The organism is Streptomyces panacea (assembly GCF_040560175.1).
Classification (GTDB): Bacteria; Actinomycetota; Actinomycetes; order Streptomycetales; family Streptomycetaceae; genus Streptomyces; species Streptomyces panacea.
Window position 1 is genome coordinate 1 of record NZ_JARJHW010000040.1, and the last position, 47146, is coordinate 47146.

At 71.0% G+C, this 47146-nt stretch carries 42 protein-coding genes; 19 read left to right on the forward strand and 23 right to left on the reverse strand.

Features of this window, described 5'->3' with window-relative positions; all coding sequences use genetic code 11:
• Window positions 1-451: 451 nt before the first annotated feature.
• Complete coding sequence (gene nucS, locus P3L51_RS12650) at window positions 452-1123, reverse strand: endonuclease NucS (protein ID WP_354605251.1); 672 nt, start codon at window positions 1121-1123, stop codon at window positions 452-454.
• Between the two features lie 213 nt (window positions 1124-1336).
• Here nucS and P3L51_RS12655 point away from each other — a divergent pair, with 213 nt between their 5' ends.
• A complete protein-coding gene (locus P3L51_RS12655) occupies window positions 1337-1729 on the forward strand; it encodes an SCO5389 family protein (RefSeq protein ID WP_354605252.1) in 393 nt (130 codons plus the stop codon).
• 223 nt (window positions 1730-1952) lie between these two features.
• Here P3L51_RS12655 and P3L51_RS12660 read toward each other — a convergent pair whose 3' ends face one another.
• Entirely contained in the window at window positions 1953-2981 is a 1029-nt protein-coding gene (locus P3L51_RS12660) for an LLM class flavin-dependent oxidoreductase (RefSeq protein ID WP_354605253.1), read from the reverse strand.
• Between the two features lie 210 nt (window positions 2982-3191).
• On the opposite strand from P3L51_RS12660, the gene P3L51_RS12665 reads away from it, so the two are divergent.
• The gene (locus P3L51_RS12665; protein ID WP_354605254.1) at window positions 3192-3521 is read left to right on the forward strand and encodes an Rv1322 family protein; all 330 of its coding nucleotides are present in this window, start codon (window positions 3192-3194) and stop codon (window positions 3519-3521) included.
• A 32-nt stretch (window positions 3522-3553) separates the two neighbouring features.
• Here the strand turns inward: P3L51_RS12665 and P3L51_RS12670 are convergent, their stop codons facing one another.
• The 7 genes from P3L51_RS12670 to mce all read right to left on the reverse strand — a co-directional run bounded on the left by P3L51_RS12670 (window position 3554) and on the right by mce (window position 13359).
• The gene (locus P3L51_RS12670; protein WP_354605255.1) at window positions 3554-4399 is read right to left on the reverse strand and encodes an ABC transporter permease subunit; all 846 of its coding nucleotides are present in this window, start codon (window positions 4397-4399) and stop codon (window positions 3554-3556) included.
• Complete coding sequence (locus P3L51_RS12675) at window positions 4396-5649, reverse strand: ABC transporter ATP-binding protein (RefSeq protein ID WP_354605256.1); 1254 nt, start codon at window positions 5647-5649, stop codon at window positions 4396-4398. The genes P3L51_RS12670 and P3L51_RS12675 overlap by 4 nt, the downstream gene beginning before the upstream one ends.
• Before the next feature lie 198 nt (window positions 5650-5847).
• On the reverse strand, window positions 5848-6627 hold the full coding sequence (locus tag P3L51_RS12680; protein WP_354605257.1) for an ABC transporter permease: 780 nt from the start codon (window positions 6625-6627) through the stop codon (window positions 5848-5850).
• 3 nt (window positions 6628-6630) lie between these two features.
• Window positions 6631-7617 carry an ATP-binding cassette domain-containing protein gene (locus P3L51_RS12685; RefSeq protein ID WP_354605258.1) on the reverse strand — a complete coding sequence of 329 codons (987 nt, stop codon included), beginning with the start codon at window positions 7615-7617 and terminating at the stop codon, window positions 6631-6633.
• 187 nt (window positions 7618-7804) lie between these two features.
• Window positions 7805-8743, reverse strand: a complete 939-nt coding sequence (locus P3L51_RS12690; protein ID WP_354605259.1) for a coiled-coil domain-containing protein — start codon at window positions 8741-8743, stop codon at window positions 7805-7807.
• 277 nt (window positions 8744-9020) lie between these two features.
• The gene (gene scy, locus P3L51_RS12695; protein ID WP_354605260.1) at window positions 9021-12761 is read right to left on the reverse strand and encodes a polarized growth protein Scy; all 3741 of its coding nucleotides are present in this window, start codon (window positions 12759-12761) and stop codon (window positions 9021-9023) included.
• A 160-nt stretch (window positions 12762-12921) separates the two neighbouring features.
• Window positions 12922-13359 carry a methylmalonyl-CoA epimerase gene (gene mce, locus P3L51_RS12700; RefSeq protein ID WP_354605261.1) on the reverse strand — a complete coding sequence of 146 codons (438 nt, stop codon included), beginning with the start codon at window positions 13357-13359 and terminating at the stop codon, window positions 12922-12924.
• 141 nt (window positions 13360-13500) lie between these two features.
• On the opposite strand from mce, the gene P3L51_RS12705 reads away from it, so the two are divergent.
• Complete coding sequence (locus P3L51_RS12705) at window positions 13501-14703, forward strand: acetyl-CoA C-acetyltransferase (RefSeq protein ID WP_354605262.1); 1203 nt, start codon at window positions 13501-13503, stop codon at window positions 14701-14703.
• Window positions 14704-14813: 110 nt separating this feature from the next.
• A complete protein-coding gene (meaB, locus tag P3L51_RS12710; RefSeq protein ID WP_354605263.1) occupies window positions 14814-15773 on the forward strand; it encodes a methylmalonyl Co-A mutase-associated GTPase MeaB in 960 nt (319 codons plus the stop codon).
• 90 nt (window positions 15774-15863) lie between these two features.
• Here meaB and P3L51_RS12715 read toward each other — a convergent pair whose 3' ends face one another.
• Window positions 15864-16664 (reverse strand): PepSY domain-containing protein, encoded by an 801-nt coding sequence (locus P3L51_RS12715; RefSeq protein WP_354605264.1) that lies wholly within the window; start codon window positions 16662-16664, stop codon window positions 15864-15866.
• Window positions 16665-16778: 114 nt separating this feature from the next.
• Between P3L51_RS12715 and P3L51_RS12720 the strand changes: the two genes are divergently transcribed.
• Both P3L51_RS12720 and P3L51_RS12725 read left to right on the forward strand, forming a co-directional pair.
• On the forward strand, window positions 16779-17441 hold the full coding sequence (locus P3L51_RS12720) for a response regulator transcription factor (protein WP_354605265.1): 663 nt from the start codon (window positions 16779-16781) through the stop codon (window positions 17439-17441).
• A complete protein-coding gene (locus tag P3L51_RS12725) occupies window positions 17438-19027 on the forward strand; it encodes a sensor histidine kinase (protein WP_354605266.1) in 1590 nt (529 codons plus the stop codon). The genes P3L51_RS12720 and P3L51_RS12725 overlap by 4 nt, the downstream gene beginning before the upstream one ends.
• Here the strand turns inward: P3L51_RS12725 and P3L51_RS12730 are convergent.
• From P3L51_RS12730 to P3L51_RS12745, 4 genes are all read right to left on the reverse strand, one after another.
• On the reverse strand, window positions 18977-19453 hold the full coding sequence (locus tag P3L51_RS12730; protein WP_354605267.1) for a MarR family winged helix-turn-helix transcriptional regulator: 477 nt from the start codon (window positions 19451-19453) through the stop codon (window positions 18977-18979). The two genes, P3L51_RS12725 and P3L51_RS12730, sit on opposite strands and share 51 nt — an antisense overlap.
• A gap of 105 nt (window positions 19454-19558) precedes the next feature.
• A complete protein-coding gene (locus P3L51_RS12735; protein WP_354605268.1) occupies window positions 19559-20335 on the reverse strand; it encodes an AIM24 family protein in 777 nt (258 codons plus the stop codon).
• Window positions 20332-20982: an AIM24 family protein gene (locus P3L51_RS12740; protein WP_354605269.1), complete on the reverse strand. Its 651-nt coding sequence runs from the start codon at window positions 20980-20982 to the stop codon at window positions 20332-20334. Before P3L51_RS12740 ends, P3L51_RS12735 begins: the two co-directional genes overlap by 4 nt.
• Window positions 20982-21620, reverse strand: coding sequence for an AIM24 family protein (locus P3L51_RS12745; protein ID WP_354605270.1), 639 nt, complete (start codon window positions 21618-21620; stop codon window positions 20982-20984). Before P3L51_RS12745 ends, P3L51_RS12740 begins: the two co-directional genes overlap by 1 nt.
• 174 nt (window positions 21621-21794) lie before the next feature.
• Between P3L51_RS12745 and P3L51_RS12750 the strand changes: the two genes are divergently transcribed.
• Together P3L51_RS12750 and P3L51_RS12755 are read left to right on the forward strand one after the other, a co-directional pair.
• Window positions 21795-22139: a DUF3817 domain-containing protein gene (locus P3L51_RS12750; RefSeq protein WP_354605271.1), complete on the forward strand. Its 345-nt coding sequence runs from the start codon at window positions 21795-21797 to the stop codon at window positions 22137-22139.
• On the forward strand, window positions 22136-22429 hold the full coding sequence (locus tag P3L51_RS12755; protein WP_354605272.1) for an MTH1187 family thiamine-binding protein: 294 nt from the start codon (window positions 22136-22138) through the stop codon (window positions 22427-22429). The genes P3L51_RS12750 and P3L51_RS12755 overlap by 4 nt, the downstream gene beginning before the upstream one ends.
• A 49-nt stretch (window positions 22430-22478) precedes the next feature.
• Here the strand turns inward: P3L51_RS12755 and P3L51_RS12760 are convergent, their stop codons facing one another.
• Entirely contained in the window at window positions 22479-22658 is a 180-nt protein-coding gene (locus P3L51_RS12760; RefSeq protein WP_354605273.1) for a hypothetical protein, read from the reverse strand.
• 85 nt (window positions 22659-22743) lie between these two features.
• Here P3L51_RS12760 and P3L51_RS12765 point away from each other — a divergent pair, with 85 nt between their 5' ends.
• Together P3L51_RS12765 and glxA are read left to right on the forward strand one after the other, a co-directional pair.
• The gene (locus P3L51_RS12765) at window positions 22744-24507 is read left to right on the forward strand and encodes a glycosyltransferase family 2 protein (protein WP_354605274.1); all 1764 of its coding nucleotides are present in this window, start codon (window positions 22744-22746) and stop codon (window positions 24505-24507) included.
• A 3-nt stretch (window positions 24508-24510) separates the two neighbouring features.
• Window positions 24511-26475, forward strand: coding sequence for a radical copper oxidase GlxA (gene glxA / locus P3L51_RS12770; RefSeq protein ID WP_354605275.1), 1965 nt, complete (start codon window positions 24511-24513; stop codon window positions 26473-26475).
• A 106-nt stretch (window positions 26476-26581) separates the two neighbouring features.
• On the opposite strand, the gene P3L51_RS12775 is transcribed toward glxA, so the two are convergent.
• Complete coding sequence (locus tag P3L51_RS12775) at window positions 26582-27610, reverse strand: glycoside hydrolase family 6 protein (RefSeq protein ID WP_354605276.1); 1029 nt, start codon at window positions 27608-27610, stop codon at window positions 26582-26584.
• 70 nt (window positions 27611-27680) lie between these two features.
• A complete protein-coding gene (locus P3L51_RS12780) occupies window positions 27681-28661 on the reverse strand; it encodes an ArsR/SmtB family transcription factor (RefSeq protein ID WP_354605277.1) in 981 nt (326 codons plus the stop codon).
• An 80-nt stretch (window positions 28662-28741) separates the two neighbouring features.
• On the opposite strand from P3L51_RS12780, the gene P3L51_RS12785 reads away from it, so the two are divergent.
• The 4 genes from P3L51_RS12785 (at window position 28742) to icmA (ending at window position 32961) form a co-directional block, all read left to right on the forward strand.
• Entirely contained in the window at window positions 28742-30244 is a 1503-nt protein-coding gene (locus P3L51_RS12785) for an MFS transporter (protein WP_354605278.1), read from the forward strand.
• 10 nt (window positions 30245-30254) lie between these two features.
• Complete coding sequence (locus tag P3L51_RS12790) at window positions 30255-30764, forward strand: MarR family winged helix-turn-helix transcriptional regulator (RefSeq protein ID WP_354605279.1); 510 nt, start codon at window positions 30255-30257, stop codon at window positions 30762-30764.
• A gap of 45 nt (window positions 30765-30809) precedes the next feature.
• The gene (locus P3L51_RS12795) at window positions 30810-31136 is read left to right on the forward strand and encodes a DUF3817 domain-containing protein (protein ID WP_354605280.1); all 327 of its coding nucleotides are present in this window, start codon (window positions 30810-30812) and stop codon (window positions 31134-31136) included.
• A gap of 106 nt (window positions 31137-31242) precedes the next feature.
• Complete coding sequence (icmA, locus tag P3L51_RS12800; protein ID WP_354605281.1) at window positions 31243-32961, forward strand: coenzyme B12-dependent isobutyryl-CoA mutase large subunit; 1719 nt, start codon at window positions 31243-31245, stop codon at window positions 32959-32961.
• A gap of 70 nt (window positions 32962-33031) precedes the next feature.
• Here icmA and P3L51_RS12805 read toward each other — a convergent pair whose 3' ends face one another.
• On the reverse strand, window positions 33032-33433 hold the full coding sequence (locus P3L51_RS12805) for a MarR family transcriptional regulator (RefSeq protein ID WP_354605282.1): 402 nt from the start codon (window positions 33431-33433) through the stop codon (window positions 33032-33034).
• A gap of 21 nt (window positions 33434-33454) precedes the next feature.
• A complete protein-coding gene (locus P3L51_RS12810) occupies window positions 33455-34084 on the reverse strand; it encodes a TetR/AcrR family transcriptional regulator (RefSeq protein ID WP_354605283.1) in 630 nt (209 codons plus the stop codon).
• Window positions 34085-34448: 364 nt separating this feature from the next.
• On the opposite strand from P3L51_RS12810, the gene P3L51_RS12815 reads away from it, so the two are divergent.
• From P3L51_RS12815 to P3L51_RS12830, 4 genes are all read left to right on the forward strand, one after another.
• Window positions 34449-35429 carry a tetratricopeptide repeat protein gene (locus P3L51_RS12815; protein WP_354605284.1) on the forward strand — a complete coding sequence of 327 codons (981 nt, stop codon included), beginning with the start codon at window positions 34449-34451 and terminating at the stop codon, window positions 35427-35429.
• 609 nt (window positions 35430-36038) lie between these two features.
• Window positions 36039-36668 carry a DUF6230 family protein gene (locus P3L51_RS12820; RefSeq protein ID WP_354605285.1) on the forward strand — a complete coding sequence of 210 codons (630 nt, stop codon included), beginning with the start codon at window positions 36039-36041 and terminating at the stop codon, window positions 36666-36668.
• A 119-nt stretch (window positions 36669-36787) separates the two neighbouring features.
• A complete protein-coding gene (locus P3L51_RS12825; RefSeq protein ID WP_354605286.1) occupies window positions 36788-37408 on the forward strand; it encodes a DUF6114 domain-containing protein in 621 nt (206 codons plus the stop codon).
• Complete coding sequence (locus P3L51_RS12830; RefSeq protein ID WP_354605287.1) at window positions 37398-38732, forward strand: hypothetical protein; 1335 nt, start codon at window positions 37398-37400, stop codon at window positions 38730-38732. Before P3L51_RS12825 ends, P3L51_RS12830 begins: the two co-directional genes overlap by 11 nt.
• A 161-nt stretch (window positions 38733-38893) precedes the next feature.
• Here P3L51_RS12830 and pyk read toward each other — a convergent pair whose 3' ends face one another.
• The 3 genes from pyk to pta all read right to left on the reverse strand — a co-directional run bounded on the left by pyk (window position 38894) and on the right by pta (window position 43766).
• A complete protein-coding gene (gene pyk, locus P3L51_RS12835) occupies window positions 38894-40333 on the reverse strand; it encodes a pyruvate kinase (protein ID WP_354605288.1) in 1440 nt (479 codons plus the stop codon).
• Between the two features lie 74 nt (window positions 40334-40407).
• Entirely contained in the window at window positions 40408-41628 is a 1221-nt protein-coding gene (locus P3L51_RS12840; RefSeq protein WP_354605289.1) for an acetate kinase, read from the reverse strand.
• A gap of 50 nt (window positions 41629-41678) precedes the next feature.
• Window positions 41679-43766 (reverse strand): phosphate acetyltransferase, encoded by a 2088-nt coding sequence (pta, locus tag P3L51_RS12845; RefSeq protein WP_354605290.1) that lies wholly within the window; start codon window positions 43764-43766, stop codon window positions 41679-41681.
• 221 nt (window positions 43767-43987) lie between these two features.
• On the opposite strand from pta, the gene P3L51_RS12850 reads away from it, so the two are divergent.
• Window positions 43988-45013 carry an ATP-dependent 6-phosphofructokinase gene (locus P3L51_RS12850; protein ID WP_354605291.1) on the forward strand — a complete coding sequence of 342 codons (1026 nt, stop codon included), beginning with the start codon at window positions 43988-43990 and terminating at the stop codon, window positions 45011-45013.
• 261 nt (window positions 45014-45274) lie between these two features.
• Here P3L51_RS12850 and P3L51_RS12855 read toward each other — a convergent pair whose 3' ends face one another.
• Window positions 45275-46531 (reverse strand): Clp protease N-terminal domain-containing protein, encoded by a 1257-nt coding sequence (locus P3L51_RS12855; protein WP_354605292.1) that lies wholly within the window; start codon window positions 46529-46531, stop codon window positions 45275-45277.
• Window positions 46532-47146: the final 615 nt, after the last annotated feature.

Consider the following 47146-nt stretch of genomic DNA (forward strand, 5'->3'; position numbering starts at 1 on the left):
GTGGGCATCCCGGCCGACCCGACGTCGGCGTCCCCGTCCGGGTCCTGGTCGGACTCCCCGGACCCGTCCCCGTCCCCGTCGGTGATCTGACGGGTCCTCGCCGCGGACCGGGGCTCATCGGCCGGTCCGGAACCCCGCTGTGACGGCGACAGCGGGGGCAGCGGCACGGCGACCGCCACCAGAGCGCCGCCCGTACCGTCGCCGTCCCCGGCAGGATCAGTGGGACGGCGGCAGGGGCATCAGGGACAGGGCCGGCGCCATCGGCCGCCGTACCGTCCGCTTCGGCATCACCCCGGTGGCGATCAGCGCCCCGGCGGCGCGGGCGCTCAGCACCGAGGCCCCAACCCCCGGCGCCGATCGTGTCGTTGGCCGTCACCGGGCCCGGGGTGTGCCGGACGCCCGCAGCGCCCGCTGACTCCGCGAGCGCGGGCGCGGGCGCGTCGGTGGGCCCTCAGAACAGCCGCAGTTTGTCGTCCTCGATGCCCCGCAGCGCGTTGTAGTCCAGCACCACGCATCCGATGCCGCGGTCCGTCGCCAGTACGCGGGCCTGGGGCTTGATCTCCTGGGCCGCGAACAGGCCGCGGACCGGGGAGAGATGGGGGTCGCGGTTCAACAGGTCGAGGTAGCGGGTCAGTTGCTCCACGCCGTCTATGTCGCCGCGGCGTTTGATCTCGATCGCAACCGTCGCGCCGTCCGCGTCGCGGCAGAGGATGTCCACCGGGCCGATCGCGGTGGGGTACTCGCGGCGGATCAGGCTGTAGCCGTCGCCCAGTGTCTCGATGCGGTCGGCGAGGAGCTCCTGGAGGTGTGCTTCCACGCCATCCTTGATCAGGCCCGGATCGACCCCGAGTTCATGTGACGAGTCGTGGAGGATCTCCTCCATCGTGATGATCAGTTTCTCGCCCGCTTTGTTCACGACCGTCCATACTCCGACATCGTCGCCGGTGCCCTCTTTGAGGGTGCAGGGCGGAGACATCCAGTTGAGCGGTTTGTATGCCCTGTCGTCCGCGTGGATCGACACGCTCCCGTCAGCTTTGACCAGGATCAGACGGGGGGCGGTGGGCAGGTGGGCGGTGAGCCGGCCCGCGTAGTCGACGGAGCAGCGGGCGATGACGAGACGCATGGTCCGCAACGCTACTCGACTGTCGACGTTCGCCGCGATTCGCCCCTCAAGCCCCGTTCGTTTGTGGCCGGTTGTGTTCCCATTCGCCTGGTGCGGTCCGGACAGCGCGCATAACGTGGATGCAGGAGGTCGCCGGTCGTGCACGCTGCGTCGTCGTCTCCCCCTTCCCTGCCCGTAAGGCCCCATTTTGGTGGGGTCGCGAGAGGAGAACCCATGTCGCTCGACGTCTCACCGGCACTGTTGGAGCAGGCCGAGCGAGGCGAGGTCGACGAAGCCGAATTCGTCGACTGCGTCCGGACCTCCCTGCCTTTCGCGTGGGAGATGATCAGCTCCTTGGCGGCTCAGCTGAAGGTGGACGGCGGAGAGTTCGCCGACAACCAGACGCCGCCGCCGGACGAGCAGGCGCGTGGCCAGCTGCTGCGCGCGCTCGCCAGTGACGCGATCCGCGGTGCGCTTCAGCGCCACTTCGGAGTGCGTCTGGCATTCCAGAACTGTCACCGGGTCGCGGTGTTCCCGCTGGACCCCTCGGTCGACGAGAGGCTCGCCCGTTTCACTTCCATCAGGGGGCAGTTGCTCAACCAGTCCCCGGAGCTCCGGGACTGCTGACGGCTTCGGTCTGTCGGCGGATTCCTGGGCCGACTCAGGGATCCGCCGGACGACCGGCCCGATCTCGCCCGGCCCGGGTCTCGCGGGGCGGGGACCCCGTCCGGCGTCCGGCGTGAGTTCGACGCCGTGCCGCCGACGCCGGCCGCCGATGCCGTGAGGCCACGGCGTGATGCCGCCCCGCGCGCGGCTCCACGTGAGGACGGCGCCCGCACCGCCGTCCGCCTCAGCGCAGCTGCGGCAGCACCTCGGCCCCCATCCTCCGTACGTTCTCCTCCGTGGCCGCCAGGTCCCCGGAGCCCTCGACGAGCAGCGCGAAGCGTGTGATCCCGGTTCGTTCCGCGGTGGCCGCCAGACGGTCGGCGGCGAGCCGGGGAGGCCCCACCGGATGCAGACCGCACAGCAGCTCCGTGTACGCGACGGGATCGCGCATCGACCTCTGCCTGCCGTCCACCGTCACATGGGCGCCGAGCCCCTGCCTCAGCCAGCCCGGCATGGCCTTCACCAGCGTCTCGGTCGCCTCCGTACGGCCGTCGGCGATCTGCGCCACCCCCGCCGATACGTGCGCCGCGCCGTCGGCCTCGTCGGGCGGGTGGCCGGCGGCGATGGCGTGGGTACGCCAGAGGGCCACCATCTCGGCCTTCTCCTCGTCCCCGCAGTGCATCCCCAGCAGCATCGGCAGTCCCCGCTCGGCGGCCAGCCGCACGCTCTTCGCGGACGTGCACGCCACGACCACCTCGGGTCCGCCGGCGCCGTCGATCAACTCGTTGGGCCGTGGTACGACGGGGACTTCACGGAACCGGTAGCGCTCGCCGTCCGCCGACACCCGCGGTTCGCGCAGCCAGCGCAGCAGCAGGTCGAGCGACTCGGGGAAGTCCCGTTCGTACGCCTGGAGACCCGACCCGAAGACCTCCAGGTCGACCCACGGCCCGCCCCGGCCCACGCCGAGCGAGAAGCGCCCGCCGGAGAGCAGGTGCAGCAGCGCCGCCTGCTCGCCGAGCGCCACCGGATGTACGTTCGGCAACACGCTGACCGCCGTACCCACCCGTATGCGCCGGGTGCGTCCCAGCAGCAGGCCGGCCAGCGTCACCGCCGACGGGCAGGTGCCGTACGGCACGAAGTGGTGCTCGGCCAGCCAGACCGAGTCCAGTCCGGACTCCTCGGCGACCTCAGCCGTGCGCACCGCTCTGTGCAGTGCTTCCCCCTGGCCCTGGCCCGGGAACTGGGCCGCCAGTACAAAAGCTCCAACTCGCATCGCCTTCTGCCTCCTTGCGGCTGACGCGGCTCCCCCCTGCTGGCATTAACGTCTGACACGTGCCATGGGCACGGGCGCGGCGGAAGTTGTTGCGATTGTCCGCTAACTGCGCCGTGAGGGTGCCCTCGGTCCTGCGCCGCTCGGGCGTGCCACCGGGGGAGCGGCCCGTACGCTGGAGGGAACCGTGCTGTCAGCCCCGTGAGGTGTCATGTGTCCCCGCGCCGCAACCGCCCCCGAGGCGGCGAGACCCCGACCGACCACGCCGGAGAGGCGTCGCAACGGTACGGGGGCTTCCAGCGGACCGAGTCATGGCAGGGCGAGGAGTGGGCGGTGCGGGCCGTCGCCGGCGCGAGCGCCGGGGGCAAGCGGTACCGCTGCCCCGGCTGCGACCAGGAGATCCCCTCGGGTGTGCCGCACGTGGTGGCGTGGCCGGAGTACGGCGGCGTGGACGACCGGCGGCACTGGCACAAGGCGTGCTGGAACGCGAAGGACCGCCGCGCCTCGCGGGTGCAGCGGTCCCGTAACGCCCCGAAGTTCTGAGCCGGGCGCGTCAGCGCCCGCCCCAACCGCCCTTACACGTCACGCCGGTCGAGCGCGAGGAAGGCGAGGGCCAACACCACGGCCGTGACACCCGTCCCGATCAGCAGCGGGTCCCACCCGCTCGGCCCGGAACCGGTCATCGACGCGTCGTAGAGCACCGCGATCTGGCTCGGGATCGAGTACTCGAACAGGGCCTGCTGCACGTCCACCAGCGACGACGAGAACATGAACATCGCCAGCACCAGCGGCAGCAGCATCACCCCGATCATGATGGTGATCGCGCCCGCCGAGTGCCGGATGAGCGCGCCGACGGCCAGCGCCAGTAGGCCCAGCAGCCCCATGAAGAGGCCGACACCGATCGTGGCCCGCAGCCACTCCTCGCCCGTGGGCGCGCGGCCGTCCAGCAGCGCGACCTGGATCCCGCCCACCAGCGCCGCGGTCACCGTCGTGATCGTCAGGACGAGCAGGAAGAAGACGATCGACTTCGCCGCCAGCACCCGGCCCCGGCTGGGGCAGGCGGTCAGGGTGGTGCGGATCATGCCCGTGCCGTACTCGGACGCGATGGTCAGCACCCCCAGGGTGATCACACAGATCGAGCCCAGCAGTACGCCGAAGAAGCCCAGCGGCAGCGCCGACTCCTCATTGAGAGAGGTCTCCGTGAGAGAGACGGTCCAGGCCACGAGCACGCCGAGGCCCAGCATCAGGACGATCATGACGCCGAGCGTCCACATGGTCGAGCGGACGGAACGGATCTTGGTCCACTCCGAGGCCACCGCGTCACCGAGGGTGGCCGGGCGGACCGGGATCGGCGAGGTGTACGACCCGAGGGGCTGCCCGCCCTGCCAGATCGGGGCCTGCTGCTCGTTCGGGGCGGTCATCGGACGTCCTCGGTGGTGTCGGTCGCGCTCGGGGTCCCTGTCCCGGTCGCGGCGGGCTTCGCGTCGCTCTCGCTCGTGGTGAGCTTGATGAGGTCGGCGGCGGTCGCGGGTGCGGGTGCGGGCTTCGCGGGCACGGACGGATTCGCGGGCACCGCGGGCGTCGCGGGCGCGACCGCCGGTGTGTCCGTCGGCGCGTCCGTCGCGTACGGGTTCTCCCCGGGCGGCGGCGGCGGGTACCAGCCCCGCGTCGGCACGTCGGGCACGACCGGCGGCTCGTACAGCTGCACGGTGTAGCCCTGCTGCGGGGGCGGCTCGAAACCGGCGAGTTGATCGGCCGTCGAGCGGTAGTCCACGGCACCCTGCGTCAGCCGCATGTACGCCTCCTCCAGCGACGCCTGGTGCGGGGACAGCTCCCAGAGCCGTACGTCCGACTCGTGCGCCAGATCGCTGATGCGGGGCAGCGGCAGCCCGGTGACCCGCAGCGCGCCGTCCGGCTCGGACAGCACCTGGCCGCCCGCCTCGCCGAGCGCGGCGACCAGCTTCTCGCGGGCCCCGGGATCGGTCTGCGCGGGACGGATCCGCGCGAAGTCCGCCGAGTTGTGCGAGATGAAGTCCCTGACGCTCATGTCGGAGAGGAGCTGCCCGCGCCCGATGACGATCAGGTGCTCGGCGGTCACGGCCATCTCGCTCATCAGGTGCGAGGAGACGAAGACCGTACGGCCCTCGGCCGCCAGCTGCTTCATCAGATTGCGGACCCAGAGGATGCCCTCGGGGTCGAGCCCGTTCACCGGCTCGTCGAAGAGCAGCACCTGCGGGTCGCCGAGCAGCGCGGCGGCGATGCCGAGCCGCTGGCCCATGCCGAGGGAGTAGCCGTTGGAACGCCGCCGTGCCACGTCCTGGAGGCCCACCACGCCCAGTACCTCGTCGACCCGGGCCGCCGGGATACCGGAGAGCTGCGCGAGCGACAGCAGGTGGTTGCGCGCGCTGCGCCCGCCGTGCACCGCCTTGGCGTCGAGCAGCGCGCCGACCTGGCGGGGCGCGTTGGGAAGCTCGCGGAAAGGATGGCCGCCGACGGTCACATGACCGGAGGTCGGCCGGTCGAGACCGAGGATCATCCGCATCGTCGTCGACTTGCCCGAACCGTTGGGGCCCAGGAACCCGGTGACGGTACCGGGCCTCACCTGGAAGGAAAGGTTGTACACGGCCGTCTTGGCGCCGTAGCGCTTCGTCAGGCCGACTGCCTCGATCATTCTCCAGCCCCATCGACAGTTCAGTCAGGTGGTCGGGGCAGTGGCCGCTCCCGGCCGAAGGCCCCCGTTAGAGTTAGGAGGATATCCGGGCCTTGACGGTTCCGGCCAAGTCGTCACGACGGAGCGGCGGCGACGAGGTTCTCGGGACAGGGCTTGCGGCGACCGGGTTTCCGGGGGCGGGGCGTGCGGCGACAGCGCCTACGCGTCGCGCTTCTTCAGCACGAGGTAGCCGCCGGCCAGCGCGGCGGCGACCCACAGCACCATGATCCCCATGCCCTGCCAGGGACTGTACGGAGCCGGCGTCGAGTTCAGCGCGTCGGGAACCACCTGCATGATCTTGGAGCCCGCCTGGTCGGGGAAGTACTTGGCGACCTCCTTCGCCTTCGGTACGGAGGCGAGGATCTGCGAGACGAGGAAGAAGAACGGCATCAGGATGCCGAGCGACAGCATCGAGCTGCGCAGCATCGTCGCGACGCCCATCGAGAACAGCGCGATCAGCCCCATGTAGAGACCGCTGCCGATGACCGCGCGCAGCACGTCCGGCTCACCGATGGTCGTCCCGTGGTCGCCGAGCGCCGCCTGGCCGAGGAAGAACGAGACGAAGCCCGTGACCATCCCGACCCCCAGGGCCAGCGCCCCGGCGACCAGGAGCTTGCTGAAGAGGAACGTGCCCCGCTGCGGTACGGCGGCGAGCGAGGTGCGGATCATGCCCGAGCTGTACTCCGAGCCGACGACCAGGACGCCGAAGACCACCATCGCCAGCTGACCGAGGATCATCCCGGAGAAGCTCACGAACGTCGGGTCGAAGGTGACGCGCTCGGCGTCCGACAGATCGTCGAACGTGGAGCTGAACAGCAGGGAGAGACCGAAGCCCATCGCCACGGTCACGAGGAACGCGACGGCGAGGGTCCAGATCGTGGAGGAGACCGTACGGATCTTGGTCCACTCGGACTGGAGGACCGCTGGTACCGATGCCATGGGTCAGGCTCCCTTGCCCTGGTTGTCGTGCTGTCCCCACCGGGGACCCGGGGCCGTGTTGGCCGCCGGGGCCACACCGTCGCCGCCGGAATGGGCGTGGTACTCGACCGACTCGGCCGTCATCTGCATGAACGCCTCTTCCAGCGAGGCGCGTTGGGAGCTCAGCTCATGCAGCGTGAGCTGGTGCCGGGCGGCCAGGTCGCCGATCTCCTCGGCGGTGGAGCCGTCGATCTCCAGCGTGCCGTCGGCCGCCTCCACGACGGAGAGACCGCCCTCGTGCAGCGCGTCGCGCATCTGCTCCCGCTGCGGGGAGCGGAGCCGTACGAAACTGCGTGAGTTCTCCTGGATGAAATCGGCCATCGAGGTGTTCGCCAGGAGTTTCCCCTGACCGATCACGATCAAGTGATCGGCGGTCAGCGCCATTTCACTCATCAGATGGCTGGAGACGAAGATCGTCCGGCCCTGGCCCGCGAGGGCTTTCATCAGGTTGCGAATCCAGTGAATGCCCTCGGGGTCCAGACCATTCACCGGCTCGTCGAACATCAGGATCTCGGGATCACCGAGCAGCGCCGCCGCGATTCCCAGCCGTTGGCCCATACCAAGTGAGAAGCCTTTCGACTTCTGTTTGGCCACGGCGGTCAGACCGACGGTGTCCAGGACCTCGTTGACCCGGCTCACCGGGATGCGATTGCTCTGGGCCAGACACAGGAGGTTGTTGTACGCGCTCCGCCCGCCGTGCATCGCCTTCGCGTCGAGCAGCGCGCCGATGTACTTCACCGGCTCCGAGAGCTCCCGGTAGTGCTTCCCGTCGATCCGGACCGATCCACCGGTCGGGATGTCCAGGTCGAGCATCATCCGCATCGTCGTCGACTTGCCGGCTCCGTTGGGTCCCAGAAAACCCGTCACCACCCCTGGCCGGACCTGGAAGGAGAGGTGGTCGACCGCGATCTTCTTCCCGAAACGTTTGGTGAGCCCTTCGACCTCGATCATGCGGACAACCTATGGGCGCGCAAAGCCCCCCGCCACTCCACTGGCGGGGGGCTTGCACGATCGTTACTTACGGAACGGATCCGTCTATCAGCCGTACATCGGCCGTCCAGCTCCCGGGCTGACCCAGGGCCTGTCGTTCGGATCTTGCCGGGCTCGCGGGCGGACGGCGCTACTTCGAAGCCACGACCTAGCGCGACTGCTGCGCCGGGACCCCGCGGGAGATCGGCTCGTCCTCGGCGGGCGTACCCGCCGCGGCGACGGCCGCACCGGTCAGCGTGGCCAGCATCTCGCGGACGTTGGTCAGCTGGGCGTTGATCGAGTCGCGGCGGTTGGTGAGCGCCGCCAGCTCGCGCTCCGATTCGCTGCGGATCCGGTCGGCCTTGGCGTTCGCGTCGGCCACGATGTCCTCGGCCTGGCGCTGCGCGGTCTCCACCGTCTGACGGGCGCGACGCTCCGCGTCCGTACGGAGCTTCTCCGCCTCCAGACGCAGCTGCTCGGCGCGGTGCTCGATCTCCGCCAGGCGCTTCTCGGCCTTCGCCTGACGCGAGGCCAGGTCACGCTCGGACTGCTCACGCCGCTTGGCGAGATTCGTCTCGAAGTCCGCAGCGGCCTGGGCGGCCTTGGCGCGGGTCTCCTCGAAGAGCGCGTCCGCCTCCTCGCGCTTCTGCTGCGCGTCCTTCTGCGCCTCGGAACGCAGGGTCGAGGCCTCGCCCTTCGCCTTCTCGACGATGCGGACGCCCTCGTCCTCGGCCTTCGCCTTGCGCTCGGCGGAGAACGCCTCGGCGTCGTTGCGCACCTGCTGGGCCGCCGACTCGGCGAGCTCACGGTGCTGCTCGGCCGCGCGACGGGCCTCTTCACGCAGGTCCTTCGCCTCCTCCTCGGCGAGGCGGAGAATCTTCTCAACACGCGCTCCCAGGCCGGCGTACGACGGCTCCGCGTCGGAGACCTGGGCCTGAGCGTTCTGCGTTTCGAGGTGGAGCTCCTCGATGCGCTTTTCCAGTGCGGTGATCCGTGCGAGAGCGCTGTCACGGTCGGCGACGAGTTTGGTAATGCGGTCATCCACCTGACCGCGGTCGTAACCACGCCGCACGAGCTCGAAGCCGAATGGGGAGGAAGTGTCGCTCATGGGGTTCCTGTCGAATGAGACCGGTGAGGTGATAGGGGGAATCCTAGGGGCCGAAGCGGCGTGTCATCGAGCGGATGCCGGTTTGATCTGGAGAATGTCCAGCCTTTTGAGTGGTAAGGGCCTGTCGTGTGGAACTTGCCGGGCTCGCGTGCCCCGGCACGCACGCTCTCCGCGTTGTCGTCGGTCGGCATGGTTCCGACATGCCTCCCTCCTCCGCCTTCGCGATCGCACGCACCAGACCTCGCTCATTGATCCGGCCTGTTCCACACGACAGGACCTAGCTGTCGGACGGCTTGCCACCCGAACGGGTAACACCCGCTGCCGCACCCGCCTTGACGCTACCCCCGCCGGCGCCGCCACCTGAACCCGTCTTGCCACTCGCGGCAGGTGTTTCAAAGGATTCCAACGCTTCCAACACGTCCTGGACACGGGAGATCTCGGTCTGGATGTCCTCGCGCCTGCGTACCAGGACATCGAGTTCACGTCTCCCCTCCTCGACGGTGCGGGTGGCCTCCGCCTCGGCGTCGGCCCGCAGCTTCTCGCCCTCGCGGGTCAGGTCGGCCTTCTTCTGCTCCGCTTCCTTCAGCAGCGCCTCGGCCTTCTTCACCGCCGCGATCCGGACCTTGCTCGCTTCCGAACCGGCGTCCGCCACCAGGGACTTGGCCTTCTGCTCGGCCTCCACCTGCTGTTCGGTGGCCGCCTTGACCAGCTTGTCGACGCGTTCGCCCGCGTTCTTCATCTGCTCGGCCGTCTCGCGGCGCGCCCGGTCGTGGAGCTGGTCGATCTCGCCCTCGACCCGCGCCCGCAACTCCTCGGTGCGCTCGCGGATGGCCGTGGAGTCCCGGCGCGCGCCGACGAGCAGTTCGTCGGCGTCCGTACGGGCCTTCTCCACCAGGGAGTTGCCCTCGACCGTCGCGTCCGACGTGATGCGCGCGGCCTCGGAGCGCGCGGCGCCCACCATCGTGTCGGCCTGCGCCTCGGCCTCGGTGGCGGCGCGCAACGCCTCCTCCTGGGCCTTGTTGATGAGCTGGTCGGCCTGCTCGGCCGCGTCGGCACGGCGCTTGGCGGCGCTCGCACGCGCGTCGTCGAGCAGCCGGTCCGACTCCGTGATGGCCTCGCTGACGGTCCGTTCGGCCATGACCTCGGCGTCCGACCTGATCTGCGCGGCCTCCGTGCGGAGCCGTTCGGCCGCCCGCTGGGCCGAGTTGACGGTCTCGGCGGCCTCGGCGCGCATGCGCTCCGACTCGTTCGACGCCTCGCCGATGAGCCGGTCCGCCTGCTCCGCGGCGTCGCCCCGGATGCGGTTGGCGTCGTCGCGCGCCTCCTGGCGGGCGCGGGCCGCGTCCTGCTCGGCGGCGGCCAGCGAGTCCGACGCCTCGGTCCGTACGCGCTGCGCGTAGTCGGAGCTCTCCGCGCGCAGCCGCTCCGCCTCGGTGACGGCCTCGCCCACGGTGCCCTCGGCCAGCGCCTGGGCGGCGTCCGTCTCCTCCTGGGCGCGGGTTCGCAGCCGTGTCGCGTCCTCAGCGGCGCGCTCGCGCTCGGCGTACGCGTCGGAGCGGACCCGGTCCGCCTCCTCCTGCGCCTCCGACCTCGTACGTTCCGCGGCATGCTCGGCGGCGGAGCGCAGTCCGGCGATCTCCTGCTCGGCCTGGTCGTGCAGCCCGGCGACCGCGTCCCGTACCTGCTGCGCCGTCTGCTCGGCGGCCGAGACCATCTCCGTGGCGCGGAAATCGGCCTCCTCGACCAGCCGCGCCGCCTCGGTCTGCGCCTCGTCGACCCGCTTACGGGCCGACGCCAGCAGGTCCTCGCTCTGCTCGCGGGCCCGCTCGCGCTCCTGGTCCGCCTCCGAACGGGCCGAAGCCAGCAGCTCCTCGGCCTCACGCCGGCGGCGGGCCGCCTCCTCCCGCGCGGCGTCCAGCGCCTCGGCGGCCTCGGCCCCCACGCGCTCGGCCGCGGCGGCGGCCTCGGCGCGCAGCCGGTCCGCGCTCTCCTGGGCCTCGGACTTGATCCGCTCGGCCTCCTGGGCGGCCTCGTCCCGCAGCCGTACGGCGGTCGACTCGCCCTCCGCGCGGGAGCGGCCGGCGTCCTCGGCCGCCTCGTCCCGCAGCCGCTCGGCCTCCTGCTCGGCCTGGGCCTGGAGCGTGCGCAGCCGCTCGGCGGCCTCCGCGCGCAGCCGCTCCGTCTCCTCGGCGGCCTCGCGGCGGATCCGCTCGCTCTCGGCGCGCGCGTCGGTCAGCGCCGACCCCGCGCCGCTCAGGCGCTGTTCGGCCTCGGTGTGCAGTCGGGTCAGCTCGTCGGACGCCTCGTCCTTACGGGCCTCGACACCCCGCTCGGTCTCCGCGCGCAGCTCGACCGCGGCCTGCTCGGCGGCGGCCTTCGTCGCCTCGGCCTGCTCCTCGCCCTCGGCGCGCAGCCGGTCGGCCTCGGCGCGGGTGCGCTCCAGCGTCTCCTCGGCCTGCTTGCGCAGCGTCGTGGCGCGCTCGATGGCCTCCGTACGGACGCGCTCGCTGTCCGAGGACGCGCTGGCGCGCATCTCGTCGGCGTCCGCGCGGGACTTCGTCAGCAGCTCCTCGGCGGTGCTGGCCGCCTCCTCGATCTGCTGGACGGCCTCACGGCGCGCCTCGCCGCGGATGCGCTCGCCCTCGGCGACGGCCTCGGACCGCAGGGTCTCCGCCTCGCCGCGCAGCCGGCGCGCCTCCTCCTGGAGCTCGACCGTCTTGGCGCGGTACTCCTTGGTGTCGTCCTTGGCCGCGCCCTTGAGCTGGTCGGCCTGCTCGGCCGCCTCGCCGCGCAGCCGGTCCGCCTCGGCGTCGGCCTCGCGGCGGATCCGCTCGGCCTCCTCGCTCGCGGCACGGGTGGTCGCCCTGGCGTCGTCGGACGCCTTGGTGAGGACCTCCTCGGCCGAACGGGCCGCCTTGGCCAACTGGGCCGCGGAGTCCTCCGCGGCGGCCGTACGGGCCTTCTCGGCGGCCTCGGTGACCATCTTCTCGGACGTGGCGCGGGCGTCGGCGAGCGCCTGCTCGGCCTCCGCCTTCAGCGCCTCCGACTCCTTCGTCGCCTCGCCGACGAGCCGGGCGATCTCGGACTTGGCGGTACGGGTGCGCTGCTCGTACTGGGTCTCGGCGCCGGCCAGCCGCTTGACCGCGGTCTCCTTGGCCTCGGTGACGAGCTTCTCGGACTCGGCGCGGGCCTCGCGCAGCCGCTCGTCCGCCTCCTGTATGCGCTGGTCGGCCGACCGGCTCAGCTCACCGGCCTGCCGGCGCGCCAGGTCGGACTCGGCCGTGGTCGTCGTACGGAGCTGCTCGGCGTGGCTGGTAGCCTCCTGCGCCTGCGTGGAGGCGGCGTTGAGCAGCCGCTCGGCGTCCTTGCGGGCGCGCTGCAGAATCGCCTCGGCCTCGGCGCGGGCGGTCTCGGACTCGGCGCCCAGCCGGCGGCGGGCCTCCTCGGCGACCCGGGTGGCCTCGGCGCGCGCGGCGGACAGGGACTTCTCGGCCTCGGCGCGCGACTCGTCCAGCAGTCTGCGGGCCTGCGTCTCCGTACGGCCGCGCAACTGCTCGGCCCAGGCGACGTTCTCGTTGACGTGCGACTCGACGGTCTGGCGGCGCTCGGCCAGCTCCTGGTCGAGCCGCTGGCGGCGCTGGACGGCCTCGGCGTGCAGCTCGGCCTGGAGCCTGGCCTGGTGCTCGGCGTGCTCCTGGAGGATGCGCTGCGTCTGCGCGCGGGCGTCGCGCAGCTCGCGTTCGGCGTCGGTGCGCAGCTGGTCGGCCTGGATCTGCGCGTTGCGGAGCATCTGCTCGGCCTGATAGCCGAGGTCGGCGTTGTCGTAGGAGGGCCGGGACGCGAGACTGCGGCGCGCCTCGTGGAGTTTCGCGCGCAGCACTTCGACCTGGTAACCGAGGTCCTCGGCGTGCTGGACGGCCTTCTCCCGCGCGGTCTTCAGCCGATCCATCTCGGCTTCGAACCGCGAAAGGTGGTCGTCGTCAGCTCGGTGGCTCTCCTGGCGTTCGTAGCCCCGCACTGCGCGGTCCCATCCGTCCCCTGGTCGCAACTCTGCAATAGGTACCGCCCGACGGGCGAACGGCCCCCCGGGGAATGGTGACAGATCATCGGTCGAGGCGCCGCCCCGACCCGGCCCCGGCCCGGAGCGGCCCACTCTACCGGGCCGGGAATCGTTCGGGTCAGTGCTCCGAAGGCTTCGCGGCGGAGGTGACGAGTTCCGTCAGGACGCCGTGGCAGTCCTTGGGGTGCAGAAACGTGATGCGGGAGCCCATCGAGCCGGTGCGCGGCTCGTCGTACAGAACCCGCACACCCTTCTCACGGATGGCCTCCGAGTCGCCGTCGACGTCGGCGGTGCCGAAGGCGATGTGGTGCACGCCCTCGCCGTTCTTGGCCAGCCACTTGCCCACGGCCGAGTCCTCGCGGGTCGGTTCGAGCAGTTGGAGGTAGGAGGCCCCGCCGTCGGAGGTCTCGTTGATCTTGAGCATGGCCTCCCGTACGCCCTGCTCCTCGTTGATCTCGGTGTGGAACACCTCGAAGCCGTAGGTGGCCCGGTAGAACTCGACGGTCGCGTCGAGATCGTGGCAGGCGATTCCGATGTGGTCGATTCGCGTCAGCATCCGCATAGTGCAGCGCCTGCGGCCCGGTTACGCAACGTGCGCGCTGTCACACTCGCGGCCGGGTGACCCGGGACCTGTGCGCTCAGTACATTTGGTGAACCCTCGTTAACCCTCAATCCTCAGGCAAAGGGGTCGCATCTCATGCCGGATTCGAACACCACCACTTCCGTCGTCGTCGCCGGTGCCCGTACGCCCATGGGCAGGCTGCTCGGATCGCTGAAGTCCTTCTCCGGTGCCGACCTCGGCGGCTTCGCCATCAAGGCCGCGCTGGAGCGGGCCGGCGTCACCGGCGAGCAGGTGCAGTACGTGATCATGGGGCAGGTGCTCCAGGCCGGGGCGGGGCAGATCCCGGCGCGCCAGGCCGCCGTCAAGGCCGGCATCCCGATGAACGTCCCGGCGCTGACGATCAACAAGGTCTGCCTCTCCGGCCTCGACGCCATCGCGCTGGCCGACCAGCTGATCCGCGCGGGCGAGTTCGACATCGTGGTCGCCGGCGGCCAGGAGTCCATGACCAACGCGCCGCATCTGCTGCCGAAGTCCCGTGAGGGTTACAAGTACGGCGCGATCGAGATGCTGGACGCGATGGCGCACGACGGTCTGACCGACCCCTTCGAGTCCATCGCGATGGGCGCCTCCACGGAGAAGCACAACACCCGCCTCGCCATCGCCAGGCCGGAGCAGGACGAGGTGGCGGCACAGTCCCACCAGCGGGCCGCCGCCGCGCAGAAGAACGGTGTCTTCCAGGCCGAGATCACGCCCGTCGAGATCCCGCAGCGCAAGGGCGACCCGGTGATCTTCGACCAGGACGAGGGCATCCGCCCCGAGACCACCGTCGAGTCCCTGGGCCGGCTGCGCCCCGCCTTCGCCAAGGACGGCACGATCACGGCGGGCTCCTCGTCGCAGATCTCCGACGGCGCGGCGGCGGTGGTGGTCATGAGCAAGGCCAAGGCGCTGGAGCTGGGCCTGGAGTGGATCGCGGAGATCGGCGCGCACGGCAATGTGGCGGGGCCGGACAACTCGCTCCAGTCGCAGCCGGCCAACGCGATCAGGCACGCCCTGCGGAAGGAGGGCATCGGGGTCGAGGACCTGGACCTGATCGAGATGAACGAGGCCTTCGCCGCGGTCGCCGTCCAGTCGACCAAGGAGCTGGGTGTGTCCCCTGAAAGGGTGAACGTGAACGGCGGTGCCATCGCGCTGGGCCACCCGATCGGTATGTCCGGCGCCCGGCTGGTGCTGCACCTGGCGCTCGAACTGCGGCGGCGCGGCGGCGGGGTCGGCGCGGCGGCGCTGTGCGGCGGCGGCGGGCAGGGCGACGCGCTGATCGTACGGGTGCCGAGGGTCTAGGTCGTGTCCTCGAAGTAGCGCCGTCCGCCGGCAGGGCAGGCGGGACTTTGAAGACACGGCCCAGATCCCTCATTCCCACCCCCAGCAACCAGGAACGGAGCGCGGTACGGATGACGGTGGACGTCCCCCAGCTGGTGGCCCAGGCACGGGAGGGCCGGCCCAGGGCCGTGGCCCGGCTGATCTCACTGGTCGAAGGGGCGTCGCCGCAACTGCGCGAGGTGATGGCCGCGTTGGCGCCCCTGGCGGGCGGCGCGTACGTCGTCGGGCTCACCGGCTCGCCCGGTGTCGGCAAGTCGACATCGACGTCCGCGCTGGTGTCCGCGTACCGGAAGGCGGGCAAGCGGGTCGGCGTGCTGGCCGTCGACCCGTCGTCCCCCTTCTCCGGGGGAGCGCTGCTGGGCGACCGGGTCCGGATGTCCGACCACGCGTCGGACCCCGGCGTCTACATCCGCTCCATGGCGACCCGCGGCCATCTCGGCGGGCTCGCCTGGTCGGCGCCGCAGGCGATCCGGGTGCTCGACGCGGCCGGCTGCGACGTGATCCTGGTGGAGACCGTCGGGGTCGGGCAGTCGGAGGTGGAGATCGCCTCGCAGGCGGACACCTCGGTGGTGCTGCTCGCCCCCGGTATGGGGGACGGTATCCAGGCGGCCAAGGCCGGGATCCTGGAGATCGGTGACATCTACGTCGTCAACAAGGCGGACCGGGACGGCGCCGACGCGACCGCCCGCGAGCTGAACCACATGCTCGGCCTCGGCGAGGCCCGCGGCCCCGCGGACTGGCGCCCACCGATCGTCAAGACCGTGGCGGCGCGGAACGAGGGCATCGACGAGGTCGTCGACGCGCTGGAGAAGCACCGCGCGTGGCTGGAGAAGCACGGCGTCCTCACCGAACGGCGCGCGCGGCGCGCGGCCCGCGAGGTGGAGACCATCGCCGTCACGGCGCTCCGCGAACGCATCGACGACCTGCGCGGCGACCGGCGCCTGGGCGCTCTGGCGCGGCGGATCGTCGCGGGCGAACTGGACCCGTACGCGGCGGCGGACGAACTGGTGGCGGGCCTGACGGGCGGCTGACGCGAGAAGCCGGTGGCGGAGGAGCGGAATCTCCTCTGCCACCGGCCGTTCCGGGCGACGCCGCCGGCGTCAGGTGCCGTACGGGAGATGTCAGTCGTCGTCGCCGTCGTCGTCACCGCGGTCGTCGTGACCGTCGTCGTCCCGGCCGTCGTCACCGTGGTCGTCGTTCTCGTTGTCGCGGTCGTCCGCGCGGTCGTCCCGGTCGTCACCGTCGTCGTCGCGGTCCGCCGCCACCGCGCCGGACGACATGTCGACCGTCACCGCGTGCGAACGGCCGTCGTCGCCCCGCACCGTCACCTCCCAGTGGTCGGCCTTGCGGTCGTCGTCGTCCGCGTCGATCGACGTCACGGCGCCGGGGTGCTTCTTCAGCGCCGCAGCCGCCGCTCCCCGGGCGTCCACCTCGGCGCCGCGCACCGCGGCACGCTCCCGGCGGTCGTCGTCGTCACGGTCGTCGTCGTCGTTGTCCGCGCGGACCGCGCCGGTCGAGGAGTCGACCCGCAGCTCGTACGACGTGCCGTCCTGGCCGATGATGTCGACCTCCCAGTGGCGCCCGGCGGACGAGCCGCCGTCGTCGTCACCGTCGTCGTCCAGGTCGACGGACTCCACCTTGCCCGGGTGCTTCTTCAGTGCCGCCGCCGCGGCCTGCTCGGCGGTGACCTTCGGGCCCGCCGCCGGGGTGTTGAAGTCGTCCTCGCCGTTGCCTCGGTCATCCCTGTCGTCGTCGCGGTCGTCCTTCCCGGCGCCCGCACCGTTCACCAGTGACGCCGATGAGACCGTCTTCGGCGCGGTGTCCGCGCCGGTGTCGGTGGCTCCCATGGCGACCGCGGTGTACGTGCCCCCGCCGATCAGAGCTGCGGCGGTGATGGCGGCGATGACAAGATTGCGCTTCATGAGGGTTCCTCCCCGTCGGGCCGTTTCGCTTGACCTCAATCTGGCTGAGGGAAGCTGAAGGCAGCCTGAAGCCACCTGAAGCTTTCTTCAGGTTCGTTTTGGGAGGCTGTGCTCATGCGCCTGTTGATTGTTGAGGACGAGAAGCGGCTCGCGGTGTCCCTGGCCAGGGGCCTGCGGGCGGAGGGCTTCGCCGTGGACGTCGTGCACGACGGCCTCGAAGGGCTGCATCTGGCGGGTGAGGGCGCGTACGACCTGATCGTGCTCGACATCATGCTGCCCGGCATGAACGGCTACCGCGTCTGCGCCGCCCTGCGCGCCGCCGGCAACGACGTACCGATCCTGATGCTGACGGCCAAGGACGGTGAGTACGACGAGGCCGAGGGCCTGGACACCGGCGCCGACGACTATCTGACCAAGCCGTTCTCGTACATCGTGCTCGTCGCACGGGTCAAGGCGCTGCTGCGTCGCAGGGGTTCCGCCGGAGCCTCGCCCGTCCTGCGCATCGGCACCCTCACCGTCGACACCGCGACCCGCCGTGTCCACCGCGCGGACACCGAAGTCACGCTCACCGCCAAGGAGTTCGCGGTCCTCGAACAACTCGCGATCAGGGCGGGGCAGATCGTCGGCAAGCCCGAGATCCTGGAGCACGTCTGGGACTTCGCGTACGACGGCGACCCCAACATCATCGAGGTCTACATCAGCGCGCTGCGCCGCAAACTCGGCGCCACGACGATCCAGACGGTGCGCGGCGCCGGGTACCGGCTGGTGGCCGTATGAGACGCCCCTTCTCCTCCGTACGGTCCCGGGCCGCGCTCGCCGCGACCGCCGTGGTGGCCGTGGCGCTGGTGGCCGCCGCGTTCGCCCTGCTGTTCGCGCTGCGCTCGAACCTGACCGACCAGGCGGAACGGCAGGCCGACCAGTTCTCCAACGAGGTCGCCCAGCGGCTTGCGAACCAGGTGCCCCTCGGCAAGCTGGAGCTGCCGGACAGCGACGAACATCCGACCCAGGTGACCGACGCGAGAGGCCGGCTGGTCGCCGCGAGCGAGGGCATCGAGAAGATCACCGGCACCGGGGTGTCCGCCGTGCGTCCCGCGTCGCCCCCGTCCACGACGGCGCCGACCCCCGCTCCGACGCCGACGCCCACCCCGACCGGCGACGACGACGATGACGACAGCGGCGGTGACGACGACAGCGGGGACGACAGCGACGACGACGGTCCGGCCCCCGGCGCCCCGGCCGACGGAACGTTCTCCCCGGCCGAGGACCACCGCGACGCAAGCGTGACCGTCGACGGCCGGACCGTGGACTACCGCTTCTCCACCCGCCGGGTCACCGGCGTCGCCGGCGGCCCGTACACCGTCCACGCGGGCTCCTCGCTCGACCCGCGGCAGAGCGCCGTCGGCGCCGCCACCATCGCGATGGCCATCGGCGTGCCCGCCCTGCTGGTCGTCGTCGGCGGCGTGACCTGGCTGGTCACCCGGCGCGCGCTGCGGCCCGTGGAGGGCATCCGGCGCGAGATGGCAGCCATCACCGCCTCCGAGGACCTGACCAGGCGGGTGCCCGAGCCGGACACCCACGACGAGGTCGCCAGGCTGGCCCGTACGACCAACGAGACGCTCACCGCGCTCGAAGCCTCCGTCGATCGCCAGCGGCGCTTCGTCGCCGACGCCTCGCACGAGCTGCGCAGTCCGATCGCCTCGCTCCGAACCCAGCTCGAAGTGGGCGAGGCGCACCCGGAGTTGCTGGACGTGCCGGGCGCGGTGGCCGACACCGTACGGCTCCAGCAGCTCGCCGCCGACCTGTTGCTGCTCGCCCGGCTGGACGCGGGGGAGCAGGCCGGGCGTACGCGGCTGGATCTGGCGGCGCTGGTACGTGAGGAGGTCTCGCAGCGGTCGACCGACCGGATCCCGGTGACGCCGGACGTCCGGGGCAGCGCCGAAGTGGCCGGCTCGCGCGGTCAGTTGGCGCGAGTGCTGGGCAATCTGCTGGACAACGCGCAGCGGCACGCGGCGGGGGAGGTACGGGCCACGGTGCGCCGCGACGGCGGCCAGGTGGTGCTCGCGGTCTCCGACGACGGGGCAGGGGTGCCGGACGCGGAGCGGGAGCGGATCTTCGAGCGGTTCGTACGGCTCGACGACGCCCGCAGCAGGGACGACGGCGGCGCGGGTCTCGGCCTCGCGATCGCCCGCGACGTGGCACACCGGCACGGCGGCACGCTGGACGTCGGCCGGGCCGAGGCGGGCGGCGCGCTGTTCGAGCTGCGCCTGCCCGCCGCCGGGCGGGACCCGGACAGGCCGGTCCCGGCCGGTGCGTCAGCTCTTGGCGCGGTGTCCGCGCAGGTGCTCGGCGACCGGCGTGAGTGACCGGCTCAGCGCGGCGAGCGCCTCGGGCGGCAGCAGGTCGAAGAAGTGCTTCCGTACGGAGGCGACGTGGTGCGGGGCGACCTTCTGCATCGTCTCCATGCCCTGATCGGTGAGGACGGCGAAGAGGCCGCGGCGGTCGGACTCGCAGTTCTCGCGGCGGACCATGCCGGCGGTCTCCAGCCGGGTGATCTGGTGCGAGAGACGGCTCTTGGACTGGAGCGTGGCGGCGGCGAGGTCACTCATCCGCAGGCGCCTGTCCTCGGCCTCGGAGAGGTTGACCAGGATCTCGTAGTCGTTGTTGGTCAGCCCGAACGGCTGGAGGTCCTTCTCCAACTGGTGCATCAGCAGCCTGCTGACATCCAGATGGGTGCGCCAGGTGCACTGCTCCGCGTCGCTCAGCCAGGGGGTGGCCGTCTCGGTCTCCATATATGAATTCTACCTAAGAAGTTGAAAATTGGACGAAGTCGGCGAGTGTGACCCCGGGCACAGGAAAGGCGCACACGTTCGAGGTCACACTCCGCAGACTACCGCTCACAGCCCGAAGCGGCGCTGGAGGTCCCCCAGCTGTCCCGGCATCCGAGGTACCCCGCCCGGCTGTCCCGCGGGCTGTCCGCCGCCGCCCGGTACGCCGGGTTCGTTCGGCACCACGCCGCGCGCCGTCTCGGCCATCAGCGCCTCGCTCGACTGGAGCAGCACCGTCCCCGCTCCGACGAACTCGAACTGATGCTCCTCGCCCGACGACCCGCCGAGCCCGCTCATCGCCCGCAGCCCGCCCATCACCCCGGTCATATAGGCGTGGTCGTAGTGGTGGCACGGCGACGGGCAGTCCGCCCAGCCCACCAGCGCCTGCGGATCCACCCGGATCGGGGGCTCCATGAAGACCACCGGACCGTTCGAAGCGGCCACGAACTTCCCCGTACCGATCAGGGTCAGGAAGCCCGGCACGATCGACTGCTTGAGCGCCAGGGACGGCTCGTACGCCAGCAGATTCCCGGAACGGACGGTCAGATTGCCGTTCTCCAGGTCGAAGGAGTTGACGTCGAAGGCACGGTCGGCGAGCAGCATCTTGCCGCTGCCCTCCGCCACCACCCAGTCGGCCGCGTGCAGCGGCGAGTGGAAGCTGGTGCGCACCAGCCGGTCGAGCCGGCCGTGGCCGATCCCGTTGAAGTCGATCCGCCCGTAGTAGGCGATCATCTTGCCCTTCTGGAGGAACCACTGGCTCCCCTTCAGCTCCACACAGAAGGTGTACGCGTTGACGTTGTCGTCGCTCGGCAGCGTCGTCGGGTCGTGAATCACGGGCGCGCTCACAGCTTCTCCTCGGACGCCTGGACGTACACCGCACCGTTGCCGCTCAGCTCCAGCTGGAACGCCTCGCCCGAGCCCCGGCCCACCATGTCCCGCCAGCCGACGGCGGTGGAGAGCTTGTTCCGTACGTCGCCGTGGTGGGCGACATAGGCCTGCGGGTCGACATGGACCGTACGGCCCTGGCCGATCGGCAGCTCGATGATCCCGCCGTGCGCCATCACGGCGACCGCGCCGTGGCCCTTGAGCGTCGTGGTGAACAGACCCTGGCCGGTCACCTGGCCGCGCACCATGCCCATCACGCCGCCCTGCGCGCCCATGAACATCGTGCCCTGCTCCAGCGAACCGTCGAAGGCGAGCAGCCGGTCCGCCTCCACGTACAACGTGTCCCCGGTGAGTCCGATCACCTGGATGTGATGGCCGCCGTGGCCGAACATCACGGTGCCACTGCCCTCCACGGTCATCAGCGGGGTCGCCTCGCCCGCCACGCGCCGGCCGATCATCGACATCAGGCCGCCCTGGCCGCCCGCCATGTTCGGCGTGAAGGTGACGTCGCCCCGGTAGGCGAGCATCGCGCCGCGCTGGCTGAACATCTTCTGGCCGGGCGCCACCGTCGCCTCGACCACCTTCGAGTTGATCTCCCGGAACGGCATCAGACCTCGCCCCCGACGGTGTTGCGCTCGCTCGGCTGTACGTACACGAGCCCGTCGCCCTCGAAGCGCATCTGGAAGGCCTCGCCGCCGCCCTCGCCCATGATGGTCCGGAAGTTCACCCCGGACTGGAGGTGCTGCTGGAGGTTGCCCTGGTGGGCCACGTACGCGCCGGGGTCGACGGAGAGCGGGTACTGGGGTGTCACCCGCAGCACCACGGCCGCGCCGTCCGACATGATCGCCGCCAGGCCCGTGCCCTCGACGGTCGTCGTGAACAGACCGTTGCCGCTCGCGCCGCCGCGCAGCCCGGTGAAGCTGGTGCCGGTGCGCAGACCGCCGTCCGTGCACAGGAGGTTGCTCGCCTCCACATACAGCTTGTCGCCGTGCAGCGAGACGAGACTGATCTCGCTGGCGCGGTCCGCGAAGAAGCAGGTGCCCTCGCCCTTCACCTCCATCATGACCATCTGTTCGCCGGTGAGGCGCCGGGTGACCATGCCCCGGATGCCCTCACCGCCACCGGACAACTTCTTGAACGCCATCCGGCCGTCGTAGGCGACCATCGAGCCGTTCTTCGCCCGCACGGAGTCGCCCGCCATGTCGACGGCGAGCACCTTGCTGCCTTGGAGTCGGAACTGAGCCACAGGCAGAAGATATCCGGACCCGGATAAAAAGCGGGCAAAGCCTGGTGCCACAATGGGACGTCGCTTGTGCACGCGTTCACAAGATGATCACGCGCGCGGTGCTCCCGCACGCGACGGCCGCGGTGATTCCCGGCGACGATCACGACGCCCCCCGACGACGAAGGTGCCTGCCTCGTGGACATCAAGACCGCCTCATCCCTCCACCGTCTCCGCCTGGTATCGGCGCCGGAGGCCGTGTCGTTCCTGCTGCTGCTCGTCTGCTCCGTGCTCAAGCGCACGACGGACTTCAACGCCGTCCCGGTGATGGGCGCGATCCACGGGCTGCTCTTCGTCCTGTACGTGATCTTCTGGCTGGACGCCTGGAGGCGGACCAGGTGGTCGCTGGGCACCGCCGCCCTCTACTTCGTGCTGTCGGTCCTGCCGGCCGGCGGTTTCTTCGCCGAGCGCAAGCTCAAGCGTGAGGCCGAGGACGAGGTCATCGCCTCGCGCGCCCGCCGCGAGGGCACGGTCAGCGCATGATCGTCGCCTTCTCCATCACACCGCTCGGGGTGGGCGAGGACGTGGGTGAGTACGTCGCCGACGCCGTCCGCGTCGTACGCGAGTCCGGGCTGCCGAACCACACCGACGCCATGTTCACCTCCGTGGAAGGTGAGTGGGACGAGGTGATGGACGTGGTCAAGCGGGCGGTCGCCGCCGTCGAGGCGCGTGCGCCGCGCGTCTCGCTCGTCCTGAAGGCCGACGTACGGCCCGGGGTCACCGACGGCCTCCACTCGAAGGTCGAGACGCTGGAGAGGCACCTCGCGGACTGACGCGTGCGGGCCGCCGGCGGCCCGCACCGCTTTCGGCTCTGCCCCGCCGTCAGATCCGGGCGGGCGGGCGCGGACCCGTCTCGGGTCCGCCCGCGCTGCCCGCGCTGCCCGCGCTGCCCGCGCTGCCCGCGCTGCCCGCGCTGCCCGGCCTCGCCGTCACGGTCGCCGGATTCGTCGTCAGATCCGGAATGGCCGCCGCCGCTTCGGCGCCCCTTACCGCCACTCGCACGGACGACCCCAGTCGACACGCCGAGGTATATCCACTTTTCTGAGGATATCGACCTCGCCACATCGTTGGAGTTGCTGGAGGCACCGTGCGGCCGGAGGGCTACGACTACGACACCCACAGCGCTCTCGCCGGTCCCCTGACGGAGCCGGACCTGACGGTCGCCTACCGGGTGGAGTACCGCAGTCTTCTCGCGCAGGAGCCCCACCGCGTGCGAGCCGTGGCGCTGATGGTCATGGCCCCGCTCCTCTCCGGAGTGTTGCTGGTCTATCTGATCTGGCCGACGCACTGGACCGAACGCGAGGGCGGCGCCCGCTGGCTGGTCACCTTCGACACCGTGATGCTCGTCTCGATCGGCCTCATCGCCTCCTTCATGCTGGTCAACGTCGCCTCCATCGCCCACGCGACGCTGGTCGCCAGGGACCCGGTCCCGGTGGTCGCCGAGGTGGGCACCCGCGTCGCCTTCCTCACCACGTACGTCCCCGGCAAGGAACCGCTCACCATGCTGCGGGCCACCCTCGAAGGAGCCGTACGGCTGCGCCACCGCGGCCCCCTCGACATCTGGCTCCTCGACGAGGGCGACGACCCGGCCGCCCGGCGGCTCTGCCGGGGGCTGGGGGTCCGTCACTTCAGCCGCCTCGGCGTACCGGAGTGGAACCGTGCGAAGGGCGTCCACAAGACCCGGACCAAGCACGGCAACTACAACGCCTGGCTCGCGATGTACGGCGACGACTACGACTTCTTCGCCTCCGTCGACACCGACCACGTGCCGCTGCCCAACTTCCTGGAGAGGATGCTGGGCTTCTTCCGCGACCCAGATGTCGCCTTCGTCGTCGGACCGCAGGTGTACGGCAACTACGACGGGGCGGTCACCAAGGCCGCCGAGTCCCAGCAGTTCCTCTTCCACGCGCTGATCCAGCGGGCCGGCAACCACTACCACGCGCCCATGTTCGTCGGCACCAACAACGCCGTACGCATCACCGCCCTGAAACAGGTCGGCGGCCTCTACGACTCCATCACCGAGGACATGGCCACCGGCTTCGAACTGCACCGCAGGAAGAATCCGCTGACCGGACGGTACTGGCGGTCCGTCTACACGCCCGACGTCCTCGCCGTCGGTGAGGGCCCCGCCTCCTGGACCGACTTCTTCACCCAGCAGCTGCGCTGGTCGCGCGGCACCTACGAGACGATCATCAAGCAGTACGGCAAGGCGCTGTTCCGGGTGCCGCCCGGCCGGCTCCTCAGCTACACGCTGATGCTCGTCTACTACCCGATGACCGCGATCAACTGGTTCCTCGGCATCCTCAGCTGCGTCCTGTTCCTCTGGCTCGGCGCGTCCGGCACCCAGGTGTCCTCCTCGCTCTGGCTGATGCTCTACAGCGACGCCGCGGCCTGCCAGATCGGCCTCTACCTCTGGAACCGGCGCCACAACGTCTCGCCGCACGAACCCCGCGGCTCCGGCGGGCTGGCCGGCATGGCCATGTCGGCGCTCTGCGCGCCGATCTACCTCAAGTCGCTGGGCTCGGCGGTGCTGCGCACCAGGGGCCGCTTCGTGGTCACCCCCAAAGGGGGTGAGACCAGCGCCGACGGGCCCCTGACATTCCGGCTGCACCTGTTCTGGGCCGCCGTGCTGACGACGTCACTCGCGGCCTCCGTGTACTTCGGCCACACCCACGCCGCGATGCGCACCTGGGCCGTACTGGCCCTGGTCATCTCGCTCTCCCCGGTCGCCGCCTGGAGCTGGACCACCCTGCGCGGGCGCCGCGACGGGGCGCGGATCCCCGTACCGGCCACCGAGGACGGTCCGGAGCAGCCGGAGCCGGCACTCGCCACGACGACAGGAGGGAACTGAGTCATGGCCTACCGGCCCTCGCACAAGTTCAAGAAGACACTGCTCGGTGGCGGGGCGGTGGTGGTGCTGATGTCGCTCAACGCGCCCGCGGCCATCTCCTTCGCGACGGACAAGTACCACGCGTACGAGATCGCGCAGTCCGGCTACAAGGCGCGGTACGGATCCTGGGAGGTGCTCGACGTCCCCAAGAAGTACCGCACCAACGCGATCCACGCCGCGCTGCTGCACACCGGCAAGGTGCTGCTCATCGCCGGATCCGGCAACAGCCAGAAGAAGTTCGACGCGGGCACCTTCGACACCGTCCTGTGGGACCCGGCGGACAACTCGTACAAGAAGATCCCCACCCCCGAGGACTTCTTCTGCTCCGGCCACTCCCAACTGCCCGACGGGCGGCTGCTGGTGGCGGGCGGCACCGCGCGCTACGAGGTCCTCGACGGGGAGGTCGACCGGGCGGGCGGCGGGATGCGGGTGAAGAACGAGAACCCGGACCGGGCACGGACCTTCAAGAAGGGCACCCGCTTCCGGTCGCCGTCGGGTGTCGAGTACACGACCAAGTTCGACGTCACCGTGCCCAAGGCGAAGCGGGACTTCAAGATCTCCTACGCCAAGGGCGGCCGGATGCTGCCCTGGAAGACCAAGGTCACGGCGGGCGAGGCCCGGGTCTTCGTGGAGGCGGTGAAGAAGGGGCCGCGGGCGCTGACGACGGAGGCCGCGCAGTACGAGATCGTCGGCCTCAAGGGCAAGGACGTGGACAACTACTACGGCCTGGCACAGAAGTTGACCACGGAGAAGCAGGACTTCCAGGGCATCAAGGCGGCGTACGAGTTCGACCCGGTGGCGGAGAGGTACATCCCGGTCGACCCGATGAAGGAGGCCCGCTGGTACCCGACGCTGGTCACCCTCGAAGACGGCCGGGTGCTCGCCGTCTCGGGCCTGGACGACGTCGGCGCGGTGCTCACCGGGGACAACGAGATCTACGACCCCAGGTCCAAGAAGTGGTCCAAGGGCCCGACCCGCTACTTCCCGACGTATCCCGCGCTCTTCCTCACGAAGGGCGGCAAGGTCTTCTACTCGGGGTCGAACGCGGGGTACGGCCCCGCCACGGCCGGCCGGCAGCCGGGGCTGTGGGACCTGAAGAAGAACATCTTCACGAAGGTCGAGGGGCTCAGCCGGCTCGATGAGACGGAGACCTCGGCGTCACTGGTGCTCCCGCCCGCACAGGACCAGAAGGTGATGGTCATGGGCGGCGGCGGGGTCGGCGAGTCGTCGAAGTCGACGGCCCGTACGGCGATCGTGGACCTGAAGGAGGACAGCCCGGCCTTCCGGGCCGGGCCGGATCTGCCGCAGGGGACGCGCTACCTGAGCAGCGTGATCATGCCGGACGACACGGTCTTCACGAGCGGCGGTTCGTCCGACTACCGGGGGCGGAGCGCGTCCGACATCCTCAAGGCGCAGTTCTACGACCCGAAGACCAACAGCTTCCGGAAGGCGGCCGACCCGACCGTGGGCCGTAACTACCACTCCGAGGCGCTGCTGCTGCCCGACGGGCGGGTGGCGACCTTCGGCTCCGACCCGCTCTTCGACGACGCCGACAACACGAAACTCGGCACGTTCGAGCAGCGGGTGGAGATCTTCACGCCGCCCTCCTTGGAAGGCGACCGCGCGAAGCGGCGACCGGTGCTGGGGGAGGGGCCGACCGAGCTCGACCAGAACGGGCGGGCCACCTTCCGTACGGACAACTCGGCGCGGCTGGCGACGGCGCGGCTGATGCGGCCGAGCGCCGTCACGCACAGCACGGACGTGGAGCAGCGCTCGATCGACCTCGGGATGACGAAGCGGGGCGGTTCGGTGACGGTGGACGTGCCGTCGGACCCGACGCTGGTGCCGCCGGGCTGGTACATGCTGTTCGTGACGGACACGGCGGGGGTGTCGTCGGAGGCGAAGTGGATCCAGGTGATGGGCGAGTAGCCCCTTCGCCGGGCCGCGTAAGCGGGCCCGGCGGGTGGTCGGGGACGGCGGGTGATCGGGGACGGGGTGGTCGGGTTCGGACCGGCGGTCGAGGACGGACCGGCGGCTACGCGCCGGCCCGGCGGGCGAGCCCGAGGGCGTAGTCCGGCCACCACGTACCGGCGGCCGGGCCGCCCCGGCAGGGTCCGTCCGAGTCGCCGGGCCGCTTGATCCACAGATACGCGTCGACCAGTGCGTCGCCGGTCTCGGCGGTCGGCGGCGTACCGAGCGACCTGCCCGGCGGGTTGCACCAGGCCTCCTCCCGCTGATCGGGGAGGGGGCCCTCGCCGTTGCGGCTGGTGTCGACGGTGAAGTGGGCGCCGTCGAGGAGTCCGGACAGCCGGGTGCCGAAGACCTTCACGGCCTTGTCCGTCTGGAAGTTGGAGACGTTGAGCGAGAAGCCGTCCGCCTTGGCGACTCCGGCCGTGCGCAGCGGCTCGGCGATCTTGGACGGTTCCTTGATCCAGGCCGGGTTGCCCGCGTCCAGATAGACCTTGGTGCCCGGCTGGCGCTTCAGCCGGTCGATCGCCTCCGCCAGCAGTTGGCTGCGCTCCCCCTGGTACTCGGCGGGGGTGCAGCCGTCCACGAGGTGGGAGACGGCGTCCGGCTCCAGGATCACCAGGGCGCGCGCGTCGCCGATGGCGTCGGCGAAGGAGTTGATCCAGTCCAGGTAGGCCCGGCCGTCGCGGGCGCCGCCGGCCGAGTAGAGCCCGCAGTCGCGGTGCGGGATGTTGTACGCGACGAGGACCACCGTCCGCTTCCCGGCGGCGCCCCGCACGGCCCTGCGGATATCGGGCACGGGGTCGTCACCGGCGGGCCAGTCGGCCACGGGGCGCTCGGAGATCCGCCGCAGGATCTCGGCGTCGTCGGTACGGCCCTGGGACTGCCACTCCTCGACCTGGCGGGCGGCGTCGCTCCGCGGGTCCACCCAGAACGGCGAACCGGCGCCGGGGGCGGCTTCGCCCCGTACGGCCGGGGCACTGGTCTCGTCGCGGGCGGCGTCGGGGCCGGAGCCGGCGGAGCAGCCCACGAGGGTCAGCGCGAGAGCGACGACGATGGCGGAGGCGGAGATGCGGCGCGGTGTGCGGCTGGACATCCAGCCCCCTTGAACGACTGGAGAAACGCAGGACCGGCCAATCGTGACATAACGGTCACAATCTGTGGTGTTACGACACCGCCAGCGCGATCCCGAGCGGTGTCCGCTCGTACAGCACCTGGTGCGAGTGGCGCCGCGACGTCAGCAGACCCGCGTCACGCAGCACCGACAGATGCGCGGACACGGAGGACGGCGCGAGGCCCAGCCGGTGCGCGAGCGCGGTGGTTCCGGCGGGTTCGTCGAGCGCGCACAGCACGTCGGCCCGGACCCGGCCCAGCAGCCGGGCGAGCGCGTCCGGCGTACGGTCGGCGGCCTCCGTCCACAGCCCGCCGATGCCGCGCGCCGGATAGATTACGGCGGGCTGCCACGGCGGCTCGTGCCCGCCGATGATGTCGGGCCAGGTGAAGACGCTCGGTACGAGGACGAGCCCGCGCCCGCCGAGGACACGCTTGTGGTCGCCGCGCGTGCCGACGACGGTGAGCGTGGAGTCCGCCCAGACGAGCCGGGGGCTCAACTCGCCGAGGAGCCCCCCGAATCCGACCTCGGCGAGGCGCCGCGAGTGGTAGGCGATATCGGCTTCGAGGAGCGCGCGCAGCCGGGGCCAGTCGGGCTCGACCAACCGCTCCCAGACCTGCTCAAGCAGCCCCGCCAGCTCCCGCACCGCCCGCGCGGGATCGGCCAGCATCGCGCGCCCGGCATCGCTCCCGGCCGCGCCGGGCGTCTCGGCGAGCGCGAGGGTCAGGTCCCGGTGGGCGGCCTCCAGCGGGGTGGACCGCACCAGCGCTATCTCCTCGGCGAAGGTGACGACGGGGCTCTCGGGCGGCGGGCAGAAGAAGTCGGGGTTGTGCCCGACCCGTGGCATCAGAAGCCGGAGCGGCCGCAGATCGAGCCCCTCGGCGGCGCTCCTGATCCGCCGCAGCCACGGCAGGTGATACCCGTGCCGCTCGGGCCGCGCGAGGGTGCGGACGGCTTCCTGCGTCTCCCAGAGGGGTGAGAGCGCGAACCGGCAGCGGAGCAGATCCCGCTCCCCGAAGTGCAACTGGAACGCCATGGCCACCCCTCACCGGCCCGAAAGATTCGGCTGCCGCCGAAAGTCTAGAGTCGCCCCCTGATCGGTACGAGGCTGCCCTCATGCCGACCGAACCAGCCCGTCCGGCGCCCGGTCCGGGAGACCACCTGGCGCGCGCCGCCGAGGAAACCCCCACCGCGACCACGGCGCGCTCCCCGCGGCCCGCCTTCGAGGCGGACGGGCCGCCGCCCACCGCGCCGGTCGGGCCGCCGCGCCCCGGTGCGGTCGCGCACGTCCCTCGTTCCGTCTCGGACGGTGCCGCCGGCCCGGCGGGGGCACCCGTGCCCGGCGTCGGTGACCCGGCCGGGCGGGTGGCCGTGACCGCCCCGCGCGGGTATCGCGCGGTGTTCCGGGTGCGGGAGTTCCGCGTGGTGTTCGCCGCGCATCTGCTGTCGCTCCTCGGGGTCGTCGTCACCGAGATCTCGCTCACCGTCCTCGTGTACGACCTCACCGGGTCGCCCCTGCTCAGCGCCCTCACCTTCGCCCTCGGACTGCTGCCGTACCTCTTCGGCGGGACGCTCCTCGCCGGGGTCGCCGACCGGTATCCGGCCCGGCGGGTGCTGGTCGTGTGCGATCTCCTCTGTGCCGGGCTCGTCGCCGTGATGGTGGCGCCCGGAACGCCCGTCGCGGGGCTGCTCGCCCTGCGGTGTGCCGTCGCCGCCGTGGCCCCCGTGTTCACCGGGACCCGGATGGCCGCGCTCACCGACATCCTCGGGGAGGGCGATCTCTACGTCCTGGGCCGCTCCCTCCTGCGGATCGTGTCGCAGAGCGCCCTCCTCGCCGGATTCGCCGTCGGGGGCGTACTCCTCACCGTCGTACCCCCGCGCGGGGCGATCGCGATCACCGTCGTCACCTTCCTCTGCTCGGCCGCGCTGCTGCGCTTCGGTACGAAGGACAGGCCGGCCCGCCTCCGTAAGAAGGACGGCGGCGCGAATCTGCTGCGGGACTCCCTCGACGGCGCCCGGCTCGTCTTCGCCGACCGGCGGATCCGGGCGCTGATGCTGCTCTTCTGGGTGCCCGCGATGTTCGTTGTGGCGCCCGAGGCGCTCATGGCGCCGTACGCCGACCGGATCTGCGTCGGCCCCGCCGCGCTCGGCCTGATGATGTGCGCGATGCCGGTCGGGCACATCGCGGCCGAACTCGTCGCGGGGTCCGCCCTCAGCCCCCGCACACGTTCGCGGATCGTGCTCCCGTCGGCCGCCGTCGGGCTGGTGCCCCTGATCGTCTACGCCGTCACACCCGGCATGACCCTGGCCCTGGTCGCCCTCGCGCTGTCCGGCGTCGGCGCCGTGTACGTCATCGGCCTCGACCAGTGGTTCGTGGACGCGGTCCCGGACGAACTCCGGGGCCGGGCCATGACGTTGATGACCGCGGGGCTGATGACGATCCAGGGCCTCGGCATGGCGCTGGCCGGTCTCGCCGCCGAGTTCCTGCCCGTGCACCAGGTCGTCGCCGGGTCCGGTCTGATCGGAACCGTCTGCTCCGTGCTCCTCGTGTACGAGGTCCGCCGGACCGGCCCCGGGAAAACGGGAGTAGGGGCACACCGCCAAATGACCACTCGGTAAGGTCGTTGGCGTGTCCAAGCCGCTCAGCCTTGCCTTCGATCCCATCGCCCGAGCCGACGAGCTCTGGCAGCAGCGCTGGGGCCCCGTGCCGTCGATGGGCGCTATCACCTCGATCATGCGGGCCCACCAGATCCTGCTCGCCGAGGTCGACGCGGTGGTCAAACCGTACGGACTGACCTTCGCGCGGTACGAGGCACTGGTGCTGCTCACCTTCTCCAAGGCCGGTGAGCTGCCCATGTCCAAGATCGGCGAGCGGCTGATGGTCCACCCGACGTCCGTCACGAACACCGTGGACCGCCTGGTCAGGTCCGGCCTGGTCGACAAGCGCCCCAACCCCAACGACGGCCGCGGCACCCTCGCCTCCATCACCGACAAGGGCCGTGAGGTCGTGGAGGCCGCCACCCGCGACCTGATGGCCATGGAGTTCGGCCTCGGGGCGTACGACGCGGAGGAGTGCGCCGAGATCTTCGCGATGCTGCGCCCGCTGCGCGTCTCCGCCCAGGATTTCGAGGAGAGCTGAGCCCCGCCGTCCACGGGGATTTTTCGGGGCGATACGCTCTTGGCCATGAAACAGAGCATCCTGACCCGCTACCGGGTCATGGCGTACATCACCGCCGTCTGGCTGCTGGTCTTCACCGTCGCCATCGTGCTGAAGTACGGCTTCGACACCGGCGACACCATGGTGATCTCCCAGATCCACGGTCTGCTCTTCATCGTCTACGTCGTATTCGCCTTCGATCTGGGCTCCAAGGCGAAATGGCCCTTCGGCAAGCTCCTGTGGGTGCTGGCCGCCGGCTGCATCCCGGTCGCCTCGTTCTTCGTCGAACCGAAGATCACCCGCGAGATCCAGCCGTTGATCATCCGGGACGAGACCGCCCCCGTCAAAGCCTGAGACCGGGCCCGAGAGCGGGCAGCCGCGCGTCCCACCCACCGCCGCGAGAGAACTCGCGGCGGTCAGCGTTCGACATTTACTAGGACGTCCTAGTAAATTCGGGAGCATGGACGCTCACGCGCACGCCGACACCGCAGCCATCGAGGAAGGCCGCCAGCGCTGGCAGGCCCGTTACGACAAGGCCCGCAAGCGCGACGCCGACTTCAGCACGCTCTCGGGCGACCCCGTCGACCCGGTCTACGGACCGCGCCCGGGTGACACGTACGAGGGCTTCGAGCGGATCGGCTGGCCGGGTGAGTACCCCTTCACCCGCGGCCTGCACGCGACCGGCTACCGGGGCCGTACGTGGACGATCCGCCAGTTCGCCGGCTTCGGCAACGCGCGCCAGACCAACGAGCGCTACAAGACCATCCTCGCCAACGGCGGCGGCGGCCTCTCCGTCGCCTTCGACATGCCGACCCTCATGGGCCGCGACTCCGACGACCCGCGCTCGCTGGGCGAGGTCGGCCACTGCGGCGTCGCGATCGACTCCGCCGCAGACATGGAGGTCCTCTTCGGCGACCTCCCGCTCGGCGACGTCACGACGTCCATGACCATCAGCGGCCCCGCCGTCCCGGTCTTCTGCATGTATCTGGTCGCCGCCGAGCGCCAGGGCATCGACCCCGCCGTACTGAACGGCACGCTCCAGACCGACATCTTCAAGGAGTACATCGCGCAGAAGGAGTGGCTCTTCCAGCCCGAGCCCCATCTGCGGCTGATCGGCGACCTGATGGAGCACTGCGCGGCGTCCATCCCCGCGTACAAGCCCCTCTCCGTCTCCGGCTACCACATCCGCGAGGCCGGGGCGACGGCCGCGCAGGAGCTGGCGTACACCCTCGCCGACGGCTTCGGCTACGTGGAGCTGGGGCTCTCGCGCGGTATGGACGTCGACGTCTTCGCCCCCGGTCTGTCCTTCTTCTTCGACGCCCACCTCGACTTCTTCGAGGAGATCGCCAAGTTCCGTGCCGCGCGCCGGATCTGGGCGCGCTGGATGAAGGAGGAGTACGGCGCCGCGACCGACAAGGCGCAGTGGCTGCGCTTCCACACCCAGACGGCGGGCGTCTCGCTCACCGCGCAACAGCCGTACAACAACGTCGTGCGGACCGCGGTCGAGGCCCTGTCGGCGATCCTCGGCGGTACGAACTCGCTGCACACCAACGCCCTGGACGAGACCCTGGCGCTCCCCAGCGAGCAGGCCGCCGAGATCGCGCTCCGCACCCAGCAGGTGCTGATGGAGGAGACCGGCGTCGCCAACGTCGCCGACCCGCTCGGCGGTTCCTGGTACGTCGAGCAGCTCACCGACCGCATCGAGGCCGACGCGGAGAAGATCTTCGAGCAGATCAAGGAGCGCGGCCTGCGGGCGCACCCCGACGGGCGGCACCCCATCGGCCCGATCACGTCCGGCATTCTGCGCGGCATCGAGGACGGCTGGTTCACCGGCGAGATCGCCGAGTCCGCGTTCCAGTACCAGCGGGCGCTGGAGAAGGGCGAGAAGCGCGTCGTCGGCGTCAACGTCCACCACGGCTCGGTCACCGGCGACCTGGAGATCCTGCGGGTCAGCCACGAGGTCGAGCGCGACCAGGTGGCCGAGCTGGCGGACCGCAAGGCCGGCCGCGACGACGCCCGTGTGCGTACGGCGCTGGACGCGATGCTGGCCTCCGCGCGCGACGGGTCGAACATGATCGGACCGATGCTGGAGGCCGTCCGCGCGGAAGCCACGCTGGGCGAGATCTGCGGCGTGCTGCGGGACGAGTGGGGCACGTACACGGAGCCGCCCGGCTTCTGAACCGCACGCGGTCGCGCGGGAGTCCGTCCCTGGGGGTGCCCTGTCGACCGGGCGCCGGACGGGCTCCGCGTCAGCCGCCGGCCCGCGGAGTCGTCCGCGGCAGGGCGCTGTCGCCGCCCAGGTTGCCGATCATCCGGCGCAGGACGTTCGGGGCCGCCGCGTACTCCCGCGGTGTGATGCCCTCGTGCACCCGCTCGTTCACCTCGGCCGGCCGCTCCCCGGCGCGCGGCCGGCCGGCCTCTCCCGCCTCCGTGAGGACGAACGCGCCGGATTCCTCGGTGAGCCGGCCGCGGGCGATCAGATCGCCGTACACGGCCTCGAAGTCGCTGTCCCGGTCGCCGAAGGGCGCGAGTTGGTCGGTCGGCCGGGCGCGGCCCCACGCGCCGGGGGCGCCCGCGACGTGGTTGAGCGTCCACCAGTGCGGCTGGGTGAGGTGCTCGACGGCCAGTCGCTCGTCGAATCCCAAGTCCACTTGAGGTCAAGGATCGGCGGCTCACGCCCCCTGGCTCACGCCCAGCCCCGCCACCAGCAGCAGCGTGAAGCCGCGCGCCCACTCCTCGTCCACCCGTTCCGCGCTCACCAGCGTCCGGTGGACCACCGCGCCCGCGATCACGTCGAAGATCAGGTCGGCGTTGCGGGCCGCCACCTCGGGGTCGCTCTCGTACGCCAACTCGCCCCGTGCCTGGGCCCGTTCGCGGCCCTTGATGACAAGTCCCTTCTGCCGGTCCACGATCGCCGTACGGATCCGGTCCCGCAGGGCGTCGTCCCGCGTCGACTCGGCGACCACCGCCATCAGCGCCGTCTTGGTCTCCGGCCGCTCCAGCAGGGCGGCGAACTGGAGCACGACCCCTTCGATGTCGGCCGTGAGGCTGCCCCGGTCGCGGATCTCGATCTCGTCGAAGAGGACGGCGACCGCGTCGACCACCAGCTCGTTCTTGCTCGCCCAGCGCCGGTACAGCGTGGTTTTGGCGACGCCCGCGCGCGCCGCGACGTCGCCCATCGACAGCTTGGACCAGCCCAGTTCCACCAGCGCCGCCCGGGTCGCCAACAGGATCGCGGTGTCGGCCGCCGCGCTGCGGGGACGGCCGGAACGGGCGGGGTTGTCGTGGCGGCGGCTCAGCATGTCCGCGACCATACCCGCCGGTAGGGAATTCGCTGTGAGTCAGTTCACCGGATGAATCTCACACGGACGGGGGAGCTTCCGGTTACGCTACGACCCGTAGCGAAAGGCCGTTTCTTCCCTGGCGGTTCTTGAGCGACGACCACTGGCGCGGGGTGGGGACCCCGTGCCGAACCCAGGTCCCCCACGGGGGACTTGCCCCGTACGTGTTCAGGTCATGCGCGGGGCTCGTGCAGGCGTGACGACCGTGTCCGCCCGTGCGCCCCGCGGCCGGCGGGGAACGCGGGGACGGGCGCGGTCCCGTGTGGACGGTACGAACTGTCCGATTGCTTTTCACATGCGCGCGCGGAGAGGGGAGGATGTACTCATGCAGCCTAGGAACATGTCCATGAGCGGCGTCGTCGATCTCGCCGCGGTGAAGGCGGCCGGTGAGGCCAAGGCCAAGGCCGAGCAGGCCCGCGCCGAGGCGGCCCGTCGGGGCGACACCGGCGCCGTACCCCCCTCCAGTCTGGTGATCGACGTCGACGAGGCGGGCTTCGAGCGCGACGTCCTCCAGCGCTCCTCCGAGGTCCCGGTCGTCATCGACTTCTGGGCCGAGTGGTGCGAGCCGTGCAAGCAGCTCAGCCCCGTGCTGGAGCGGCTGGCCCGTGAGTACAACGGCCGGTTCGTTCTCGCCAAGGTCGATGTCGACGCCAACCAGATGTTGATGCAGCAGTTCCAGATCCAGGGCATCCCCGCGGTCTTCGCCGTGGTGGCCGGCCAGGCGCTGCCCCTCTTCCAGGGCGCGGCCCCCGAGATCCAGATCCGCGAGACGCTGGACCAGCTGATCCAGGTCGGCGAGCAGCGCTTCGGCCTCACCGGCATCACGGTCGACGCCGACGCGGAGGCCGGCGCGGACGACGGGCCGGCCGAACCGGTGGAGCAGGCGGGGCCGTACGACGCGCTGCTCGAAGCCGCCGTACGCGCCCTGGACGCCGACGACTTCGGCGGCGCCGCGCAGGCGTACCGCAACGTGCTCGCCGACGACCCCGGCAACACGGAGGCGAAGCTCGGGCTCGCCCAGGCCGAACTGCTCGCCCGGGTGAAGGGGATGGACCCGCAGCAGGTGCGCAAGGAGGCGGCCGAGCGGCCGGACGACGTCCCCGCGCAGATCGCCGCGGCCGACCTCGATCTGGTCGGCGGCCATGTGGAGGACGCCTTCGGCCGGTTGGTCGAGGCCGTACGGCGCACGGCGGGGGAGGACCGGGACGCGGCGCGGCTGCGACTCCTCGAACTCTTCGACGTGATCGGCTCGGACGACCCCCGGGTGACCGCCGCCAGGTCGGCGCTCGCCAGGGTCCTTTTCTGACCTTGACCCGCGTCCGTTCCCGGATCCGGGCGGTCGCGTAACGATTTGCCGAACCGACGGCACCGACGACCCCGCTTTACCAAAACTTGGTAAAGCGGGGTCGCTGTTACTCCGAGTAAATCAACTTGCTTGGTCTGTCCGGTTATTAGTGGTATTCGCGAGTTCTGTCGGGTCGATTTGAGGCACCCTGTGTGCCCGTGCGGCGCCGCCTCGTGGCCCCTCCGTGAACCACTCATTACTTGCCAGTAACGAACCCCCTTGTGTCCCGAGCGTGAATACACCACGATCGTCCACGCTCGGTCCAACAGCGCACCGGCGCGGCACTCCAGCCGTGGCCACCGCAAGTTGGAACCCCACCGGGCGGGCCGGCGGAGCAGTGGCGCCGACCCACGGACAGGGGGGTTCCCGCCGACCGGCGGGGCCTGTCCGGCGGCCACGCGACGCGCGTGGTCCAGTGGTTGTCGCTCGGGGGTGATCGTCGGTGATTCTGACGCGGCTCGTTCCGCGTGAACGCAACGGCGCTCTCCTTCCCGAGGACGTAGCACTTCTCCCATCCCAGGACGGGCTCAGGCCCGATCCGGAGATGTACGTCCGAGAAGGAGGAAAGTGATGGAGTCCCAAGCACGTGGCGGGACCAGATGGAAGCGGTTCGCCGTCGTCATGGTGCCGAGCGTGGCCGCGACGGCCGCGATAGGTGTCGCTCTGGCACAGGGCGCGCTCGCCGCGTCGTTCAGTGTGTCGGGGCAGAGTTTCAAGGTCTCGGCCGACCAGTTGGTCGGCCAGGACTTCGTTCAGTACGGAAGCCTGGCCGAGGGCACCGACCTCAAGGGCAACAAGACCGTCCACCCGGTGGCCGTTTCCGGCTTCAGCTCGGCGACGATCAGCAACATGTGCCAGTCGGTGGTGACGCCGGACGTCCCGGTCTTCGGCAGCATCAGCCTTGAGCTGCGCGCGGGTACGAACAAAGCGAAGCCGGTCAAGGCGACCAACCTGTATCTGGATGTCGCCCAGCTCGACGCCGACGCCAAGTTCAAGAACATCGACATCGGTGTGGCGGCCGGCGACACGAGGATCCAGCCGGGGACCGAGAAGAAGGTCAACCCGTTCGGCTTCGCGCAGCGCGCCGAAGAGGCGACGCTGACCAATGTGAAGCAGACGGCCTGGGCGACCACGGCCGGCACCTTCGAGCTCAGCAACTTGAGCCTGAAGCTGCACAAGGGCGTCAAGGAGTGCTACTAGACCCTGACCGGGTCCTGAAGCACTTCGCCCCATCGGGGCGGGCGCGCCCGTATGCAGCGGTCGCGTCCGCCCACTCCCCAATCTCTCACAGCAACACCGGTTCCAGGGAGCTGTTTTCCATGAGCGCCGAGTCCTCGGATCCCCGCGGCCGATTCATGTACTGGCGGCTGCGCTTCCGCGCCTGGCGGGGTACTCGGCCGTTCTGGGCGGGGTTGTTGACACTCCTCAGCGGAGTGCCGATCGCCTACTTCCCATACGCCGAGCTCAAGATCGGCCATCTCACGATGACCATGGCCACCACCGCGGGCGCGGGCTCGCTGATCATCGGTGTCCTGCTCGTCACGCTGGGTCTGACCATGTGGTTCCAGAGCATCGTGCGGGTGTTCGCCGGTGTCGCCACGATCCTGCTGGGACTGGTCTCGATCCCCGTGTCGAACCTCGGCGGATTCATGCTCGGCGCGATGCTCGCCCTCATCGGCGGCGGACTCTCCATCTCCTGGGTACCTGGCCGGCCGGCGGGGTCGGCGGACGAGGAGCACGCGGACGCTGTCGGCGACGGCCGCCCGGCCAAGCACGCGGCCGTACGGCGGGAGACGTTCAAGCCGCACGGCGGCGCCGTCGGCCAGGGAACCCCGGACGGCGGCGGGGACGACCCTTTTCTTCCCGGCCCGCGTGACGGGGACCCGAATCTGACGGACACGACTGCCCATGCCAACGGCGGGAGGAACAGTGCGGGGTGACGACACGCGGCCTGAGACGGCCGGAGGCGGGCAGGCCCGCGAGAGAAGCGGCCCGCGCCACGCCGCCCCCCGGAAGTCGCTGCTGACCAAGCTCCAGATCCCGGCCGGCAAGGCGTTCGCGCTGGCCGCGATGCCGACGGCGGTGTTCGTCGGGATGGGGCTCACACCCCGGCTCGCGCTCGCCGACGACGCCAAGGACATCCCCTTCGCGCCCGGGCCGTGTGTCACGCGCTCCGACGAGCCGCCGGAGGAGTCGGCCTCGCCGTCGCCGTCCGAGAAGCCGTCGGACGAGGCGTCCGGCGATGCGTCCGAGGGCCCGTCGGGGAGTCCGTCGGGGGACTCCACGGACCGGCCGAAGCCGCCCGCGGGTGGTGACGGGGACGGCGACGCTCCCGAGCCCTCGCCCGGCGCGACACCGCCCGCGTCCGACGCGCAGGAGCCGGCCGCGCCCAAGGAGCCCGCGCCGGAGCCGAGCGCGTCGAAGTCCAAGGACCCGCTGGACCCGCTGGGTCTGGGTGACGCGCTGGGTGACCTTCTCGGCGTACCGGACAAGGAGACGGACAAGCCGGCCGACCCGGAGTCCGAGAAGCCGGAGTCCGAGAAGCCGGAGTCGGAGAAGCCCGGGGCCGGAGAGCCGGCGGACCCGAAGCCGGACGGTCCCGGCGCGGACGAGCCCGGCGCCGACAAGCCGGATCCGGACAAGGCAGACAGCACCGAGGACGCCATCAGGGACGCCGCGGACAAGGCCGGGGCGGATGTCGAGGAGCTGGACGACGCCGCGAAGGGACTCGAAGCCCGCAAGGACGGCGACATCCCCGAGGGCGCCGACGGCAAGCCGCGCTTCCCCTGCCCGGAGGCCGACCCGGACGCGCTCGCCGCCGCCGAACTGGAGCCCGGCATGCCGCTGTTGCCGGACGATCCGTGGAAGCTGGAGAGCACCAAACTCACGCTGCGGGGTCTGGACTACCACGGCATCGTCGAGGTGAAGACGGGCAGCGGAAAGATCAAGAAGGCCCTGAAGTTCACGGCTTCGGAGGTGGACATCAAGGACCTGCACCAGAAGGTCGTCTACCCCGAGGGCCGCACGGCGCACGTGGCGAGCCGGCCGGACTCCACGTCGACCATCCGCGACGGTCAAGTCACCATGTACACGGAGGAGTTGAAGGGCAACCTGTTCGGTCTGATCCCGATCACGTTCAGCCCGGACACCCCGCCGCCGCTCAATGTCCCGTTCGCCTTCTTCACGGATGTCGAGGTGCTTCAGGCAGGCCAGTTCGGCGGCACGCTCACCGTTCCCGGACTGAGCAACTACATCACCGACTAGGTCGTGGCTTCGAAGTAGCGCCGTCCGCCCGCGGGCCGGGCGGGACTTTGAAGACACGGCCCAGGGCCCGGTCGCCCCCCCGGCGCGGTGACCGAACGCAGGACGGGCCGCACAGTCAACTGTGCGGCCCGTCCTGCGTTCGGCGATCGACTCGGGGCGGTTCAGCTCTGGTCGGCCGGCGCCATGTCGCCCAGGTGGTGGACACGGACCATGTTGGTCGTGCCCGGGACACCGGGCGGCGAGCCGGCCGTGATGATCATGATGTCCGACTCGCTGTAGCGCTGGAGCTTCAGCAGCTCCGCGTCCACGAGGTCGACCATCGCGTCCGTGGTGTTCACGTGCGGTACGACGAAGGACTCGACGCCCCAGCTCAGGGAGAGCTGGTTGCGCGTCGCCTCGTCCGTCGTGAAGGCCAGGATCGGCTGACAGGTGCGGTAGCGCGAGAGCCGGCGGGCCGTGTCGCCGGACTGGGTGAAGGCGATCAGCGCCTTGCCGCCCAGGAAGTCCGCGATCTCGCAGGCCGCGCGCGCGACCGAACCACCCTGCGTGCGGGGCTTCTTGCCCGGTACGAGCGGCTGGAGGCCCTTGGACAGCAGCTCGGTCTCGGCCGCGACGACGATCTTCGACATCGTCTTGACGGTCTCGATCGGATACGCGCCGACGGACGACTCCGCCGACAGCATGACCGCGTCGGCCCCGTCCAGGATCGCGTTCGCCACGTCGGACGCCTCGGCGCGCGTCGGGCGGGAGTTGGTGATCATCGACTCCATCATCTGGGTCGCCACGATCACCGGCTTGGCGTTGCGGCGGCACAGCTCGATGAGGCGCTTCTGCACCATCGGGACCTTTTCGAGCGGGTATTCGACGGCCAGGTCGCCACGGGCCACCATGATGCTGTCGAACGCCGCGACGACGGCCTCCATGTTGGCGACGGCCTGCGGCTTCTCGACCTTCGCGATGACGGGGACCCGGCGGCCCTCCTCATCCATGATCTTGTGGACGTCGTTGATGTCGTCCGCGTCGCGCACGAAGGACAGCGCGATCATGTCGCAGCCCATCCGCAGGGCGAAGCGCAGGTCCTCGACGTCCTTCTCGGAGAGCGCCGGGACATTGACCGCCGTACCCGGCAGGTTGATGCCCTTGTGGTCGGAGATGACCCCGCCCTCGATGACCAGCGTCTTGACCTGCGGGCCGCTGACCTCGGTCACACGGAGTTCGACGTTGCCGTCGTTGATCAGGACCTGGTCGCCCTTGGTGACGTCCCCGGGCAGGCCCTTGTAGGTGGTGCCGCAGATGCCCTTGTCCCCGGCGACGTCCTCGGTGGTGATGATGAACTCGTCACCCCGCACCAGCTCGACGGGACCCTCGGCGAAGGTCTCAAGACGGATCTTCGGGCCCTGGAGGTCGACGAGCACGCCCACGGCCCGGCCGGTGGCCTCGGCCGCCTTCCGGACGCGGTGGTACCGCTCCTCGTGCTCGGGGTGGGACCCGTGGCTCATATTCAGTCGGGCCACGTTCATACCGGCCTCGATGAGCGATTTCAACTGCTCGTACGAGTCGACGGCGGGGCCAAGTGTGCAGACAATTTTGGAACGGCGCATAAGGCGGATCCTATCGGTTTGTTTCGGCTCGGAATATTCCGTCTGGCGGAAAGTACAAATGGGCGGGGTGGCGCTCAGGCGTCGACCGAGCCGACCAAGGTGAAAGTCTGGCGGGCGATCTCCATTTCCTCATCGGTCGGCACCACGGCGACGGCGACGCGCGCGTGTTCCGGCGATACGAGGCGGGGCTCGCCGGACCGTACGGCGTTCAGCTCCGCGTCCACGACCAGCCCCAACTCCCCGAGCCCGGCGATCGCGGCGGCCCGTACCGGCGCCGCGTTCTCGCCGACGCCGGCGGTGAACACCACCGCGTCCACCCGGCCGAGCACCGCGTAATAGGCACCGATGTACTTCTTCAGCCGATGGATGTAAATGTCGAAGGCCAGCGTCGCCGCGGCGTCGCCCGCGTCGACCCGGCGGCGGATCTCCCGCATGTCGTTGTCACCGCAGAGCCCGGTCAGCCCGCTCTTCTTGTTGAGCAGTTCGTCGATCTCGTCGGTGCCCATTGCGGCGACCCGCTCCAGGTGGAAGACGACCGCCGGATCCATGTCCCCCGAGCGCGTACCCATCACCAGCCCCTCCAAGGGGGTCAGCCCCATCGAGGTGTCCACGCAGCGCCCGCCCGCGACGGCCGACGCGGACGCCCCGTTGCCGAGGTGCAGCACGATCAGATTCAGCTCCCGCGGCGCGCGGCCCAGCAGCTCGGCGGCCCGCCGGGAGACGTACGCGTGCGACGTGCCGTGGAAGCCGTAGCGCCGGATCCGGTGCGCGTCGGCCGTCTCGACGTCGATCGCGTACCGCGCGGCGGACTCCGGCATCGTCGTGTGGAACGCGGTGTCGAAGACGGCGACCTGCGGCAGATCGGGACGGAGCGCCCGCGCCGTTCTGATGCCGGTGATGTTCGCCGGATTGTGCAGTGGCGCCAGCGGCACCAGCCGCTCGATCTCCGCGAGCACGGCGTCGTCGATCACCGTCGGGGCGCTGAACTCCGCCCCGCCGTGCACCACCCGGTGACCGACCGCCGCCAGCTCGGGGGAGTCGATACCCCTACCGTCCAGGGCCAGTTCCCCGGCGACGGCCTTCAACGCCTCGTCGTGGTCGGCGATCGGCTCCGTACGCTCCCGCCGGCGCGCGCCCTCGCCCGACGGCGTGTGCACCAGCCGGGACGCGCTCTCGCCGATGCGCTCGACGAGTCCGGCGGCGAGACGGGTGCCGTCGCGCATGTCCAGCAGCTGGTACTTCAGCGACGAGGAGCCGGAGTTGAGCACGAGGACTCGGGTGGCCTGCGAGGTCACGGGAGGGACGCCTTTCGTGGAGGGGACGGTGCGGCCGGGACCGGACGGTGTCACGCGCCGTCGCCCTGCGCCTGGACGGCGGTGATCGCGACTGTGTTCACAATGTCCTGGACCAGGGCGCCGCGCGACAGGTCGTTGACCGGCTTGCGCAGCCCCTGCATCACCGGACCCACCGCGACCGCGCCCGCCGAACGCTGCACGGCCTTGTACGTGTTGTTGCCGGTGTTCAGGTCGGGGAAGATCAGCACCGTCGCGCGCCCCGCCACCTCCGACTCCGGCAGCTTCGTCGCGGCGACGCTCGGCTCCACCGCCGCGTCGTACTGGATCGGCCCCTCGATCTTCAGCTCGGGCCGCGCCGCGCGCACCAGCTTCGTCGCCTCGCGCACCTTGTCGACGTCCGCGCCGGAGCCCGAGGTCCCCGTCGAGTACGACAGCATCGCGATGCGCGGCTCGACGCCGAACCGGGCCGCGGTCGCGGCGGCCTGCACCGCGATGTCCGCGAGCTGCCCGGCGTCCGGGTCCGGGATCACCGCGCAGTCGCCGTACACCAGCACCTTGTCGGCCAGGCACATGAAGAAGACCGAAGAGACGCTGGACGACTCCGTCGGTGTCTTGATGGCTTTGATGATCTCGAACGCCGGGCGGATCGTGGCCGCCGTGGAGTGCACCGAGCCCGACACCATGCCGTCGGCCAGGCCCGCGTCGACCATCAGCGTGCCGAAGTAGTTCACGTCGGCCACCACGTCGTACGCCAGCTCCACCGTCACGCCCCGGTGCGCGCGCAACGCCGCGTAGCGCTCGGCGAACCGCTGCCGCAGTTCGTCCTTCGCCGGGTCGATGAGCTGGGTGTCCGCCAGGTCGATGCCGAGGTCGGCGGCCTTCTTGACCATGGTGTCGATGTCGCCGAGGAGCGTCAGGTCGCACACGTCGCGGCGCAGCAGCACGTCGGCCGCGCGCAGCACCCGCTCCTCGGTGCCCTCCGGCAGGACGACGCGGCGGCGTACGGCACGGGCCTGCTCCAGCAGGTCGTGCTCGAACATCATCGGCGTCACCCGGCTGCTGCGCGCCACCGACATCCGCGCCAGCAGATCGCCGGTGTCCACGTACCGCTCGAAGAGGCCCAGCGCCGTCTCCGCCTTGCGCGGCGTATCGGCGTTCAACTTCCCTTCCAGGGAGAAGAGTTCGCCCGCCGTCGGGAAGGAGCCCGCGACCACCGAGACGACCGGGGTGCCGGGGGCGAGTTTGGAGGCGAGGGTGAGGACCGAGTCGGCCGGCCGCTCGTCCAGCGTCAGCAGGACGCCCGCGATGGGCGGCGTCCCCGCCGAGTGCGCGGCGAGCGCGCCCACCACCAGATCCGCCCGGTCGCCCGGCGTCACCAGCAGACAGCCCGGCGTCAGGGCGCCCAGCAGATTCGGCAGCATCGCGCCGCCGAAGACGAAGTCGAGCGCGTCGCGCGCCAGCCCCGCCTCGTCCCCGAGCAGCACCGTGCCGCCGAGCGCGCGGGTGATCTGCGCGACCGTCGGGGCGGCCAGCGCCGCCTCGTCGGGCAGCGTGTAGCAGGGCACCGGCAGCTGCGCCCCGAGCTGCGCGTCGATCGTGTCGCGGTCCTCGGGGGCGACCCGGTTCACGACCATCGCGAGGACGTCGCAGCCGAGCCCGGCGTACGCCCGGTGGGCGTTGCGCGTCTCGGCCTGTACGGAGTCGGCGTGCTGGCCCTTGCCGCCGACCACGGGTATGACCGAGGCGCCGAACTCATTGGCCAGGCGCGCGTTGAGCGACAGCTCGTCGGGCAACTGGGTGTCGGCGAAGTCGGTGCCGAGGACGAGCACGACCTCGTACTCCCGCGCCACCTCGTGGAAGCGCCGGACGAGCTGCTGGACCAGCTCGTCCGTACCGCCGTCGGCCTGGATCCCGGCGGCCTCCGCGTAACCGAGGCCGTAGCCGGACGCCGGGTCCTGCGAGAGCCGGTAGCGGGCGCGCAGCAGATCGAACAGGCGGTCGGGGCCGTTGGCGTGGACCAGGGGGCGGAAGACGCCCACCCGGTCCACCTGGCGGGTCAGGAGCTCCATGACCCCCAGCTCGACGACCTGTCGGCCGTCGCCGCGTTCGATCCCGGTCACGTACACGCTGCGTGTCACGCGTGCTCTCCTGTTCGACGAAGATGGTGGGGGTGGTGCGGGCCGGCCGGTGCCGGGGACGGGAGGAATTCCTGTTTCTGACGTTAGGCCCGTTAGGGTGGCAAAGCCCTCTTGACAATACCTGTGGGGGTGGGTACGGCGCCTCCGAGACGGGTAGGCGGTACGGCCCGTCGCACGGCCCGCACCAGACCGCACCCCTAGCGAGCAGGAGACACAGCGCGATGCGTATCGGAGTTCTCACCGCAGGCGGAGACTGTCCCGGCCTGAACGCCGTGATCCGTTCGGTCGTCCACCGTGCGATGACCGGACACGGGGACGAGGTCATCGGCTTCGAGGACGGATTCAAGGGCCTCCTCGACGGCCACTACCGCCCGCTCGACCTGGACTCCGTCAGCGGCATCCTGGCTCGCGGCGGCACGATCCTCGGCTCGGCGCGGCTGGAGCGCGGCCGGCTGCGGGAAGCGGCCGAGAGCGCCGACGAGTTGGGCCGTAAGTACGGCATCGACGCCCTCATCCCGATCGGCGGCGAGGGCACCCTCACGGCGGCCCGGATGCTCTCCGACGCGGGCATGCCGGTGGTGGGTGTACCGAAGACCATCGACAACGACATCTCGTCCACGGACCGCACCTTCGGCTTCGACACGGCCGTGATGGTCGCCACCGAGGCGATCGACCGGCTCAAGACCACGGCCGAGTCGCACCAGCGCGTCATGGTCGTCGAGGTCATGGGCCGGCACGCCGGATGGATCGCGCTGGAGTCCGGCATGGCGGGCGGCGCGCACGGCATCTGTCTGCCGGAGCGGCCCTTCGAGGTGGACAGCATCGTGAAGATGGTCGAGGAGCGCTTCGCGCGCGGCAAGAAGTTCGCGGTCATCTGCGTCGCCGAGGGCGCGCACCCGGCCGAGGGCTCGATGCACTACGTGAAGGGCGAGATCGACCAGTTCGGCCACGAGCGCTTCGAGGGCATCGGCAACCGCCTCGCGGGCGAGCTGGAGCGGCGCATGGGCAAGGAGGCCAGGCCGGTCATCCTCGGGCATGTGCAGCGCGGGGGAACGCCAACGGCGTACGACCGGGTGCTGGCGACGCGCTTCGGCTGGCACGCGGTGGAGGCGGTGCACAACGGCGACTTCGGCAAGATGACGGCGCTGCGCGGTACGCGGGTGGCGATGGTGCCGCTGGCGGAGGCGGTCACACGCCTCAAGACGGTGCCGGAGAACCGGATGTTCGAGGCGGAGTCGGTCTTCTAGGTCGTGTCTTCGAAGTAGCGCCGTCCGCCCGCAGGGCGGGGCCCGCTTGTCGATCAGGCCGGATCAGGGAGCGCCCGCCGCGACATCGGCCGCTGTCGCGGCGGACGGCACCTCGCGGCGTTGTCGTCGGTCGGCGATGTACGGCCGGGCCGTCGACGACGCCGATCCTCCGCCGTGCGGGCGGACGGCACCAGCCGCCGCCTGCCCCGCCCTTCGGGCGGACGACGCCACTTCGCGGCCCCCGGCCCGCGCCATGTCCCGTTAGGCCGCGTGCGCGGATCCGAGTGACGCATCGATGCGGGTGCGCAGCGCGACCGGATCCGCGCCCGTCTCGCGGAGCAGTTGGGCCGGCGGGCCCTCGGGGTCGTCCAGCAGGACGGCCAGCATGTGCGCCGTGCCGACCGTGTCCGCCTTTCGCTCGGCCGCCAGCAGCCGGGCCGCGGCCTGCGTCCTGTTCGTCTCCGGGGAGCGCTCCAGATCGCTCGGGACGGCGGACAGCGCCGACGGTTCGGCCGCCGCCGCTGCCGCTGCCGCCGCGCGGACCAGATCCGTCTGTCGTACCCCGGCCGAACGCAGCTCGTCCGCGGCCGAGTTCACCGCGAGCAGTTCGTCGGGCAACGACAGCCCGGCGACGGTGAGCCCCCGGTCCAGGGAGACCACGGCGAGCAGCAGATCCACCGGCTCCGGCGCCGTACGGCCGTGGCGTACGGCCTGGCGCTGGGCCTCGTTGTAGAGCACCAGCATCACCGGCGAGCCGTCGCCGGTCCCACGAGACATCCACGACAGCATGCGCCGCGACCACCACACCCCGCGCTCGCCCAGCAGCCCGGCCGTCCGCAGCAGCTTGACGGAGCCGATGACCGCGGCGGCCTCGGTGGGCCAGGGGTCGCCGCCCGCGCGTACCGACTCGGCCTGCGCGTCCAGCGTGCCGGCCGCCGCCGTCAGGTCCAGCCGGCGCAGCGCCAGCGCCTCCAGCGCCCGGCTCTCGGGGGTCTCCAGCAGCAGCGCCCGCGCCAGATGCCGCGCGTGCGCGTCGGGCGAACCCTCCTCGCGGGCCAGCCGCAGGGCGCCGAACAGCGTCTCGCGCAGCGCTCCGGTCGGCCGGGGCGGCTCCGTGCCCTCCTCGCGCAGGGCCTTCGTGGCACTGCCCGCGACCCACAGCGTCTCCCGCCACGCGGCGTCCACCTCGATGGCGTCGTCGGGGGCGTGCGCGCCGTCCCGGGCTTCACTCCCGTCGGCCTGCGCCGGGTGGCCGCTGTCGTCGCGCGCCCAGTGCTCCTGCCCGCGGGCACGGATCTCCCCGCCGATCGAGCCGGTCTGCCGGATGCCGCCGGGGACCAGGGCCTCCCCGGGCTCCTCCACGTCGTCGAGCAGGGTGGAGAGGAGGTGTTCGGTGCCGATGGCGGCGCCCGTGCGGCGGAACGCCTGACGGACCGTCCTCGCCAGCAACTCGATGGCGTCCGAGGCGAACTCGGTCGTCGTGACGGTGGTCAGGTCGGCCGTCCGGCGCTGCTCCATGGTGCGTCTCCCGATGTCGACTACAGCGAACTACGCTGGTGAGGACGCCTTTCCACCACCCGCCGGTTCACTCCCGTCCGAAATCGGCCCCGCCCGGGGCCGGGTGGGGCCTCGGCGGGCGCTCACCCCCGGACAACTCCCCAGAAATGGCCGACGATCGCGTCCAGGTACTCCTGCCCGGCCTCCCCGCCCGCCCCGACCGCGAAGAGCCGCTCCGGTTCGGTGTCGCCGCCATCCGCGCCTGGTAGCCGGTGTGGGGCTGTTCCAGGACGTCCTCGACCTGGGTCCCCGGCAGCGGCAGCGGCTTCGCCGCCGGTCTCACTTACGCCCCCCGGCGCGTCGTGACCGCCGACCGCGGCAGCCCGGCCGACTCGTCGTCCCGACCCGTGGCCGTCACCGGCTCGCGCGGCATGAGACCGAGTACGCCGGCGAGGGCGGCGGTGCGTCGCTCGCGCAAGGTGGCGGGAGCGACGCGCGGTTCGCCAGGCGTGCACCACAGCACGCCTGCGAGCGCGGTGAGTTCGTGGGTCCCGGGAACGCCGGGGCCGCGCTCCCGGGAGACCACCGTGTCCGCGGTTGTCGTACGAAGCTCCTACCCCTTGACCGCCCCGCCCA

Bases quoted from the DNA above. Each gene is read 5' to 3' on its own strand.
- P3L51_RS12655 (WP_354605252.1), top strand. From the start codon at position 1,337: ATGTCGCTCGACGTCTCACCGGCACTGTTGGAGCAGGCCGAGCGAGGC.
- icmA (WP_354605281.1), top strand. From the start codon at position 31,243: ATGGACGCTCACGCGCACGCCGACACCGCAGCCATCGAGGAAGGCCGC.
- mce (WP_354605261.1), bottom strand. From the start codon at position 13,359: ATGCTGACGCGAATCGACCACATCGGAATCGCCTGCCACGATCTCGAC.
- P3L51_RS12660 (WP_354605253.1), bottom strand. From the start codon at position 2,981: ATGCGAGTTGGAGCTTTTGTACTGGCGGCCCAGTTCCCGGGCCAGGGC.
- P3L51_RS12795 (WP_354605280.1), top strand. From the start codon at position 30,810: ATGAAACAGAGCATCCTGACCCGCTACCGGGTCATGGCGTACATCACC.
- P3L51_RS12820 (WP_354605285.1), top strand. From the start codon at position 36,039: ATGGAGTCCCAAGCACGTGGCGGGACCAGATGGAAGCGGTTCGCCGTC.
- P3L51_RS12670 (WP_354605255.1), bottom strand. From the start codon at position 4,399: ATGACCGCCCCGAACGAGCAGCAGGCCCCGATCTGGCAGGGCGGGCAG.
- P3L51_RS12815 (WP_354605284.1), top strand. From the start codon at position 34,449: ATGCAGCCTAGGAACATGTCCATGAGCGGCGTCGTCGATCTCGCCGCG.
- meaB (WP_354605263.1), top strand. From the start codon at position 14,814: ATGACGGTGGACGTCCCCCAGCTGGTGGCCCAGGCACGGGAGGGCCGG.
- pyk (WP_354605288.1), bottom strand. From the start codon at position 40,333: ATGCGCCGTTCCAAAATTGTCTGCACACTTGGCCCCGCCGTCGACTCG.
- P3L51_RS12855 (WP_354605292.1), bottom strand. From the start codon at position 46,531: ATGGAGCAGCGCCGGACGGCCGACCTGACCACCGTCACGACGACCGAG.
- P3L51_RS12705 (WP_354605262.1), top strand. From the start codon at position 13,501: ATGCCGGATTCGAACACCACCACTTCCGTCGTCGTCGCCGGTGCCCGT.
- glxA (WP_354605275.1), top strand. From the start codon at position 24,511: ATGGCCTACCGGCCCTCGCACAAGTTCAAGAAGACACTGCTCGGTGGC.
- P3L51_RS12825 (WP_354605286.1), top strand. From the start codon at position 36,788: ATGAGCGCCGAGTCCTCGGATCCCCGCGGCCGATTCATGTACTGGCGG.
- P3L51_RS12730 (WP_354605267.1), bottom strand. From the start codon at position 19,453: ATGGAGACCGAGACGGCCACCCCCTGGCTGAGCGACGCGGAGCAGTGC.
- P3L51_RS12810 (WP_354605283.1), bottom strand. From the start codon at position 34,084: ATGCTGAGCCGCCGCCACGACAACCCCGCCCGTTCCGGCCGTCCCCGC.
- P3L51_RS12780 (WP_354605277.1), bottom strand. From the start codon at position 28,661: ATGGCGTTCCAGTTGCACTTCGGGGAGCGGGATCTGCTCCGCTGCCGG.
- P3L51_RS12715 (WP_354605264.1), bottom strand. From the start codon at position 16,664: ATGAAGCGCAATCTTGTCATCGCCGCCATCACCGCCGCAGCTCTGATC.
- P3L51_RS12685 (WP_354605258.1), bottom strand. From the start codon at position 7,617: ATGATCGAGGTCGAAGGGCTCACCAAACGTTTCGGGAAGAAGATCGCG.
- P3L51_RS12775 (WP_354605276.1), bottom strand. From the start codon at position 27,610: ATGTCCAGCCGCACACCGCGCCGCATCTCCGCCTCCGCCATCGTCGTC.
- P3L51_RS12740 (WP_354605269.1), bottom strand. From the start codon at position 20,982: ATGCCGTTCCGGGAGATCAACTCGAAGGTGGTCGAGGCGACGGTGGCG.
- P3L51_RS12725 (WP_354605266.1), top strand. From the start codon at position 17,438: ATGAGACGCCCCTTCTCCTCCGTACGGTCCCGGGCCGCGCTCGCCGCG.
- P3L51_RS12680 (WP_354605257.1), bottom strand. From the start codon at position 6,627: ATGGCATCGGTACCAGCGGTCCTCCAGTCCGAGTGGACCAAGATCCGT.
- P3L51_RS12850 (WP_354605291.1), top strand. From the start codon at position 43,988: ATGCGTATCGGAGTTCTCACCGCAGGCGGAGACTGTCCCGGCCTGAAC.
- P3L51_RS12690 (WP_354605259.1), bottom strand. From the start codon at position 8,743: ATGAGCGACACTTCCTCCCCATTCGGCTTCGAGCTCGTGCGGCGTGGT.
- P3L51_RS12675 (WP_354605256.1), bottom strand. From the start codon at position 5,649: ATGATCGAGGCAGTCGGCCTGACGAAGCGCTACGGCGCCAAGACGGCC.
- nucS (WP_354605251.1), bottom strand. From the start codon at position 1,123: ATGCGTCTCGTCATCGCCCGCTGCTCCGTCGACTACGCGGGCCGGCTC.
- P3L51_RS12720 (WP_354605265.1), top strand. From the start codon at position 16,779: ATGCGCCTGTTGATTGTTGAGGACGAGAAGCGGCTCGCGGTGTCCCTG.
- P3L51_RS12755 (WP_354605272.1), top strand. From the start codon at position 22,136: ATGATCGTCGCCTTCTCCATCACACCGCTCGGGGTGGGCGAGGACGTG.
- P3L51_RS12785 (WP_354605278.1), top strand. From the start codon at position 28,742: ATGCCGACCGAACCAGCCCGTCCGGCGCCCGGTCCGGGAGACCACCTG.